At 37.2% G+C, this 57,671-nt stretch carries 54 protein-coding genes, 4 tRNA genes and 1 riboswitch (2 of these 59 cut by a window edge); of the genes, 39 read left to right on the top strand and 19 right to left on the bottom strand.

Annotated elements, in window-relative coordinates; genetic code table 11:
* Both ORI89_RS16555 and ORI89_RS16550 read left to right on the top strand, forming a co-directional pair.
* Positions 1-528, top strand: partial view of an HD family phosphohydrolase gene (locus ORI89_RS16555; RefSeq protein WP_268231625.1) — the end only. The gene continues 1,602 nt to the left of window position 1, outside the view; only the last 528 of its 2,130 coding nucleotides appear in the window; its start codon lies off the left edge, out of view; its stop codon occupies positions 526-528.
* 119 nt (positions 529-647) lie between these two features.
* A tRNA-Ser gene (locus ORI89_RS16550) sits at positions 648-734 on the top strand.
* A 656-nt stretch (positions 735-1,390) separates the two neighbouring features.
* On the opposite strand, the gene ORI89_RS16545 is transcribed toward ORI89_RS16550, so the two are convergent.
* A complete protein-coding gene (locus tag ORI89_RS16545; RefSeq protein WP_268231624.1) occupies positions 1,391-1,723 on the bottom strand; it encodes a DMT family transporter in 333 nt (110 codons plus the stop codon).
* A 705-nt stretch (positions 1,724-2,428) separates the two neighbouring features.
* On the opposite strand from ORI89_RS16545, the gene ORI89_RS16540 reads away from it, so the two are divergent.
* Positions 2,429-4,894, top strand: a complete 2,466-nt coding sequence (locus ORI89_RS16540; RefSeq protein WP_268231623.1) for a phosphocholine-specific phospholipase C — start codon at positions 2,429-2,431, stop codon at positions 4,892-4,894.
* Positions 4,895-4,990: 96 nt separating this feature from the next.
* Here the strand turns inward: ORI89_RS16540 and ORI89_RS16535 are convergent, their stop codons facing one another.
* The 4 genes from ORI89_RS16535 to ORI89_RS16520 all read right to left on the bottom strand — a co-directional run bounded on the left by ORI89_RS16535 (position 4,991) and on the right by ORI89_RS16520 (position 8,071).
* Positions 4,991-5,707, bottom strand: coding sequence for an FAD-binding oxidoreductase (locus ORI89_RS16535; RefSeq protein WP_268231622.1), 717 nt, complete (start codon positions 5,705-5,707; stop codon positions 4,991-4,993).
* 76 nt (positions 5,708-5,783) lie between these two features.
* Positions 5,784-6,638, bottom strand: a complete 855-nt coding sequence (locus ORI89_RS16530; RefSeq protein ID WP_268231621.1) for an AraC family transcriptional regulator — start codon at positions 6,636-6,638, stop codon at positions 5,784-5,786.
* An 89-nt stretch (positions 6,639-6,727) separates the two neighbouring features.
* Complete coding sequence (locus ORI89_RS16525) at positions 6,728-7,186, bottom strand: GNAT family N-acetyltransferase (RefSeq protein WP_268231620.1); 459 nt, start codon at positions 7,184-7,186, stop codon at positions 6,728-6,730.
* A gap of 18 nt (positions 7,187-7,204) precedes the next feature.
* The gene (locus ORI89_RS16520) at positions 7,205-8,071 is read right to left on the bottom strand and encodes a DMT family transporter (RefSeq protein ID WP_268231619.1); all 867 of its coding nucleotides are present in this window, start codon (positions 8,069-8,071) and stop codon (positions 7,205-7,207) included.
* Positions 8,072-8,184: 113 nt separating this feature from the next.
* On the opposite strand from ORI89_RS16520, the gene ORI89_RS16515 reads away from it, so the two are divergent.
* Complete coding sequence (locus ORI89_RS16515; protein ID WP_268231618.1) at positions 8,185-9,615, top strand: aminotransferase-like domain-containing protein; 1,431 nt, start codon at positions 8,185-8,187, stop codon at positions 9,613-9,615.
* A gap of 50 nt (positions 9,616-9,665) precedes the next feature.
* On the opposite strand, the gene ORI89_RS16510 is transcribed toward ORI89_RS16515, so the two are convergent.
* From ORI89_RS16510 to guaB, 3 genes are all read right to left on the bottom strand, one after another.
* Complete coding sequence (locus ORI89_RS16510) at positions 9,666-10,124, bottom strand: GyrI-like domain-containing protein (protein WP_268231617.1); 459 nt, start codon at positions 10,122-10,124, stop codon at positions 9,666-9,668.
* A 185-nt stretch (positions 10,125-10,309) separates the two neighbouring features.
* Positions 10,310-10,435 (bottom strand): 30S ribosomal protein THX, encoded by a 126-nt coding sequence (locus ORI89_RS16505; RefSeq protein WP_268231616.1) that lies wholly within the window; start codon positions 10,433-10,435, stop codon positions 10,310-10,312.
* 101 nt (positions 10,436-10,536) lie between these two features.
* Positions 10,537-12,012 carry an IMP dehydrogenase gene (guaB, locus tag ORI89_RS16500; protein WP_268231615.1) on the bottom strand — a complete coding sequence of 492 codons (1,476 nt, stop codon included), beginning with the start codon at positions 12,010-12,012 and terminating at the stop codon, positions 10,537-10,539.
* Positions 12,013-12,287: 275 nt separating this feature from the next.
* Between guaB and ORI89_RS16495 the strand changes: the two genes are divergently transcribed.
* The 4 genes from ORI89_RS16495 (at position 12,288) to gap (ending at position 17,996) form a co-directional block, all read left to right on the top strand.
* Positions 12,288-12,767: a hypothetical protein gene (locus ORI89_RS16495; protein WP_268231614.1), complete on the top strand. Its 480-nt coding sequence runs from the start codon at positions 12,288-12,290 to the stop codon at positions 12,765-12,767.
* Between the two features lie 359 nt (positions 12,768-13,126).
* Positions 13,127-16,123 (top strand): protein translocase subunit SecDF, encoded by a 2,997-nt coding sequence (gene secDF / locus ORI89_RS16490; protein WP_268231613.1) that lies wholly within the window; start codon positions 13,127-13,129, stop codon positions 16,121-16,123.
* A 257-nt stretch (positions 16,124-16,380) separates the two neighbouring features.
* Positions 16,381-16,983, top strand: a complete 603-nt coding sequence (locus ORI89_RS16485) for a peroxiredoxin family protein (RefSeq protein WP_268231612.1) — start codon at positions 16,381-16,383, stop codon at positions 16,981-16,983.
* A complete protein-coding gene (gene gap, locus ORI89_RS16480; protein WP_268231611.1) occupies positions 16,983-17,996 on the top strand; it encodes a type I glyceraldehyde-3-phosphate dehydrogenase in 1,014 nt (337 codons plus the stop codon). Before ORI89_RS16485 ends, gap begins: the two co-directional genes overlap by 1 nt.
* A gap of 25 nt (positions 17,997-18,021) precedes the next feature.
* Here the strand turns inward: gap and ORI89_RS16475 are convergent, their stop codons facing one another.
* Complete coding sequence (locus tag ORI89_RS16475; RefSeq protein WP_268231610.1) at positions 18,022-18,798, bottom strand: TIGR02757 family protein; 777 nt, start codon at positions 18,796-18,798, stop codon at positions 18,022-18,024.
* Positions 18,799-18,909: 111 nt separating this feature from the next.
* Between ORI89_RS16475 and ORI89_RS16470 the strand changes: the two genes are divergently transcribed.
* Positions 18,910-19,920 carry an LLM class flavin-dependent oxidoreductase gene (locus ORI89_RS16470; protein WP_268231609.1) on the top strand — a complete coding sequence of 337 codons (1,011 nt, stop codon included), beginning with the start codon at positions 18,910-18,912 and terminating at the stop codon, positions 19,918-19,920.
* Here ORI89_RS16470 and ORI89_RS16465 read toward each other — a convergent pair.
* The 3 genes from ORI89_RS16465 to ORI89_RS16455 all read right to left on the bottom strand — a co-directional run bounded on the left by ORI89_RS16465 (position 19,910) and on the right by ORI89_RS16455 (position 23,271).
* Positions 19,910-20,971, bottom strand: coding sequence for an acyl-CoA dehydrogenase family protein (locus tag ORI89_RS16465; protein WP_268231608.1), 1,062 nt, complete (start codon positions 20,969-20,971; stop codon positions 19,910-19,912). The genes ORI89_RS16470 and ORI89_RS16465 overlap by 11 nt on opposite strands.
* Positions 20,961-21,584 (bottom strand): nicotinamide riboside transporter PnuC, encoded by a 624-nt coding sequence (gene pnuC / locus ORI89_RS16460; RefSeq protein ID WP_268231607.1) that lies wholly within the window; start codon positions 21,582-21,584, stop codon positions 20,961-20,963. The genes ORI89_RS16465 and pnuC overlap by 11 nt, the downstream gene beginning before the upstream one ends.
* A 193-nt stretch (positions 21,585-21,777) precedes the next feature.
* On the bottom strand, positions 21,778-23,271 hold the full coding sequence (locus ORI89_RS16455; protein ID WP_268231606.1) for a malate:quinone oxidoreductase: 1,494 nt from the start codon (positions 23,269-23,271) through the stop codon (positions 21,778-21,780).
* 326 nt (positions 23,272-23,597) lie between these two features.
* Here ORI89_RS16455 and fabG point away from each other — a divergent pair, with 326 nt between their 5' ends.
* Both fabG and ORI89_RS16445 read left to right on the top strand, forming a co-directional pair.
* Positions 23,598-24,341: a 3-oxoacyl-[acyl-carrier-protein] reductase gene (gene fabG / locus ORI89_RS16450; protein ID WP_268231605.1), complete on the top strand. Its 744-nt coding sequence runs from the start codon at positions 23,598-23,600 to the stop codon at positions 24,339-24,341.
* A 99-nt stretch (positions 24,342-24,440) separates the two neighbouring features.
* The gene (locus ORI89_RS16445) at positions 24,441-24,932 is read left to right on the top strand and encodes a GNAT family N-acetyltransferase (RefSeq protein ID WP_268231604.1); all 492 of its coding nucleotides are present in this window, start codon (positions 24,441-24,443) and stop codon (positions 24,930-24,932) included.
* 1 nt (position 24,933) lies between these two features.
* Here the strand turns inward: ORI89_RS16445 and ORI89_RS16440 are convergent, their stop codons facing one another.
* Both ORI89_RS16440 and ORI89_RS16435 read right to left on the bottom strand, forming a co-directional pair.
* A complete protein-coding gene (locus ORI89_RS16440; RefSeq protein ID WP_268231603.1) occupies positions 24,934-26,115 on the bottom strand; it encodes a M20 metallopeptidase family protein in 1,182 nt (393 codons plus the stop codon).
* A gap of 77 nt (positions 26,116-26,192) precedes the next feature.
* Positions 26,193-26,819, bottom strand: coding sequence for a helix-turn-helix transcriptional regulator (locus ORI89_RS16435; protein ID WP_268231602.1), 627 nt, complete (start codon positions 26,817-26,819; stop codon positions 26,193-26,195).
* Between the two features lie 180 nt (positions 26,820-26,999).
* On the opposite strand from ORI89_RS16435, the gene ORI89_RS16430 reads away from it, so the two are divergent.
* The 8 genes from ORI89_RS16430 (at position 27,000) to tenA (ending at position 32,757) form a co-directional block, all read left to right on the top strand.
* Positions 27,000-27,626, top strand: coding sequence for a superoxide dismutase (locus ORI89_RS16430; protein WP_268231601.1), 627 nt, complete (start codon positions 27,000-27,002; stop codon positions 27,624-27,626).
* A gap of 49 nt (positions 27,627-27,675) precedes the next feature.
* Positions 27,676-28,179, top strand: coding sequence for a DUF2480 family protein (locus ORI89_RS16425; RefSeq protein WP_268231600.1), 504 nt, complete (start codon positions 27,676-27,678; stop codon positions 28,177-28,179).
* A gap of 2 nt (positions 28,180-28,181) precedes the next feature.
* Positions 28,182-28,760, top strand: a complete 579-nt coding sequence (locus ORI89_RS16420) for an NADPH-dependent FMN reductase (protein WP_268231599.1) — start codon at positions 28,182-28,184, stop codon at positions 28,758-28,760.
* A gap of 319 nt (positions 28,761-29,079) precedes the next feature.
* Positions 29,080-29,469, top strand: coding sequence for a hypothetical protein (locus ORI89_RS16415; RefSeq protein WP_268231598.1), 390 nt, complete (start codon positions 29,080-29,082; stop codon positions 29,467-29,469).
* A gap of 193 nt (positions 29,470-29,662) precedes the next feature.
* A riboswitch (TPP riboswitch) is annotated at positions 29,663-29,755 on the top strand.
* Positions 29,756-29,829: 74 nt separating this feature from the next.
* Positions 29,830-30,645: a hydroxyethylthiazole kinase gene (thiM, locus tag ORI89_RS16410; protein ID WP_268231597.1), complete on the top strand. Its 816-nt coding sequence runs from the start codon at positions 29,830-29,832 to the stop codon at positions 30,643-30,645.
* Positions 30,629-31,285: a thiamine phosphate synthase gene (gene thiE / locus ORI89_RS16405; RefSeq protein ID WP_268231596.1), complete on the top strand. Its 657-nt coding sequence runs from the start codon at positions 30,629-30,631 to the stop codon at positions 31,283-31,285. The genes thiM and thiE overlap by 17 nt, the downstream gene beginning before the upstream one ends.
* Positions 31,275-32,117, top strand: coding sequence for a bifunctional hydroxymethylpyrimidine kinase/phosphomethylpyrimidine kinase (thiD, locus tag ORI89_RS16400; protein WP_268231595.1), 843 nt, complete (start codon positions 31,275-31,277; stop codon positions 32,115-32,117). The genes thiE and thiD overlap by 11 nt, the downstream gene beginning before the upstream one ends.
* Positions 32,101-32,757, top strand: coding sequence for a thiaminase II (gene tenA, locus ORI89_RS16395; protein ID WP_268231594.1), 657 nt, complete (start codon positions 32,101-32,103; stop codon positions 32,755-32,757). Before thiD ends, tenA begins: the two co-directional genes overlap by 17 nt.
* A gap of 60 nt (positions 32,758-32,817) precedes the next feature.
* Here the strand turns inward: tenA and ORI89_RS16390 are convergent, their stop codons facing one another.
* Complete coding sequence (locus tag ORI89_RS16390; RefSeq protein WP_268231593.1) at positions 32,818-35,085, bottom strand: alpha/beta hydrolase family protein; 2,268 nt, start codon at positions 35,083-35,085, stop codon at positions 32,818-32,820.
* 361 nt (positions 35,086-35,446) lie between these two features.
* Here ORI89_RS16390 and ORI89_RS16385 point away from each other — a divergent pair, with 361 nt between their 5' ends.
* The 5 genes from ORI89_RS16385 (at position 35,447) to ORI89_RS16365 (ending at position 39,667) form a co-directional block, all read left to right on the top strand.
* Positions 35,447-35,863 carry a putative signal transducing protein gene (locus tag ORI89_RS16385; protein ID WP_268231592.1) on the top strand — a complete coding sequence of 139 codons (417 nt, stop codon included), beginning with the start codon at positions 35,447-35,449 and terminating at the stop codon, positions 35,861-35,863.
* 151 nt (positions 35,864-36,014) lie between these two features.
* Positions 36,015-36,533 carry a helix-turn-helix domain-containing protein gene (locus ORI89_RS16380; protein WP_268231591.1) on the top strand — a complete coding sequence of 173 codons (519 nt, stop codon included), beginning with the start codon at positions 36,015-36,017 and terminating at the stop codon, positions 36,531-36,533.
* Positions 36,534-36,790: 257 nt separating this feature from the next.
* Positions 36,791-37,990, top strand: a complete 1,200-nt coding sequence (locus ORI89_RS16375; RefSeq protein ID WP_268231590.1) for a di-heme oxidoredictase family protein — start codon at positions 36,791-36,793, stop codon at positions 37,988-37,990.
* A gap of 2 nt (positions 37,991-37,992) precedes the next feature.
* On the top strand, positions 37,993-38,436 hold the full coding sequence (locus ORI89_RS16370) for a Rieske (2Fe-2S) protein (RefSeq protein WP_268231589.1): 444 nt from the start codon (positions 37,993-37,995) through the stop codon (positions 38,434-38,436).
* A complete protein-coding gene (locus ORI89_RS16365; RefSeq protein ID WP_268231588.1) occupies positions 38,429-39,667 on the top strand; it encodes a hypothetical protein in 1,239 nt (412 codons plus the stop codon). Before ORI89_RS16370 ends, ORI89_RS16365 begins: the two co-directional genes overlap by 8 nt.
* Positions 39,668-40,068: 401 nt before the next feature.
* Here ORI89_RS16365 and ORI89_RS16360 read toward each other — a convergent pair whose 3' ends face one another.
* The 3 genes from ORI89_RS16360 to ORI89_RS16350 are packed head-to-tail and all read right to left on the bottom strand — an operon-like array spanning position 40,069 to position 43,737.
* The gene (locus tag ORI89_RS16360) at positions 40,069-40,680 is read right to left on the bottom strand and encodes a hypothetical protein (RefSeq protein ID WP_268231587.1); all 612 of its coding nucleotides are present in this window, start codon (positions 40,678-40,680) and stop codon (positions 40,069-40,071) included.
* Between the two features lie 8 nt (positions 40,681-40,688).
* Positions 40,689-41,285, bottom strand: coding sequence for a DUF502 domain-containing protein (locus ORI89_RS16355; RefSeq protein WP_268231586.1), 597 nt, complete (start codon positions 41,283-41,285; stop codon positions 40,689-40,691).
* 19 nt (positions 41,286-41,304) lie between these two features.
* Complete coding sequence (locus ORI89_RS16350; RefSeq protein ID WP_268231585.1) at positions 41,305-43,737, bottom strand: bifunctional UDP-N-acetylmuramoyl-tripeptide:D-alanyl-D-alanine ligase/alanine racemase; 2,433 nt, start codon at positions 43,735-43,737, stop codon at positions 41,305-41,307.
* 68 nt (positions 43,738-43,805) lie between these two features.
* Between ORI89_RS16350 and ORI89_RS16345 the strand changes: the two genes are divergently transcribed.
* The 3 genes from ORI89_RS16345 (at position 43,806) to ORI89_RS16335 (ending at position 44,628) form a co-directional block, all read left to right on the top strand.
* Entirely contained in the window at positions 43,806-44,288 is a 483-nt protein-coding gene (locus ORI89_RS16345) for a regulatory protein RecX (protein WP_268231584.1), read from the top strand.
* A gap of 177 nt (positions 44,289-44,465) precedes the next feature.
* Positions 44,466-44,538 (top strand) — tRNA-Gly (locus ORI89_RS16340).
* Positions 44,539-44,543: 5 nt separating this feature from the next.
* A tRNA-Leu gene (locus ORI89_RS16335) sits at positions 44,544-44,628 on the top strand.
* 55 nt (positions 44,629-44,683) lie between these two features.
* Here the strand turns inward: ORI89_RS16335 and ORI89_RS16330 are convergent.
* Entirely contained in the window at positions 44,684-46,228 is a 1,545-nt protein-coding gene (locus ORI89_RS16330; protein ID WP_268231583.1) for a sulfatase, read from the bottom strand.
* Between the two features lie 286 nt (positions 46,229-46,514).
* Between ORI89_RS16330 and ORI89_RS16325 the strand changes: the two genes are divergently transcribed.
* The 12 genes from ORI89_RS16325 to ORI89_RS16270 all read left to right on the top strand — a co-directional run.
* Positions 46,515-46,588 (top strand) — tRNA-Pro (locus tag ORI89_RS16325).
* Between the two features lie 571 nt (positions 46,589-47,159).
* Positions 47,160-47,756: a superoxide dismutase gene (locus ORI89_RS16320; RefSeq protein ID WP_326494320.1), complete on the top strand. Its 597-nt coding sequence runs from the start codon at positions 47,160-47,162 to the stop codon at positions 47,754-47,756.
* Positions 47,757-47,758: 2 nt separating this feature from the next.
* A complete protein-coding gene (locus tag ORI89_RS16315) occupies positions 47,759-48,220 on the top strand; it encodes a tetratricopeptide repeat protein (RefSeq protein ID WP_268231582.1) in 462 nt (153 codons plus the stop codon).
* An 8-nt stretch (positions 48,221-48,228) separates the two neighbouring features.
* Positions 48,229-48,855, top strand: a complete 627-nt coding sequence (locus ORI89_RS16310) for a peroxiredoxin (RefSeq protein WP_268231581.1) — start codon at positions 48,229-48,231, stop codon at positions 48,853-48,855.
* Complete coding sequence (locus ORI89_RS16305; RefSeq protein WP_268231580.1) at positions 48,845-50,293, top strand: leucyl aminopeptidase family protein; 1,449 nt, start codon at positions 48,845-48,847, stop codon at positions 50,291-50,293. Before ORI89_RS16310 ends, ORI89_RS16305 begins: the two co-directional genes overlap by 11 nt.
* Positions 50,294-50,405: 112 nt before the next feature.
* Entirely contained in the window at positions 50,406-51,377 is a 972-nt protein-coding gene (locus ORI89_RS16300; RefSeq protein ID WP_442800894.1) for a ribonucleoside-diphosphate reductase small subunit, read from the top strand.
* A 55-nt stretch (positions 51,378-51,432) separates the two neighbouring features.
* Positions 51,433-53,772 (top strand): ribonucleoside-diphosphate reductase subunit alpha, encoded by a 2,340-nt coding sequence (locus tag ORI89_RS16295; protein WP_268231579.1) that lies wholly within the window; start codon positions 51,433-51,435, stop codon positions 53,770-53,772.
* A 43-nt stretch (positions 53,773-53,815) separates the two neighbouring features.
* Positions 53,816-54,409 carry a 2,3-bisphosphoglycerate-dependent phosphoglycerate mutase gene (locus ORI89_RS16290; protein WP_268231578.1) on the top strand — a complete coding sequence of 198 codons (594 nt, stop codon included), beginning with the start codon at positions 53,816-53,818 and terminating at the stop codon, positions 54,407-54,409.
* A gap of 14 nt (positions 54,410-54,423) precedes the next feature.
* A complete protein-coding gene (locus ORI89_RS16285) occupies positions 54,424-54,753 on the top strand; it encodes a hypothetical protein (protein ID WP_268231577.1) in 330 nt (109 codons plus the stop codon).
* Positions 54,754-54,759: 6 nt separating this feature from the next.
* Positions 54,760-55,068 (top strand): hypothetical protein, encoded by a 309-nt coding sequence (locus tag ORI89_RS16280; protein WP_268231576.1) that lies wholly within the window; start codon positions 54,760-54,762, stop codon positions 55,066-55,068.
* Positions 55,069-55,079: 11 nt separating this feature from the next.
* Complete coding sequence (locus tag ORI89_RS16275; protein ID WP_268231575.1) at positions 55,080-55,523, top strand: BT0820 family HAD-type phosphatase; 444 nt, start codon at positions 55,080-55,082, stop codon at positions 55,521-55,523.
* Positions 55,524-55,806: 283 nt separating this feature from the next.
* Positions 55,807-57,671, top strand: the 5' portion of a protein-coding gene (locus ORI89_RS16270) for a DUF5916 domain-containing protein (protein ID WP_268231574.1). 793 nt of this gene lie beyond the right edge of the window; only the first 1,865 of its 2,658 coding nucleotides appear in the window; its start codon is at positions 55,807-55,809; the stop codon falls past the right edge of the window.

The raw sequence follows: 57,671 nt of genomic DNA, 5'->3' as shown, positions 1-57,671 counted from the left end.
ATGCTCAACCCTTTATTTTTCATTGAAAACCAAAAAACAGGCACAAACCCACATAAAGAACTTACCCCTGAACAATCCGCTCAGGTAATTATATCCCATGTGCATAAAGGTGTTGAAATGGCTAAAAAATATCAACTTCCAGATGTAATCATAGACTTTATCCGCTCGCATCATGGTACAACCCGTGTTGATTATTTTTACAATACATTTATAAAAGAAAACCCTGACAAACTTGTCGATGAAAATATCTTCAGATATCCTGGTCCTATCCCATTTTCTAAGGAAACAGCAGTTTTAATGATAGCAGACTCTGTTGAAGCTGCTTCTAGGGCGCTAAAAGAACCGACAGAAGACTCTATAAATACTTTAGTAGATAAAATAATAGACTACAAAATAACACAACGCCAATTTATGGATGCAAATATCACCATGCGAGACATAACAGATGTTTCTGATATTTTAAAGTCGATGTTAAAAAGTATTTATCACGTACGAATTGATTACGATATCAGCAAAAAAAAACTGTAAACATTATTATCTAAAAAAGATCAATTTGACTCTCAGCCCCTTAGTAAATATTTAAAAAAAACAGCTTTTAAAGCTTTGTAGATTGAAATATTTGCTTTATGTTTGCAGTGTTCAAAAAGGGAGAGGTGCCTGAGTGGCCGAAAGGAACAGTTTGCTAAACTGTCGTACTGGAAACGGTACCGTGGGTTCGAATCCCACCCTCTCCGCAAAACAAAGTCTTCATCGATAGATGAGGGCTTTTTTTTTGGCAGGATGAGAAACCACAGGGTTCGATTCGTAGAAGGTTTAGGATCGTGTAGGGTATTATGGGGCTAAACCAATCCCACCCTCTCCGCAAAACAAAGTCTTCATCAAAGAGATGGAGGTTTTGTTTGTCGCAATAACAACATACGAGACGACCCGTGGATAACTTAAATTAACCATCTTCTTTTCAAGAAAAACACAATCCAATCTTTACCTCCTATCCTTAAAAGGGCTTTACACTACATAGAACAAAGAAAAGGAAACACCTCGGTAGCAGAAATTCTTAAAAATTTAAATAAAAACGTAAATGACAAGTGGTTATTTAGAAGTTTTGTAAAGAATATAGGCATTTCTCCGAAGAAGTATATAACGCTACAGCGGTTTATTTATACCTATGCGGAATGTAATAGAGACAAACAGCATAGGGATATACTTGGAATAATTTTAGAATCGGGATATTATGATTATAACCATTTCTTAAAAGATTTTAAAAGATATATGGGCATATCTTCTTCCCGATATACTTGGACTTAAGCTATACTGTAGCATACTGGAATTAGTCTAAGGATTATATGATAAAGAGATGGCCATAATATCAATCCGCTTAGTATAATAGCAGTTAATGAGCACTTGATTTAGAAAATAAATTGATGATAACAACACCAATTACTATCAGCGCAATTCCCAATATAGCAGGTAGATCTAGCGTTTCTTTGTATACAAAATAACCTACTGCCGAAATAATCACAATGCCAAAGGCTGACCAAATAGCATAGGCTATCCCCATGGGAACACCTTTTAATGCATATGTAAGGAGATAAAAAGAAAGTGCTAATGAACAGATAAAGATAATTGAAGGAACAGGTTTACTAAACTGTTCTGTTTTCTTTAAAAATGACGTACCAACAACTTCAAATAGAATAGCAGCTGCTAAAAACAAATAGTGCTTCATAGAATTTATGACCTAGTGAACAGTCATTACAAAAGTAAGTATTTCTGAATAGACTATAGCACATGTTAAACTTTTAAAGGGGGGGAAACAATTCTTGGGCTTTTTGTAATTGTACAGGAGATATCGGCTGGTGCAGAAGAAGAGATTATGGTAGCTTTATACTCTGTGACTCAAACTGCAAAGCTCGCACAATGAAAGCGACCTTAAGGGATGCGGATTTCGATGGTAAAGAATACAGTATGGAGGCAACAAATCACCATATATCAATATTGTAAAAAAGATCCACCACTTTATCATCAATTACATTTTCCTTTCTTATGCAGCATTCGGCATAAGAAAGGAAAATAACACCCCTTACTACAACTCCACGCATATATATTGGTAAAACTTACGCTAACCTCATCAGTATATAATTACTTAATAAGGTTATATACAGTGCGAGCACACTCCTATCCTACCCCCAAAAACTAGAGGCATAGCTTATTAACCCGAGATTAATAAATTGTAAAATTATCGCTAGAAGCTTTATTCGCAATAACTAATAAAACAAAAATCTATATCTTTCTACTTTAATTCAGCATAAAAGTTATTTTTAGTAGGAAGAAACTTTAAGATATCGGACCTAAATCTCCCTCGAAAATACCCATTCATTGGAAAAGATAATGCTGCTATTATGATTCTTGTTTAATACAATAAAATCAACATATGGATTCGAGAAGAAATTTCTTAAAAAAGGCAGCTTTGCTCGCAGGAGGGGCATCATTAACCCAGTCGTTACCACCTGCTATTGCTAAAGCATTAGCAATAAATCCGGCATTGGGAAGCACTTTTTATGATGCTGAACATGTAGTTATTCTGATGCAGGAAAATAGATCTTTTGACCACGCTTTTGGAACTCTCCAAGGTGTGCGCGGGTTTAATGATCCCAGAACAATACGCCAACCGAATAAAAACAAAGTATGGTTACAAACGAGAGCATCAGGTGAAACTTTCGCTCCGTTCCACTTAGATATTAAAGATTCGAAAATCACGTGGATGGGCTGTCTTCCGCATAACTGGACAGATCAAACAGATGCTCGAAATAATGGCAAAATGGATAAATGGCTGGATGTAAAAAGACCGTGGTCCGAAGACTTTGCAGACCTTCCATTGACCATGGGGCATTACACGCGAGAAGATATTCCTTTTTATTATTCCCTTGCAGATTCTTTTACCATATGCGATCAAAACTTCTGTTCGAGTATTACGGGAACAAATCCCAATAGATTATATTTCTGGACAGGAAATATCAGAGAAAATCTGACAGGAAAAGCCCTAGTATGGAATGGCGATTCAGAATTTAGCGGTAAAGCCAATTGGAAGACCTTTCCTGAACGCCTTTCGGAGATAGGAGTAGACTGGAAAATTTACCAAAACGAAATATCATCCAGTAGTGCAGGCTATACAGGAAAAGCCAATAGCTGGTTAGCCAATTTTGGATGTAACCCTATGGAGTATTTCCCACAGTATAAGGTGAAATATAGCGCACGCTATCGGGAACTTCTAGGGCAAAGAAAAAGTCAGATTGAGCAAGAAATAAAAGACACAACGGACAGCGATAAGCTACATGAACTGCACGACAAACATCAACAGGTTCTAAAAGAATTAAATGAATACACAGAAGCTAATTTTGAAAAACTGGATGAAAGGACAAAAGAAATCCATAACCGAGCTTTTGTCAACAACAGAGCTCACCCTGACTATATGAAGTTGGAGACAATGAATTATGAAGAAGGCGGAGAAAAAAGAGAGCTTGAAATTCCAAAAGGTGACATTCTGTATCAATTTCGCGAAGATGTCAAAAATGGAAGCCTTCCAACAGTTTCATGGCTTACGCCTCCCCAATTATTCTCGGACCACCCCGACTCTCCTTGGTTTGGGGCATGGTATGTGAGTGAGATAATGGATATTCTAACGGAAAATCCTGATGTATGGAAAAAGACTATATTTATACTGACTTATGATGAGAATGATGGATACTTTGACCATGTCGCTCCTTTTGTCGGTCCGAACCCATATCAAGCCGATACAGGTAAGGTATCATCCGATATTGATGCAAAACTAGAATTTGTGCGCCGAGATGAACAATATTATCCGGACAGTGGGCGTGAAAGTAACATTGGCTTAGGTTATCGCGTGCCTATGATTATAGCTTCGCCATGGACAAGAGGAGGTTGGGTAAACTCCCAAGTTTTTGATCATACTTCAAGCTTACAGTTTTTAGAAAAATTTATCAGCCATAAAGCTAATCGAGAAATTAAAGAAACAAATATAAGTAATTGGAGACGTGCTGTGTGTGGGGATCTTACCTCAACTTTTAGACCATACAAAGGAGAGGCTATAGAAAAGCCTATGGTGCTCAAACGTAAGCCTTTTATACAAGGAATTCATCAGGCTCAATTTAAAGATCTCCCGACCGGATATAAAGCGTTAACAAAAGAGGAAATTAAGCAAATAGAAGAAAACCCGTTGGCTTCACCTTATTTTCCTAAACAAGAAAAAGGCGTCCGTAATTCCTGTACACTCCCTTACGAGCTTTATGCACACGGCACCTGTAAAACAGACGGTCAATATGAAATTACTTTTGAAGTTGCCAAAGACGTTTTTGGAGATGCTGCCAGCGGTTCTCCTTTTACAGTTTATAACAGTACACCGTATAAAGGGGAAATAGGTTCTTCAAGAAATTATGCATTAAGCCCTGGCAAGAGCCTATCAGATAATTGGTCTATAGCTGCGTTTGAAAACAAAACATACCACCTGGAAGTGTATGGACCGAACGGGTTTTACAGATCATTCAAAGGACAAGAGGCAAACCCCAAAATAAAAACACGTTGTACATATGAAAAAAAGAAGGGCAAAAATGCCTTTACAGGACGCATATCCATACAGTGTATAAATGAAGATAGTCGTGCTCACAGACTTTTAATAGAAGATATCAGCTACAGCAAGGAAAAAAAATCAATTGTATTAAAGAGCGGCGAATCTACGGTGGTAAGTTTCGATATTTCTAAACAAGATTATTGGTATGACTTTCTAGTCAGCACACCAGATTTTAACCGTTTTGAAGAACAATATGCCGGAAGAATCGAATTTGGAAAACAAGGAAAAACAGATCCTTTATTAGGGCGCTAAAATATTTAATTGGGGTTAAAATATCCTTTTAGTCCCAATTAATTTTAATGGCCAGCAATAATAAGTAAAGTATGCAGCAACGTACACAACCAAACGCTACAGTCCTTTTTTTCCTTCCAGCCAAAACCCATGGCCTTTGGTCTTCACATTAAAAAGAGCCTTAATTGTTTTTCTAAATGTTTGAACGGATTTAACATTTCCTGTAAGCACAAAATAAGCATCATCCCATTCGATATTCTTAAAAAGATCAGACTCTTTCAACCATTCCTGATTTTGGAATAATCCTTTTTTGGGATATACACTATAATCTTCAAAACCTAGTAAACGAGGGATATCATGATTTATTTCCTCCAGTTCAAAAATAAAATGAAAATACTGTCCCGTATTTTTAATAACAGGCAGAAAAGAACACGCTAAAGCCAGTGAAGTCTCGTCACCAAAAAAAATTGTTTTTTCAGCTGTTTGCTCATAATACTTCTGATCAGTACGTGGTTTGTTCAAAATCATTTCATCACCTTCTTTCAAAGCATCTATATAATCACTACCACAGCCCGAGCCATGTATATGGGCAATCAAATCCAATGTATTCTGTTCCGCATCTACACCCGATATAGTATATCGTCTGGCATCAGTATCGGTAACACGGATGTCAAAGAAAGCCCCGACAGGTAATGCTAAGTCATTGAAATCACCTTTTATACGAATCAATTTTAATGTTTTTGATAAATATTCGGCTTTCACAACTTCAACATGAGGAAGTTTAGACATAAAAAAATCAAGGGTATCAAAAACCCATTTTGGCGCTCTTGGCATATTCTTATATTTTTAATATTTCAAAGAAACCGACTATTTTTAACTTAGAAAAGGACATAAAGAGGTAGTAATTGGACTATACGTGGTTTTTGTATCTAAAATCAATAGCTGTCATACCTGTTAATTTTTTAAACATCCTTGAAAAGTACGAATAATCATCATAACCTAACTCAATAGATATTTCCTTAACAGATCTGTCTGAATGATATAACATACGCTTAGCTTCTAATATGACACGTTGCTGTATATGATGGGAAACAGGAAAACCAGTTACATTTTTAACACATTCATTCAAATAAGATGTAGCTATATTTAATTGCATTGCATATTCGGCCGGACTTTTACAACACTTATAGTTATCTTCTAAACAAAGTGAAAAAGCTTTGGCTACCCGCTGAAAACGAGAAATAACAGGAAGCTTCTTCTCATCTTTAATATATTCGGAAATTAGTAGGCCAATAACAGTATTGCAGCAATCCCGCAATAAAGTAGAATAAAGTTTATCACGTGTTTTTTCAAATACCTGCAGGCTAATTTCAAAAGCTTTCTTGATTAATAAAAGATCGTCGAGCTTTATCGCTAAAGGTCGCAAAGGGGACACACGTTGCAATAATTTTAAATAATCGGAATTTATATTTTCGGACTTTATAATTAGCATGTACACCTCCATGTCTTCAGCCTTAAAACCACGATGCACTTGACTAGGAGATAAATACATGATGCTAGTTTCTCTGATTATATACTCTTCAAAATCAATCTCTGTGTGAGTAAGACCCATTTCTTGAAGTAAAAACATATGGTAATCATGGCGATGCGAGGTGCCAAGTCCTTCATCCAGATAAAAAACATCCGGAGAGATTTTCTCTATAACAATACCATTGATAAACTCATCAGGCAGTAATCTTACTGGTATACTACGTCTATGTGCCATAATTTCCTAAACTTCACCATCACTGTCAAATATACTAGTTTGTTATAGCCCTCTATGTTCACTTTGTCATATTAGCGCAAAATCATATATCAATCTGCTTTATACATATCAATATGTGTAATACCATCTTCATCATAACGCTCTCCATGGGCTACAAAACCAAAGGTTTCGTATAAGTTTCTCAAATGACACTGCGCTCCTATCTTAATGGGTACATGTCCATAAATTCGATAAACAGCCTGTATAGATGCTTCAATAATTATTTTCCCCCAACCTTCCCCCCTATAATCCGCTTGGACTAAAACCCTGCCGAAGGATACTTCTTTATAAGACAGGCCGGCAGGCAACACACGGCTATAAGCGACCAAATGACTGTTCTTATAAAGGAGTACATGATGACTTTGTTGATCTTTATTATCAAGATCGAGGTATATACAACTTTGCTCAACAACAAAAACCTCACTTCGTAAACGTAAAATAGTATAAAGCTCTTTAGTAGTCAATTCATCAAAAGCTTTTACAAGCATTTCTTTTTCTATATTATACATTGGTTTAAACCCCTTATATTACTTTACAAACTTCTTTGTTCCTACAACACACAAAATTACAAAGAAAGTAACTATAAGCATTCCATAACTTACATCCTCCTTCAAAAGTAAGGCTGCTAAACCTAAAGCTAATAAAGGCTGTAATAACTGAAGCTGTCCAACGGTTGCTGTACCACCTTGCGCCAAGCCCTTGTACCAAAAAATAAAACCTATAAACATACTGAATAGCGAAACATAACCTAAACTAAACCAGGCTTTAAAACTAATCAACCCGAAGGAACTAGGTTGGTATAAAAACATGAGCGGCAACATAAGCGGTAATGAAATAATTAATGCCCATGAAATTACTTGCCACCCACCTAAAGATTTAGATAATTTTGCTCCCTCAGCATAACCTAACCCACATAGCAGGACAGCCAGAAGCATAAACAAATCGCCCTGAAGTGAGCCGTCGAAACCCTGCGTAAATGCGTAGCCCATGACTAAAACACTGCCCAAGAGAGAGAAAAACCAAAATATAGGCGAAGGACGTTCTCCACTACGCCATACGGCAAAGACAGCCGTGGAAACAGGTAGCATAGCCAGAATCACAATAGAACGTGCTGAAGTAATATATTCGAGAGCAAAGGCACTTAACAAAGGAAAACCAACGACCACGCCCAAAGCAATAATAACTAAAGAAGGTATTTGTTTACGACTAGGAAACTCTTTCTTAAACCATAGCAAAACAAGAAATGCACATATACCTGCAACACTAGCCCGAGCTACTGTTAAAAAAAGAGGGCTTAATTCCATAACAGCGACCCTTGTTGCGGGCAAAGAACCACTAAATAGCAGCACTCCGATACCACCATTAACCCAACCCTGGGATGAATTTTCTTTCATGTCATTTAAAATTTTCTTAACTGTATAGAGCAAAAATCAGTAAACAACATCAATGAATACAGTCACAGTTTTGGCAATTTAGATGGACACAGATATATTTGTATGAACTGATCATGAAGAAAGACTTTCTATACAACGAATTCGCAGATAATATAGCTGATAAAATAAAATCGGGCGTACTGAAAACTGGTGAAAAACTTATATCTATACGAAACCTTAGCAAAGAACATGGTATAAGTATCAATACTGCAAAAAGAGTTTTTCTCGAATTGGAATCGCAATCTCTCGTACACTCCAAACCTAAATCAGGCTACTTTGTGAGTTCACTGACCTCATTTAAATTACCGTTGCCTACAGCAAGCCAACCCGTACCTATTGCAAATAATAAAGAGCCCGACGAATTAATGAATGCTGTATATTCAACCATGGGGCGTGAAGATTTAACCTTATTCTCTCTCGGTGTGCCTTCAGGAAATCTATTGCCTTTATCTAAACTAAAGAAAGAAATTATACGGGCTACAAAAAGTTTACATGACGGAGGTACCGAATACGAGCCAATACAAGGCAATCTTAAGCTGCGAAGAATGATCGCAGCACGATCTTTAACATGGGAAGGAAATCTTACAGATAATGAAATAATTACAACAAGTGGCTGCATGCATGCTTTAACACTATGTTTAATGGCGGTAACGAAACCCGGAGATACTATTGGTATCGAAAGCCCGTCCTACCCCGGTATTCTCCAGCTGGCGACTAGTTTAGGCTTACGGGTTTTAGAACTGGCAACTCATCCAATAACAGGCCTAGATATTGTGGCTTTTAAAAAAGTTATTCATCAAATAGATACCTGCATATTAGTTCCTAACTTTAACACCCCTTTGGGGTATTGTATGCCTGATGAGAAGAAGCAGCAATTCGTTGGACTATTAGCAAAGAATAACATTCCGTTAATAGAAGACGATACCTATGGCGAACTGTATTTTGATACTAAACGGCCAAAATGCTGCAAATCATTCGACACCGAAGGAAATGTCTTATGGTGCGGCTCTATATCAAAAACATTGGCCCCCGGATATCGTGTAGGTTGGATAGCCCCAGGAAAATACAAAAAAGAAATACTTAAACTAAAACTTATACACTCCCTATCATCGACTTCAATTATTAACGAAGCTGTAGGTAATTTTTTAATGACCGGTAAGTACGAAAAACACCTGCGATATCTGCGTAAAACTTTGCAAAATAACTATCAAAAATATAGTGAAGCTATAGCACTATACTTTCCAGCAGGTACTAAAATAAGTCGTCCACAGGGAGGCTTATCGCTTTGGGTAGAGTTTGTTGGAGAAATAGATACGAGGGTACTTTACGATTATGCACTTAAAAGAAAAATCAGTATATCGCCAGGTAGAATATTTACGCTGCAAAATCAATTTGACAATTGTATGCGCCTTTGTATAGGCTTACCATGGAATGACAAGCTAGAGTTAAAATTAAAAGAGCTTGGTAGCCTTGCTAAGGCATTGATCAATAAACCAATTGTATAAATATGTTAAGATTGATTTTTTAACCTAATGACTGTTGCAACTAACAAAGTTTAGGAAAAGGGTAATGTAGCAATATAAATATCTACTTCTGAACTGTCCCCTTGCTGGGACCGCTCTCCATACAGTTCAAAATCATAGCTATATTTTCTATTTAATTCTTTATCCTGCTCCCAAATATGAATCCAACTTTCCACCACTGCATTGGGCATTACTCCTTTTGCTGTAAATTTCAAGAAATTATCTTGTGGAAACTCCCGCCCAATCAATCCTTCCGGGACTAGCGCAAGACTAGAAACACGCACGCCCAAAATAGCTGCATAAGCGCCCTTGTAATCGCTCTCATAATCTGTATAAATAGCCAGAATTTCATCAGAAAGTTTATTAGGAATACATTCTAATAAATTTTCACTTAAAAACTTGGCCCAAAGGTTGCCTAAGTCGTTCGCTGCCTGATTATTTAGATTTGTTGTCCGCACTTCTATACCGATAAGCTTAAAACCTTTTATCATACCTTTACTTTTTAATTTATTTAAATAATACGGCCTTTGCCAATTTTTAATAAAGGTAGTTTTTGATTCAATAAAAAACAAACCAAAAGCTAAATATATTAGCTTTAATAATAGTAAAGCCTGTTTCTCCTTTTTTCTTAAAATTTATTCAACGACAGGTTTTACATAAGCCAAAAAAAGGGAGCTTATGCTCCCTCTTTTACTTCTTCTTTTTTTAGATTTGTTTTTCTCGGTCCATTTTTTGGCCTCTTTTTGCCATGCGAACCTAAAAAAATCTTGCCTTTACGTGTCTTTTTATCCCCTTTTCCCATATTGAAATATTTTTTTTGTTTATTATTGAACTTTGAATCAGCAATATAACAAAAAAAGAATAATTATTCAAACCCTCTCCTTTAAACGCAAGGCCTATTAATTAACCTCTACTATTGTAATTGGGTGCTTCTTTCGTAATGGAAATATTATGTGGATGTGACTCCCGTAAACCAGCTCCAGTAATCCGTACAAATTGCGCTTCTTTTAAACGCTCTATTGTTGCCGCACCACAATAGCCCATGGATGCCTTCAGGCCACCCACATACTGATATACAACCTCAGCCAATGTCCCTTTATAAGGTACGCGTCCAACAATACCTTCGGGTACTAATTTTTTAATATCATCTTCAACATCCTGAAAGTAACGATCTTTAGAACCTTTTTGCATGGCTTCTAAAGAGCCCATCCCACGGTATGATTTAAACTTACGTCCTTCATAGATGATCGTTTCGCCGGGCGCTTCCTCAACACCTGCAAATAAAGATCCGGCCATAACCGTATCTGCACCTGCAGCTATCGCTTTTGCGATGTCCCCCGTCTGTTTAATACCACCATCTGCAATTAGAGGCACGCCAGTTCCTTTAAGTGCTTTTGCAACTTCATAAACCGCATAAAGCTGTGGCACGCCAACCCCTGCTATAATACGAGTAGTACAAATAGATCCAGGCCCTATACCTACCTTAACAGCATCAGCTCCGGCATCTGCTAAATGTTTGGCTGCAGCACCTGTTGCAATATTACCAACAACTACCTGAAGTTCGGGAAAAGCTGTTTTTACTTGTTTCAACTTATCAACCACTCCTTTTGAATGTCCATGTGCTGTATCTATCGTTACCACATCCACACCAGCTGCAACTAAAGCTTCTACACGCTCCAAAGTGTCGGCCGTAACACCAACAGCAGCGCCTACTAGAAGACGCCCATGCTCGTCTTTTGCAGCGTTAGGATAGTGTCTATATTTTTGAATATCTTTAAAAGTAATTAGCCCTTTCAAGTATCCGGCACTATCAACTACAGGCAACTTCTCTATTTTTTGATTCTGTAGTATCTCTTCTGCCTGTATTAAATTAGTACCTTCAGGAGCAACAACTAGATTAGTTTTCGTCATCAGCTCATTAATAGGCTTGCTCATATCCTTCTGAAAACGAAGATCACGATTGGTGACAATACCTACTAAACGCCCGTCAACAGCTGTAATCGGAATTCCGCCGATTTTATGTTCTTTCATTATCTTGAAAGCATCGCCAACTGTAGCGTTCTCTAATAAAGTAACAGGATCTTGGATCATTCCGCTTTCAGAACGTTTAACTTTACGTACTTCTGCCGCCTGAGCTTCGATAGACATATTTTTATGCAACATTCCTATACCACCCGCCTGTGCAATAGCAATAGCTAAATCGGCTCCGGTTACTGTATCCATTGCCGCAGAAACTAAGGGTATATTTAATCTGATTTTCTTTGTTAATCGAGTGCTCGTATCAACATCACGAGGTAAGATTTCCGAGTAAGCTGGTATTAACAATACATCATCGTATGTTAAACCTTCAGCTACAAATTTTTGTGGATCTAATTGCATATGGCGAAATATCTTTGAAGTTTCTTTATGCGAGACAAAAGTACAAAATTCTCTACAATTTTCAAAAAGGTTATTCTTTTTTATCCCGGAAAATGAATAATAAATCAACAGTATGCTTATATTTGGCAAACTATTTGCTCGAGATGTCGATTCTATACAATAGATGAAATTAAAATTCGAAGTATTGAACTAAACTTTTGCTTTCATATACTAGATTTAAGACATCCGATATTGCTATAGTACAGTAATATAATGAACATAATAAAAAAACAAACATGAAAAAATTATTTTTACCTATCCTAGCTGCGGCCCTTTTCACTATAGGTGTTGAAAAAACACAAGCACAAGCACCTTACAAAACAGCAATAGGTTTAGCCTTTGATATGGGTACAGGTCCAACCTTATGGGGTCCACAAATAAAACATGCTTTTAATGGTAATAATGCTGGTAATGCACAAGTACTTTTTGGAGACAACCACACAGTTATTGGAGTAGATTATTCGTATAACAGACCTGTTCCTAATGCTCAAGGCTTAAATTGGTTTGTAGGTATTGGTCCTCAACTTGCTTTTGTGGATCAAGGACCAAAAGATAAAACATATTTTGCAATCAGACCTGCAGCAGGATTAGAATATAAAATAAGTACATTACCATTAGGTGTACATTTCGACTGGAAACCTTGGTGGAACTTGACAAATGACAGTAACTTTAAAGGTGGTCGTTTCAGTTTAGGGCTAAAGTATGTATTAAACTAATAACATATAAAAGCATTACTGCTTAACACATTAAAACGGTAGATTATCAAGTATAATCTACCGTTTTAGCATTACGGAACATTAGAATCTGTACCATCCTAATACATCATACCTGAACAGGTTTTCCTGTCGTAATAGGAAAACTAGAAACCTTCTCAATACACGATTACAGCATATACCGCTTTATCACGGCATTTAATCGCATTTTCCCTATAAATATTTATTTGGATATATGCCAAATAATCTTTTCTTTCTACAAAAAATTCATACCTTTGCGGTTCTTGGCTAAGTATTAATTGCGTTAAATCGAGAAATAAATTATATAAACTATATCATATTAAATACACGAATTACAGACAATGCAGAGTAAAGGGCTGATTAAATTTTTGGTAGTAGTGGTGTCAATAGCATGCCTCTATTCCCTATCGTTCACATTTGTTACACGTAAAGTAGAACGAGATGCCGCCAAGTACGCACAGGGCGATATAACTAAGGAGAAAGCGTATTTAGACTCCATGGCAGGTGAAGAAGTGTATAATTTAGGAATTGCTAAATTTACATATCGTGAAGCTAAGGCTTACGAACTTGCTTTAGGACTGGATCTTAAAGGCGGAATGAACGTCACTATGGAAATTTCACTAGACGAATTGATCCAGAATTTAGCTGGCAATACGAAAGATGAAAAATTCAATGGAGCGCTTGAAAGTGCATTGGAAAAAAATAAATCTGTTAATAAAGGTTTAGTTGAACTGTTTATTGACGAATATAAAGCTTCGGGAGCAACAACTCCACTAGCAAGTTTTTTCGCAAACAAAGACAACTCTTCCTTGATACAGGCAACTAGTTCGGAAGGAGAACTTCGTAGTTTTCTTAACCGCGAAGCTGACAATGCGATACAAAACTCATACAAAGTATTACGTACACGTATTGATAAATTTGGCGTAGCCTCTCCTAATATTCAGATCCAGCAAGGTACTAACCGTATCTTAATTGAACTTCCGGGTATTACAGACGAAGACCGTGTTCGTAAACTTCTACAGGGTTCAGCCAAGTTAGAGTTCTACGAAACACATGATAACTTCCAGGTTTATCCTTTATTAGAAAACATCAACGCGATTTTAGCAAACAGCATTAAGACCGAAGCTCTCGCAAAAACAACAGATTCTACTTCAGTTGTTGCCGCAGACAGCAGTAAAAATGATGAAAACTTATTAGCTAATTTAAGTGCGTCAAAATCAGATTCTACAACTGATGCTTCTACAAACTTAAATGATTTAGCAGCTAGCAATCCACTTTTCAGTGTGTTGAATCCATCAACGTATATGTCGGAAAATGGACAACCTAGCCTATCTCCAGGTGCAATGGTTGGTATTGCTAATCTAAAAGACACTGCCCGTGTGAATCAATACCTGAGCCGTCCGGAAGTAAAAAGCAATATACCAGGCAATCTTAAGTTTTTATGGGCTGTAAAACCAGAGCATAGATCGCCAAACTTCTTATCGTTATATGCGATCAAAACATCTGGCACTGAAAACGGTGCTGTAATGACCGGTGAATTTATCACTGACGCACGTGATAACTTTGATGAACAAAATCGTCCCGTTGTCTCGATGGAGATGAACTCCGAAGGTGCACGTCAATGGCGTAAAATAACAGCGCAAGCTGCTCAAAACAGAGATGCAATTGCTATTGTATTGGATGGTGTCGTATATTCAGCACCTTCAGTAAACGAAGAGATTCCTAACGGTAACTCTTCTATATCAGGAAGCTTTACTATTGAAGATACAAAAGATTTAGCCAACGTTTTAAAAGCGGGTCGCTTACCTACTACAGCTAAAATTGTAGAAGAAGCAATTGTAGGCCCTTCATTAGGGCAAGCAGCTATTGATGCAGGTGTAAACTCAGCTGTAATAGGCATTGTCGTGGTTATGTTATTCATGATCGCTTACTATAACCGTGCGGGTTTTGCAGCTAATATTGCGGTTATATTCAACGTATTCTTCTTAATGGGTATTTTAGCTTCGCTAGGAGCTGTTCTTACCCTACCGGGTATTGCTGGTATCGTTTTGACGATGGGTACTGCAGTAGATGCAAACGTACTGATTTACGAACGTATACGGGAAGAAATGGCTTTAGGTAAATCTACACGCCAATCCATAGCAGATGGTTATAAAAATGCGATGCCTTCGATCTTAGACTCACAGATTACTACTTTCTTAGTGGGTCTGGTATTATTCTTCTTCGGAAGCGGACCAATCTTAGGTTTTGCAACGACATTAATGGTAGGTATTGCTACCTCCCTATTTACATCGATATTTATCTCTCGTTTGATTTTTGAGTTTATGTTAGATAAGGACATGAAAATTTCAGTTTCATTCCCTTGGTCAGCAAAAACTTTACAAAATGCAAACTTCCAGTTTATTAAAAAACGTAAAATGTTTTACGTTATTTCTATCATTGCTTGTGTAATTTCTATAGGCTCTATCATGACTAAAGGCTTTACTTTAGGTGTTGATTTCCGTGGTGGCCGTACGTTCACTGTTGCCTATGAAAACGCAGTAAACTTAGAAGAAGTTAGAGAGAACTTAGATGCTGCTTTTGGTTCGAGCACAGAAGTGAAAACATTTGGAGGGAGCAACCAAGTTCGTGTAACAACAACATTCTTAGTGGACGAAACAAGCGATGACGCCGACAAACAAGTGTTAGATAAACTAAATGAAGGACTATCTAAAGTTTCAGGCAATAAGCACGAAATTCTGTCGTCGCAAAAAGTAGGGCCATCAATAGCAACAGATATTAAAGAAAGAGCTATTTGGGCAGGTATTTTCTCAGTTTTAATTATGGCGGGATATATCTTAGTGCGTTTCCATAAATGGCAATATTCTGTTGGTGCAGCAATATCAACAATTCACGATACAATTATCTTATTGGGTTTATTCTCTTTATTAGATGGTATTGTCCCTTTCTCATTAGATATTGACCAGCATTTTGTTGCAGCGATATTGACAGTAATCGCCTATTCGGTGAACGATACAGTTGTTGTATTTGACCGCTTAAGAGAATACTTAAACAAGCCTAATGCGCACAAAGAAGATTTCGGTGGTATTGTTAACCAAGCAATCAACTCGACACTGAGCCGTACGATTATTACATCGCTAACGATTATTTTCGTACTAGCTGTATTATTCATTTTTGGTGGTGAAGTAATCCGTGGATTCTCTTTTGCAATATTAATCGGTATTATAGTAGGTACATACTCCTCTATCTTTATGGCAGCACCGTCTGTATATGACTTAGGTCGTGGAAAGACTTTTGCACAGCCAAAAGCTGAAAAAGCAAAAGTGGTTACTCCATAATTTGAAATAGGTTATAATTTATTAAAAAAGGCTTTCAGTTTTCTGAAAGCCTTTTTTAATGCTCCTCTCCTTTCACATATACTACAGTTTTTTTAGAAATTTCATTTTAGCATCATTTAAATATTTTCTCACTAGCTTTCCATCATTTTTAATTAGATTTGACTAATAAACATATCGAATTCTCCTGTTTTCTTAAACACATACACAAACGAGCATTCCATATGACAAATAAATGTAGAGTCACAATTTATATACACATGAAATATTTATTTACGGGAATTACATTATCAGCTTGTTTAGCTCTAAGCTCTTGTCAATCAGAGTCGACAAACAATAAAGTTGAAACGCAAACCAATGTGCAACAAGCCGAACCGAATACACCTACTGCAACAGCTCCGGCACAAACAGAAGCAAGACCTCTTCCAAATATTAAAGACGCTGCAGCTTCTATTCCCCAATTTAAATTTTATAAAGTAAAATCAGGTATAGGTTTTACCAATAACGATATTGCACCAAATAGAAATACCGCATTCATCTTATTTGATCCTAATTGCGGACATTGTCAAGAAGAAACAAAACATCTAGCAGCTAACTATGCTAAAATCGAAGATGTAAATCTTTATTTTGTTTCTATGAATGATCCTGCTTTAATGTCTTCTTTCTTGGAGACCTTCGGTAAGGAATTAAGCGGTAAAAAGAATGTGGAAGTTTTATACGATAGAAACCAAGAGTTTATTCAAAATTTTCATATACCAAAACAGTTCCCTGCAAATTATGTCTATGGTGCTGATGGAGTATTAAAATCAAATTGGGAGGGTGCTAAACCTATCGATCAGGTTATCGCTGAATTTACCAAGTAATGCAAATAGCAATTAATGGTTTCGGAAGGATAGGAAGAAATACCTTGCGAAATATTTATAGACGTAGTTTAGAAAAAGAGATACGAGTTGTCGCTATAAATGATTTAACAGATACAGCGACACTAGCGCATCTATTAAAATACGACTCTGTGCATGGTCCATTTCCTTTAAAGGTGGATCATGATACGGAACATATCTACATTCAAGGACATAAAATCAAGGTCCTAAAAGAAGGTAGCCCACGCTTATTACCTTGGCATCAAATGTCGATTGACATAGTCGTAGAATCTACCGGCCTATTTACTTCAGAAAACTCTGCCTCCCAACATTTGGAAGCAGGAGCTAAACAAGTGATCATCTCAGCCCCTTCACCAGATAAAGATATTCCAACCGTAGTATTAGGAATCAATGATGCAGAATTCGACTGGTCGAGTCCGGTTTTTTCAAATGCTTCCTGTACTACCAATAATGTTGCTCCTCTTGTCAAAATACTTGACGAAAATTGGGGTATCAACGACGGATATATTACAACGGTGCATTCGATGACAGGTGATCAGAATCTTCACGACGCCCCACACCGAGATCTCAGAAGAGCAAGGGCAGCTTCTTCATCCATTATCCCTACAACTACAGGTGCTGCAAAAGCAATCACCAATGTCTTTCCACACTTGGAAGGAAAATTAGGAGGAGCAGGGATTCGTGTCCCTGTATTGAACGGTTCATTAACAGATTTCACTTGTACATTACACAAAGCAACAACAGTAAAAGATATTAATGCAGCTTTTAAAGAAGCAGCAGGCAATCAACTAAAGGACATACTCTTCTATACGGAAGATCCTATTGTATCTGTTGATATAATAAACAATAGTTATTCTTGCGTTTTTGATTCGCAATTGACTTCTATTGTCGGAGGTTTGGTAAAAGTAGTTGGCTGGTATGATAACGAATATGGTTATTCAAACCGTATGGTAGACCTATTATTAAAACTCTATAAAAGAAGTCTCATCCGCTAAAAACTTTCGAATATATGGGTGTGGATCATACTTCCTGCTCCACACCTATTCCAAATAAAGCAAAATCATACTTGACAGGATCATTAGCATCCAATATTTTTAAATTATTGGTAAGCTCCTGTGCAGATTTCCAATTTACTTTTTTTGCTGTAAAAAGACCAAAACGACGTGCCACCCGCTCTACATGCACATCACACGGACAAATTAAGTCTCTTGGATGAATACGGTCCCAAATGCCAAAGTCAACCCCTTTCCCATCTCGGCGCACCATCCACCTGAGGAACATATTTAGACGTTTACAACTTGACTTCTGTAGCGGAGAACTGATATGTTTCCGAGTTCGATGAGGATAATCAGGGAGTGAAAAAAAATAAGACTTAAACTCATTTAAACTCTTTTCTATCGAAACTTGAGCTGCGTTTTCCTGACCTATTAGAAAAGCATCCTCCAAAGAATCAAATTGTTCATAATGAAAACGTAAGAAAGAGACAAAATATAAAAGATCTGTGTCATTAAAAGTACGATGCTTAAAACCCAACAATTGCTTTAAATCATCATCAGTATGATTGATAATAAATTGATAAGGCTCGCCATTAAAACGGGTTATTAATTCATTACACTTATTAATAATTGTTTTTCGTAAACCCCAGGCTAAGATAGCAGCAAAAAAGCCCATTATCTCTATATCTTGTTTTTTCGTAAATAAATGCGGGATACAAATAGGATCGTTAGGAATAAAACCAGGCACATTAAATTGTTCTACTTTCTTATTTAAAAAATCCTGTATATTAAAGTCTACCATTTTTAATCAAGCTGCAATAGCGTGCAAGATAAGTAATTTTAAGAGAAGCTTACATCACCATAATTACACTATTATTACCGGAACCTCAAGAGATCCTCGTATTTTTATAAAATGAGTAAACTAAAATTGTCGGCATTGGAGCTCGCCGCTGTTACAAAAGGAAGTGGCCCTCGAGAAGCAATTGAACGTACTATACAAGTAGCACAACATATCGAAACATTAGGCTATGAGCGTCTATGGCTCGCCGAACACCATAATATGCCATATATCGCCAGTTCAGCAACTTCGGTGCTGATTGGTCATATTGCTGGGCATACAAAGTCTATGCGGGTTGGCTCTGGTGGTATTATGCTGCCTAATCATTCGCCCCTTGTCATTGCTGAACAATTTGGAACTTTAGAAACAATATATCCCGGACGCATTGATTTGGGATTGGGAAGAGCACCGGGAACTGATCAAGTAACCGCAATGGCTTTACGACGCAACAATTTAAATACTTCGTTCTATTTTAAGGATGATGTGACTGCTCTGCTACGCTATTTTGAAAATGAAAATCCTATGGAAAAAGTAAGAGCTTTTCCTGGAGAAGGATTAAATATTCCCTTGTATATATTGGGTTCAAGTACAGATTCAGCCTATCTAGCTGCCGAACTTGGTTTGCCATATGCTTTTGCAGCACATTTTGCTCCCGCCATGTTCACACAAGCGGCTGAAATATACAGAAAGAGCTTTAAACCCTCTAAATATTTAGCAAAACCCTATTTTATAGCTTGTGTAAATGTTATAGCAGCCCAGACTACAGCAGAAGCCACACACCTATCTACCAGCCTTTATAATATGTTTGCAGGTATCTTAACAAACAGTAGAAGACCTCTATCCCCTCCTACCGAAAAAGTTATTTACGATGGTATACCTGAAATAGAAAGAGCAGTACAAGGAATGGTCGCATGTACCTTTATTGGTAATGAAGAAAAGGTGAAAAGCGAAATCTCAACATTTGTACAAGAACATAAGGTCAATGAAATAATGATCACTAATTATATTTACGATCAAAATAAAAGGCTTAACTCATTTACTATTACAGCAGCAGCATTAGCCGATATTGAGTTGTTTATTGACTAAGCGTAGCATGTTGCGAAGCGGTATAAAGATTACGGAAAGCACGATTAATTAGACTATCTCGTTGTGCGCCCGTAATACCTGCATATGGAAATAACCGTGCTGTTTCCGCAATAATAAACTGAACTATAGCTTTAGTTAAAGTAGTTATTTCCATTTGTTGTTCTTTTGTAATCGGAAGATCCGCGATTCTTTCTATACAGCGTTTTAATTTCACGCGCATTTTGTCTAAATGCTGTCCGACAAGGTCACAATCATGTAGCTGTTGTTTTCCTTTTCGACTATACCATGCTGCATCTTGAGATTTTACTAATAGATGGTCTTCCAAAACCTTCAGATACTTCCTGAACATCCCTATATAATTTACCACCAATGTGCATTCAGCGAAAGTATCAAAAGGATAATCATAAACAGCTGCATCTGACGTTTTATGCGAAGGAGAAATATCAAAAGATTGGTTTAAATTAACTTTAACACCATCCAGAGAAAAACTATGACTTGCAGTAACTTCTAAACCAAAGGTATCCCAATCATAGTGTATTAACACATCCGAACGATTAACATAAAAAGAGCAGAATTTAGGTGTGCCATCATCATTTAACACCTGTAGTCCGTCTTTATAAACCCAAGCATTGAGGGTAAAGTGCGTCAAATGAGGTGCGCCTGTCGCATACTTCCACACACCTTCTAGTAGATAATGATCGTCGTATATATGTGCCTTCCCAGATATTTGTCCACTCCCTCCCCAACATACATTAGGCTTGGTAAAGATATCTTGTGCATCATCTGCTGATATAAAGCCTGCAAACATATTAGCCCCTGAACATAAAGTAACTGTCCAGCCCAAACCGCCATCTTCATAAGATAAAGCCTCTAATAAATCACAGCCTTCTGTGAGTGACAGTTCCAATCCGCCATATTGTTTAGGAACCCATATATTAAACCACTTGTGTTGATAGACAAGGGCTAGCAGCTCTGGAGATAGTGTTTTTTCAACGATCGCTTGATCAACATTATCCTTTATAAAATTTTGTACAGTAATATCAAATAACATATCTAGACTCCTGTTTCTTTAATAATCTTTTCCATTGAAAATATGCTAATACAGCGATAATGAATAGAAAAATAGTGAGAAAGCCAAATAAGAAAAGACCTTTATAAAACATTAAAGGAATAGCAATAGCATTACTTATATTCAATAATATCCAATTCTCTATCTTTCTTTTAGCCATTAACCACATGCCTGCCCATGCTGTACTGCTTACAATAGCGTCGAGCATAGGTACGTCTGAATCGGTGAATTTTGTTAAGACAAAAAATAAAATTCCATATCCTAAAAGCACGATCAGAGAAACTACGCCCCACTCGGCTCTCGTGGCTTTTGTTATCTGCACAGGTGCCCGATCGGTTTTGTGCCGCCAATACCATAAGCCATAAAAGCTCATAATTAAATAATACATATTCAATAAGATCTCAGCATACAGCTTGACACCATACAACACGGAAATAGTCAGTGAAATAGAAAGTATTCCAAAAATATAATTGGAAGATTTGTTATTTTTAGACAACAAGACTTGGGTAACACTAAAAATAACAGCCACACGCTCGGACCAACTACTGTCCTCTAGGGCACTCAATACTTGTTGAAAAATATCTGATATAGACATATAAGTGTGTAAACATTAACTGTACGCACTTTATGGAAAAGCTAAAAGCAGAAAGAAAATTTATCCCTACGCCAGCATTACCTGGATCAGGTTCCTTCCATTTTTAATGGAATTGGGTATATTCTCAGCTTTATACTTCAAAATTGAAGACAGCACCCCACAAGTGTAGTAAAATAAGACGCTAAATTAACAATTAACTTAATTTAAGCGCTTCATTCGATTTTTTACGAATCTCTGCACAAAGTGCAACATCATCGTTTAATTTTTTACCCCAAGACGGAATCATTTCACGAAGTTTCTTTCGGTACCCATCAGATTTAGCCCGCTCAGGAAAACATCTTTTCAATAAGTTAATCATGATTGCTACCGATGTCGATGCCCCAGGAGAAGCGCCCAGTAAGGCTGCTATAGAACCATCGGCACTAGACACGACTTCCGTTCCAAATTCTAATACTCCGCCATGTTTATGGTCTTTCTTAATAACTTGAACACGCTGTCCGGCTACTTCTATCTTCCAATCCTTAATATTAGCTGTAGGCATAAATTGTTTCAAAGCATCAAGCTTATCAGACGGACTTTTCATCACTTCCGTAATTAGATACTTTGTCAAATCCATGTTATCCAATCCGGCAGAAATCATAGGTCTGATGTTAGATAGTTTAATCGAAGAAGGTAAATCAAAGTATGAGCCTTTTTTAAGAAATTTAGTAGAGAATCCTGCATAAGGTCCAAACAGTAAAGCTTGCTCACCATCAATATAACGTGTATCGAGATGCGGAACCGACATAGGAGGAGCTCCTACAGACGCTTTTCCATAAACTTTTGCATGGTGCTTACCAATAATTTCGGGATTAGTACACCGCAACCATTGCCCACCCACAGGGAAACCACCATAACCTTTTGCTTCAGGTATACCCGATTTCTCTAACAATAAAAGAGAATGGCCACCAGCACCAATAAAAACGAAACGAGCTTTAATCTCTCTCTTTTGTCCGGTTTTTAAATCTTTTATCTCCACTTCCCAACGACCATCATCTTCCCTTTCTATGTCCTTAACCTCGTGATTAAGCGAAACCCGAACATTGTCTTTGGTTTGCAGATGACTAATCAGGTCACGTGTTAATGCGCCGAAATTCACGTCTGTACCAATATCCATACGAGTAGCAGCCATCATTTCATCACCGCCACGATCTTCCATCATTAAAGGCACCCAATCTCTAAGTGTCTCTTTATCTTCCGTGTACACCATTCCCTTGAAAATGGTCTCTTTTACCATCGTTTCGTATCGTGTACGTAAAAACTTCACGTCCTTCTCACCAAATACAGCACTCATATGAGGCACTTGACGTATAAATTCAGAAGGGTTTTTTAATATATCTTTTTCGACTAAATAAGTCCAGAATTGTTTAGATATTTCAAACTGCTCAGCAATATTGATTGCTTTCGTTATATCAACTTTTCCATCCGGTTTTTCCGGAGTATAATTTAACTCACAAAGGGCAGAGTGTCCTGTACCTGCATTATTCCAAGCATCAGAACTTTCTAATGCAACAGCATCAAGTCTCTCTATAATTTCAATATTAATATCAGGACTTAACTCATTTATTAGAGCTCCCAAAGTTGCGCTCATAATACCTGCACCAATAAGTACGACGTCGGTTTCAGATTTTATAGTTTTTTTACCCATGATTTTTTAAATTCCGTACAAAATTAACATTCATAATGGTTAAAAGCGCATCATTTTGTCAAAATTCTTTCATTATTATAATGCAGTTTTAAATTGCTAAGCTCCTCATGTTAAAAAACAATAATATATGGCTACTTTTAATAAATAACAGATAGATTAATGCGAAATATTGTTGTGATATCTAACTAATATTTAACATTTTTGTTGAAATTTACTAAATGAATAATTTTCTTTTTTTTAGGTACATATAAAAAAGAATATCCATTGTAACGTGGCTTCTACAAAGATTAGAAGTTTAGCGAATTGAATAATAAATAATTGTACATATGAACTTATTAGAAGGCAAAACCGCTCTAATTACGGGAGCATCTAAAGGAATCGGCAGAAAAATTGCTGAAGTTTTTGCACAGAATGGTGCGAACGTCGCTTTTACCTATCTTTCATCTGTTGAAAAAGGGCAAGCATTAGAACAGGAACTTCAAACTTTCGGAACAAAAGTTAAAGGCTTTCGCTCTGACGCATCCCAGTTTGCTGAAGCTGAAAAATTAATTGAAAACATCGTTGCTGAGTTTGGCACCATAGACATCGTAGTAAACAATGCAGGTATCACAAAAGATGGTTTGCTTATGCGTATGACAGAAGAAAACTGGGATGATGTGATGAATATCAATTTAAAATCCATATTCAACGTTACCAAGGCAGCTTCTAAAATCATGATGAAAAACCGTAAAGGTTCATTCATCAATATGAGCTCTGTTGTAGGAATTCAAGGCAATGCAGGTCAGTCTAACTACTCTGCTTCCAAAGCGGGTATAATAGGTTTTTCAAAATCCATAGCACGTGAGTTAGGTTCTAGAAATATTCGCACAAACGTAATTGCTCCAGGTTTTATTAGAACAGAAATGACCGATGTACTAGATCCTAAAGTTGTGGCAGGATGGGAAGCTAATATCCCCTTGAAACGTGCAGGCCAACCTGAAGATGTTGCAAATGCATGTTTATTTTTAGCTTCTGACCTATCATCGTATATAAATGGGCAAGTAATACCCGTAGATGGCGGAATGCTATAATTTACACCTTAGTCATAAATAAAAAAACCTTGTTTTACAGTATCACAGTACTTAGAATACAAAGGTAAAACAAGGTTTTTTATTCGTTAAAAGGCACCAATGAATATAAGCCTACGAAAAATAACAAACGCCGACTTTAAAGAATATTTTCAGCTCATTAACAACAAGCATGTAATAACGATGTTGAACGAAGAATATAAGTCCTGGCACCAACTAAAAAAGGAATATATACAAAGGCTAATAAATAATAATATCGATAAAGACCTTGGGACATTTCGAATATCAGATACGGAAAATGATTCCTTACTTGGTTTTGCAAAATTAGAAGCAGAAAGTAGCAAAAGTGTAGAATTAGAAGTAGGGTATATCATCTTACCAATGTATTGGAATAAAGGTATTGCAAATATAGTCTGTAAAAAATTGATTGAAATTGCTAAAGAGAAAACGAAAATTCATAATCTTTACGCATTCGTCATCACTAAAAATGTTGCTTCTAAACGTGTATTGTTAAAAAATGGCTTTAAAAACAAACAGTCTATAAACGAAAATGGCAAAGACGAAGAGCGTTTCGAACTACAACTTCATCCTTAAACTAGTCGTTATTTAGCATATTAATTACCAAAGTAGCCAGGGCAGGTATCGATAAGGCAAAAGCCCGCTCATCCAAATTAAATTGCGGGTTATGTAAACCAAATTGTGTATCCGGACTGCCGCCATCCGTTCCTAGGAGCACAAATAAAGATGGGTATTTTTGTGAATAATAAGCAAAATCTTCTGCTGCCATCCAAACATCCACATTCTCAAGTTTATCTTCTCCAATACTATCCGCCCATATAGATCTGGCTTTCTCAGTCAATTTTGGATCATTATATAAAACAGGATAACCTCTTCGCACTTCCAATTCTACCGAAGCCCCTAAAGAAACAGGCAGACTATAAATAAGGTTTTCTATCATATCGACAGCTTCTTTTCTCCAAGCTTCATCCATCGTTCTAAATGTCCCAGCTAAGTGTACTTCTTCGGGAATAACATTAGCAGCCCCCATCCCTTCAAAACGTCCAAAAGTTAAAACACTTGGTGTATTTGGATTTGCTTTACGACTTACGACCTGCTGTAAAGTGCTCAATAGCTCCACAGCGATCATAATAGGATCAATAGCCCGATGAGGTTCAGCGGCATGCCCTCCTCGACCTTTTATAGTAATATAAAACTCATCACTCGAAGCCATAAAACGTCCACTACAAAGCCCCAGCTTCCCAATTGGTAACCTAGGACTAACATGGAGCCCTAGAATAGCAACTATTTTTTCTGAAAACCTTTCTAAAATACCCGACTTTATTACTTCAATAGCTCCCCCTGGTATCTTCTCTTCTGCTGGCTGAAACAATAACGCTATTTTTCCCGAAAATTCAGCTAAATGTTCTTTTAAAAACGCCCCTACTGCTAATAAATTAGCTGTATGAAAATCATGGCCACAAGCATGCATTACACCTTCATACGCAGATTTATAATCAATATTGTTCGCTTCAATAATTGGTAAAGCATCCATATCAGCGCGTAAGACTATTAAATCAGCGTTACCATCCTTGCTTCCCTGTAAAACCGCTAATACCCCCGTCTCCGCCACCTTTTCAAAAGGTATACCTAATTGCACTAAACGATCTTGAATATAGATACTGGTATTAAACTCTTTAAATGATAATTCAGGATATTGATGCAGATACCTTCTATCCTCAATAGCCTGAATGTGTAAGTCTTCGAGTCCTTTTTTCATCTTTAACGAATTCATCATAATTTAGTATAGATTACATAGTAAAGAAAAGAAAATATTAACAGAAAAAGCAATTGAAACTATTTTTTTATCCTATATACACATCGCTGCCCTCCGCTAACAATATGTTGCACGCGTTCAACAGTATAATCTAATCCAATTAGCTGCTTAAAGTTCTCTAATTCACTACGGCAAAACCCCTGACATTCTGTAGCAGCTGCACATATAGGACAATGATTTTCTGTCAAGTAATATGCATCACTTTTCTCTTCCCACTGCGCCATATATCCCTCCTCAGAACGCATACGAACTAATATATCCAAGCGCTTCTCAACATCATCCACACCAATCATCTTCTTTGCATATCGATCATAAGTTGATTTCTCTCGATCACTTATTAATAAATCAAGAGCATTATCACCCAATAGTTTTCTCACTGACCTCAGCAAATCAACGGTCACCTCAGCGTGCGTGTCAGGAAATCTTTTTAAACCTACTTCCGTTAGTCTATAATATGTAGTCGGCCGCCCCACCCCTTCACTCTTAACGAATGACTCTATCAAATTGTCAGCAGCTAATTTTATCAGATGTTTTCTCGCACCTTCTTTCGAAACATTTAGCTCTTCAGCAATTAAAGCTGAAGTAGCATCTCCCTTCATTTTAAGAAACATCAAAATTTGAGAACCTGATCCCTTATCTACCCTCATTTAACAATTCATTAGTTGTTATATATTAAGTCTTACAAAGATAAAACAATTAAAAACAAACATTATATCTTTTAGCTATTAAATAACTACAAAAAATAACACTAAAATAAAACAACCGTAAAGTTGTTTTATAAAAACATTCCTTTAACTTTGTTACATCATTAAAAAAATAAAAAAATCATGAGTAAATATCTATTACCAAGTCTTCCATATGCTTACGGAGCATTAGAACCAAATTTCGATACGGAAACTATGACTATACATCATAAACGCCATCACCAAGCTTACATTGACAATTTGAACAAAGCAATTAGCGGTACAGACGCCGAAACGAAAGACTTAGAAGATGTTTTACGCCATATTAGTCAGTACTCGCCTGCTGTACGAAATAATGGTGGCGGTCACTATAACCATTCTTTGTTTTGGAATATTTTATCACCAAACGCTGCTCAAACTAAACCTTCTGGTGCTTTAGAAGAAGCTATAATTAAAACATTTGGTAGTATCGAGGATCTGAAAGAACAAGTAAAACAAGCAGCTTTAGCACAGTTTGGTTCGGGCTGGGCATGGCTGACAGTTAAATACAATGGTACATTAGCCGTTTCATCTACCCCCAATCAAGACAATCCCCTTATGGATACAAATTTAACCACTCAGGGCTACCCTATTTTAGGAGTCGACGTATGGGAACACGCTTATTATTTAAAGTATCAAAACAAAAGAGCTAACTATCTGGACGCTTTTTGGGATATGGTTGATTGGGAGGCTGTAGAAAGAAATTACACGCAAGCATTAGCGAAATTATAAATAAAAATTTCAAGGCATTGGAATTAAACATCTGTAACTAACATAAACTATGGGTATAGGCAACATTATAAATAAAGTAGAGGCGTCAGGTATTGTGGCAATAGATCTTATTGACTACAAGCCAAAAATTGAAATCGTAGAATTCGACATAAAAGACTATCTTTATATGGGTTTAATTGTGAAAGAAAAAGAATTTAGAGCGTCTATTTCTCAAATAAATTTTAACGACTTTCAAGGGAAAGCGGTCGCACTAATTTGTTCTGCTGATGCTATTATTCCCCCGTGGGTCTATATGTTTCTAGCAGATAAGTTTAATTCCCATGCAATCTTAATTGATTTTAAAGATAAAAATAGGCTTGAATTGGACTTATGGAAAAACAACTTAAAACAAGCAGACCTATCAATTTATAAAGGAAAAAAGACAGTTGTAAGAGCCCGTCCGGACACAGCGCCCGATTTATATCTCATTGCTACAGAAAGACTAAAACCGATCGTAAAAGTCCTCATGTACGGTGAAATTGGTATGCCGAAAGTAATTTTAAAAAATGATTAAAAATGAAAGCAGTAATATTTAACGGTTCTTTAGAGAGAAGAAGTCAATCTACTTCAGGCCTGATTTCTTCTTACATATCACAAGGTTTAACAGACCGACATATTGATAATCAAATATTTAATTTGGCAGACTCTGGAATACCATTATTCGACACTACAAATACAAGAACGCCAAAAGGAGTTGAAGCAATGGCTCATATTTTTCTTGAGGCGGATATACACTTTTGGCTAGCGCCACTATACCACGGCGGAATTCCGGGTGTAATGAAAAATTGCTTAGATTGGCTTGAAATTACTGCAAAAAACCCTAAACCATATTTAACGGACAAGACTGTTGGTCTAGTCTGTTGGGCTGAAGGCATGCAGGCTATGCAAGGAATAAATGCGATGGACTCTATAGCAAAAGCTCTACGTGCATGGCCATTACCATTTAGTGTACCTATTGCTCGAAACGCATTATATGAAGCCAATAACCCAGGAAATTTAGCTCAGCTTTATAAAAGCAAAATTGATTTACTTATACATATAGCTACAAGTAGAACAATTGCTCCACTACCTATTCAGAAAATAACAGACATATAATAAAAAGTACATGGTTACCGTTTTACTAGAAAATGGCAACCATGTGCCTCGTAAAAGCATAACAGTTTTTTTTGTTAAAACACATTTTTCTGCCATAACAAAAACGAAAGACTATAACACCTTTATTTCGTTTAAATATGATCACTACCGACAATAATAGCGTAAGCACTTGTATTAAAGAACAGTAAGAGAAAACCACCCATAGTATAGTGCGCCGCTTAAAGCAATAATATTTATATACTACCCATTTACTACCCTATAAAACCACCATCAATCTACTTTAAATTCCGAGCTTTGTTTTGAAGTAAGTATTTATATTATGAAAAAAATAATAACGAGTATCGTTCTAGTTTTAGGATTGACTTCCCTATATGGACAAGAAATAGAGAAAGACATTTTAGGCCAGTGGTATGTAAAAGAGATTTCATATGTAGACAAAGACGGTCAACAAGAAGATGACCCTTTATACTATGAAAGAGGAGAACGTTCTTATAAGTTCAAAAAAAGTAAAACGGTAACATTTATATGGCATGAAAAATTCTTAGGGAAAATGCATGAAACAACCCCCTACAGTATTAAAGGTGATGAACTCACCATTCAAGGGGGACCAAGCATGCATATTAGCCTTGATTCTTCTAAAAAGACATTAATAATCAAGTCAATCGACTCTGAGACAGGTTCTGCTTCTATCAGTATATTAGAACGCTAGAACATATAATATGAAAATAAAGCATTATTTAACAAGAAAAATAAAATAACCTACTAAACAAACGATAACCCCAAGTGTTTTAAGTCTTCCTCCAATCAATTTAAAAATCGAAGATTTAAAACACTTACCCTTTTCTCTGCCTTTTACCTTCTCCCCCGGTTTGCTTCTTGCAAATAATATTGCTTATGTTTGTAATTGGCTTTAGGGGTATTCTATAAAGAATTGAGAAAGTCCCTTTGAACCTGATTCGGTTTATACCGACGTAGGGAAAAGCACTAATTTGGTCTGCTAATTTTTCTAATTCAGCATTACCCATTTAAAGCCTGTTTTATTAATAATCATAATTCTAGCTTTTACGACATGGATAATGCCATCCCTATCATTCAACAACTTCACGAACTACGTTCTGTACGTCCCTTAGTGCATAATATTACAAACATGGTCGTTATGAACAATACAGCTAATGCTCTACTTGCTATTGGCGCATCACCTGTTATGGCACATGACAAGCAAGAAATAAAAGAAGTTGTCTCTTTATCAAATGCTTTAGTTATTAACATAGGAACCATAAGTCAAGACGTCGCAGACTCTATGTTAATTGCAGCGGAGCACGCTAGTAATATTGGGTGTCCTTGGATATTAGATCCTGTTGGAGCAGGGATTTCAACCTTACGAAACGAGGTTTTAGAAAATCTGTTGAAACTTCAACCCACCGTAATACGCGGTAATGCATCTGAAATAAATGCACTATATAATTTTGAACAAGTAAGTTCCAAAGGAGTAGATAGCACAACCTCTAGTTTAAGTGCCTTGGCAAGAGGTAAAGCTTTACAAAAAAAGCAAAAAGCAATTGTGTGTATTTCTGGCGAAGTAGACTATATTATTTCCGAAACAGAGATTATAGAAATACACAATGGAAACCCCATGATGACACTGGTCACAGGCTTAGGCTGCACCTCCAGTGCTTTAATCGGTGCATTCCTAGGTTTACGGCAAGATCCTTTTGCAGCCGCAACTGCTGGGGTTGCATGCTTGAGTTTAGCTGGTGAATTGGCCTACCACAAAGCCATAGGTCCAGGGACATTGCAACTCCACCTTTATGATACGCTATACAACCTATCAGAAGAAGATATTAGGAATAATCTTAAAGCAAAACATTATGCTTATACATTCTGATTTTCCATACCCGCTTTATCTTGTTATTACGGAGGAAAACTGTACTTACCTACCTTGGCTGCAAGTAGCTGAACAGGCTATAAAGGGAGGAGTTGATATCATACAGCTACGGGAAAAAAAAATAAGCAAACAAATATTTTTAAAAAAAGCCATTGCGCTTAAAAATTTATGCGACCGCTATAGTATTCCACTCATCATCAACGACCATGTAGATATTGCTGCTAAAATTGACGCTTGGGGTGTACATGTAGGTCAAACAGATATGGCGCCCCTACATATCAAAGAACAATATGCAGACCGTTTCAAAATTGGCTGGTCATTAGAAGCAAATGATCAACTGCTTAGCGACAATATGCTAGCTGTAGATCATTTAGGTGTGAGTCCTATTTTCTCAACAGCAACAAAAACAGATACAATAACAGAATGGGGTATTCAGGGGATAAAAAAACTTCGTAAAGAAACCGAATTACCCCTAATCGCTATAGGGAATATGAATATAACAAATGTTCAAAGAGTTATCAATGCGGGTGCTTCAAGCATTGCAGTAGTGTCAGCCATATGTTCCAATCCCGATCCACAGTCAGTTAGTCAAAAAATAAAAGAACTCCTCATTAATAATGTTTACAAAGATGAACCTTAACAAAACATATACGGTACCAACTGTACTTAGTATTGCTGGGTTTGATGGCAGCGGAGGCGCCGGCATTCAAGCTGATACTAAAACAATATCAGCTTTAGGTTGCTATGCGATGAACGTTTTAACCGCCTTACCTGTACAAAACACCCAAGGTGTGCGAAACATTTTCGATATACCCACACAGGCTATAAAAGAACAACTTGCCTGCATATTCGACGACATATATCCTGATGCAATTAAAATAGGAATGGTGCATAGCGTCAGTTTAGTGGAAATTATTAGTGATTTTTTAAAAAACTATAAAGGCACTATAATATTTGATCCTGTTATGATATCTACGAGCGGCCATCAGCTTATACAGGACGAAACGATACAAGCTTGTATCGAACTATTATTTCCTTTAGCTACGCTTATAACACCAAATTTAGATGAAGCAAGCGTTTTGGTAAAAGAAAAAGTAGACAGTGTTGAAAAAATGGAAAAAGCTGGCTATAAAATATTGGAAAGCTCCTGCAACGCAATATTAGTAAAAGGCGGACATTTAGAAGCCCCTATCCTAACCTCTTTATTAATAGATAAACAACATTCTGTACAGAAATTCAATTCTATGCGCATAAACACGAACAATACGCATGGTTCTGGCTGCAGTTTATCTTCAGCTATTGCTAGCTATATGGCTCAGGGATTAAACTTAAGCAAAGCAGTAGAGTACGGCTTAGACTATGTACATGAAGCAATACGAAGCAGTAAAGATTTAAAAATTGGTCAAGGAAATGGGCCCTTAAATCATTTCCATAACCCACAAAAATTAATCATCAATGAAATGGACAGATAAAGCTTGGAAAAGCATTGAGTATATATATAGCGATATCACAGCTATGGATTTCATTAAAGAACTTAAGGAAGGTACCCTACCCTTAGAAAAGTTTCAATTTTATATGCAGCAAGATGCAAAATACTTGGAGCACTATGGCCGAGCCTTGTCTGCAATAGGCGCTAAAGCGCAAGACAATCAGCAGGCATTAGACTTTTTCGAATTTGGAAAAAACGCACTAATTGTCGAAAAAGCATTGCACGAAACCTACTTCATTGAATTCGGCATAGCCAATCAGGCTCAAAACAGTGTGATAGAACCAATATGTCATCACTATATTCATTACCTTAAAAGTGTTACTGCATTTGATCCGATAGAGGTTGCTGTAGCAGCTGTTTTACCTTGTTTTTGGATATACAAAGAAGTAGGAGATAAAATATATAAAGAACAAGAGGCAATTAATAATCCTTATTCTAACTGGATCAACACCTACAGTGGCGAAGAGTTTGGTGAAGGAGTTCGAAAAGCTAAAGAATATGCCGATAAAATGGCTAAAAACACCACTCCCGAAATACAACAGTTAATGTTAGATGCATTCGTTACGGCATCTCACATGGAATATAAGTTTTGGAATGCTGCTTATGAGATGACTAAATGGTAAAAGAAAATGGGCTGATTACCTTCTGTAACCAGCCCATTTATAATTTAACAAAACAATTTATTAATTCAAGTGCTTACTAAAGAAACCCATCATCGCTTTATAAAACTCAATCTGATTCTCTTCTTTTCCAAAACCATGCCCTTCATCATACTTTACTAAGTAAGGCACATCGACACCTTTTTTACGCAAGGCTTCCACAATCTGATCTGATTCTGCAATTTTTACTCTCGGATCATTTGCACCTTGAACAACAAACAAAGGAGCCTGTATTTTGTCAATATGGAAGATAGGCGATGCTTCTTTTGCAATTTCAGCTTCTTTATCATCATCTAGATCATACCATATTTCATATAACATCTCTTTATAAGGCTTCCAATACTCCGGAATAGAACTCATCAGCGTAAATATGTTTGACACCCCTACATAGTCCACCCCAGCCTTATATAATTGAGGAGTCTTAACTAACCCTCTTAAAACAGCATAACCACCATGACTAGCACCATAAATGGCAATATTATCTTTATCAACCCATCCCTGCTCTATAGCATATTGTATACCATCTTCCACATCATCCATTGCTTTACGCCCAATTTGCTTGAAACCAGCACGTAAAAACTCTTTACCGTAACCTCCTGATATTCTGAAGTTAACTTGTAATGTGGCGTATCCTCTACTTGCAAAAAGTTGAGTTTCCGGATTAAAGCCCCAGCTATCACGCACACCTTGTGGCCCACCATGCGGATTTACAATCAGTGGCACTTTTTTACCATCTAACGCAGCTTTAGGCAACGTAATATAGCCATGCAACGTTAAGCCATCACGTGATTTAAATTTAATAGGACGCATCTCTGCCATATCCTCTTCTTTCAACTGAGGCATCAGGTCAACAAGCAAAGTTACTTCGCCTGAATTTGTATCATAATGATAATAGCGTCCATAAAGTTTATCACTTTGCACTACAATCAACATCTGATCTTCCTCATCTGTACGTCCTGCTACAGTAAATTCATAATCACCAAAATGCTTTTCTAAATCTGTATAAATCTTTTTAAATGTTGCACTTACAGGTTCTATAACCACTTTTTCTCCCTCATACCCTACAAAATCGATTTCCCAGTTACGTTTTCTTGACAACGAAATCAGATTGGCATCATACTCCTCATTAGCATATACCTCTTTTAAAATCTTTTTACCTTTAAAATCATACAATACGATACGCGCTTTATCCGAGTCTAAATTTGTCAAGACATAAGCTTCATCTGGGTTATTCGACGCATAATTAAAAGCGACAACACTAAAGCTCTCATCCCATTTAGTTGTATGAAAAAGAGAAAAATCGTCTTCACCTGCTGCTTTATAGAAATACTGGCTTTGTATTCCATTAAACATTTTCGAATACCCCCTCAATTTACCATCCTTATCAAAATCATAACCAACTATAGCATTTGCCGGATCTTCGTTGGTGAACAGCTTCTCCATTTCGCCGCTTGTAATATTGACTTTATAAGGCTCGAAAACTTGTTTATTATCCTTATTCATTTGGATAATAATATAGTCTTTTTGTTCTTTTAACATATTCAAAATAGACGCTTGAATATCATCAAAAGGTGTTAAGTCGATATTATTACTTCCATCAATATTGATAGCATATAAGTGGTAATTTTCATTTCCGCCTTGATCCATTACATACACCAGGCGCTCATCATTAATCCACCCCATTCCCCTTATAAGCTCTTCTTTTTCTTCAATTGCACGCACGACTTTTCCGGTAGCTACATCTTTTACCATAACATGTCGCTTATTTTTATCATCCTTTTCACGGTATGAGATATATTTACCGTTAGGCGAAAGTTGAAAACCAGAAGTCACTGGGCGTGCAAAATAATCTTCAACTTTATAAGCAAAACTTCCCTGATCGAAAGCTATCAGCTTTTTAATATCGTCCACTGTCGACACTAACGTTGTATCTCCCGGCTTGGTCACCACAGTTTTCTCTAAAACAAGGGGTAAATCCATACCTCCTTGACTGTATGTACCTTCAATCTTCTCACCCTCTTTAGTGCCTGTAAACTTAATACCGGCTTGCTCTATCGAAAGTGTCAATTGATCGTCTGCAAATAACACTTCGGATACAGGAATCCCAGAAGCTCCTTGCATAGGTACATCCATTGTCGCTTCATAACCCCCATCTACATCATTAATGTGAAAAATAAGCTCTAAAGATACTCCTTGAACAGAAAGTGTTCCTTTCCAATCCCCTTTAAGCTGTGCATTTGTATTTGTCATTCCCAAAATTACAAATACAAAAGAAAAAATCAGTTGTTTCATATGTATATAATTATTCGACTATGTATTCATTTTATTGAGCTCATGGATACTCCATATTTATTTCATAAGCTCTCCAATCTTGATTAGTTTTTAGTTATCTTCTCGCTACATTTCTATATTTGTTAATTTATCATTAACCGATAATTTTCTTTTTTTACCAACAAAAAAACATTATCTATTCGGTTTTCCTTAACAATTAGTATATAAAATACAGATATGTTACACTAAAAGATAAAATAAAAATACAAAATCGACAAATAATTAAGAAATGTCGAGATGCAATCTTCCAGAGCATATCTAAAATATCAGCGCAAATAATTAACTTAGCTTAAAAAGCACTTCCCTATATTACGTACAACACATGGTTACATTAAAAGTTTTCGATAATCCCATAGATGCTCATATCTTAAAAACTAAACTTGAAAGTGAGGGCATTCACTCTTATTTATTTGATGAAAACATTGTGGGCATTAATCCACTACTAAATATTGCTGTAGGCGGTATAAAATTAAAGGTTTCATCTGACGATTTAGAGAAAGCTCTTCAACTACTTGCTCAATCTGATTTAGCACTTCTAGAAGACAATAAAAACAAAACTATTGTTTGCCCACATTGTAATTCAAACCAGATCGACAACACATACAATAAACCCAAAGGTATACGATCCATTTTATCTACCTTATTCTCCCTCTTTACCTTTACTTATCCCTTATATATAAATAAAAGTTACCGCTGTAAAAACTGCAACACAGCCTTTAGTTTAAAAGAAGATAATTAAACCTACTATGTTATTAACCTTCGCTTAATAACTAAAAATGAACTAGATAACACCTTCTACTTAAAATCAGAAATAAACTCTTAAAATTATTGTTTATCTTGCATTGACAATGAATCTGTACATAAAAAATATGGTATGCGAACGCTGCATAATGGTAGTCGAATCCGAGTTAACAAAACTTGGCTTAACACCTCTTGACGTACAGTTAGGCGAAGTAAAACTACACGAAGAAAACATTGATGATCTGAGACCTATTCTTCAAAAAAAACTAGAAAATTTAGGCTTTTCACTCATAGATGATGAAAAAGAAAAAATAATTGAGCAGATAAAAACAATGATCATTGAAGTAATCCATGATGGCGACAGCAAATTACAAATGAACTTATCTCATTTTTTATCCACACGTCTAAAAAAGGATTACCACAGTTTAAGCTCTTTATTCAGTGATAAAGAAGGTACTACGATAGAAAAGTATTACATCAAACAAAAAGTAGAACGCGTAAAAGAACTACTTACTTATGGCGAACTTAACCTCAATGAGATAGCCTATAAACTAAACTATAGCAGTGTTGCTCACCTAAGCAATCAATTTAAAAAAACGACGGGTATTTCACCTTCCGCTTACAAAAAATCAGCAGATGCAATGCGCATTGGCTTAGATAAAGTATAAAGATCAAAACCAATTTATTTCGTAATCATTTAACCTACAAGTCCACCTTTTATAGTCAAAAGAAGGCTAGCTAGTCTATTAATCCAATAATTTCAGCTAATTACATTCCCTTCTTCTATTAAAAAAAATCAGAGATAGCTTAGACTATCTCTTAAAAAATATTTTTGAAATATATTTTGTTAGCACATTCTAACATTGTATGTTTGCAAATTAAAATATAAGAGTTAAGATTATCAATTAATTATTAAATTACAGAAATGAAGAAAACTAACCTTGCACTGTTTGCGATCATGAGTTTGATTTTATTAGGACAGGCTTGCGATAAATTCGAACCCAGCGAACCTGCAGAAGAAGACCTTTTGGATGGACCTATGGAAGATCTCACCTACGAGGAAAATCAACGTTTTCTTGATGGTGACCGTACATTTAACGACGAAGTCTTTACCATCGAAAAAGGTTTAGGTCCACTATTCGTAACAAACAGTTGCGTAAGTTGTCATGCAGGCGACGGGAAAGGTCATATATTTGGTTCTTTAATCCGATTTGGCCAATCTGATGAAACAGGAAATAAATTTTTACACCTCGGCGGCCCTCAATTACAAACCAGAGCGATTCCCGGCTATCAGCCCGAAGTATTGCCTCCGGGAGCTCCTTATGCTGTTTTCACACCACCAGCAGTTACAGGTCTTGGTTTATTAGAATTTGTACCCGATAGTTATTTACTTACGACTGCTGATCCGGAAGATAAAGATGGTGATGGTATTTCCGGACGTGTAAACTGGATAGATGTCCCTGACTTTGTTCAACCTCGTTTAGGCTCAATCAGTCAAAACGGAAGATATATAGGACGTTTTGGAAAGAAAGCTAGTGTCTATGACCTCTTACAGCAAACCGTTGATGCACTCGCTCAAGATATAGGCATCGCAAGCGTTTACAACCCCATAGACGTCTACTCAGGTTTAGAAATCGACCCTGAGATCGCGACAGAAAAGGTAAATAACCTTGCTTTCTATTTACAAACACTTAAAGCTCCACTACCCCGCAACCAAGATGACGATGAGGTTATAGCCGGAAAAGCTCTATTTACACAAATAAACTGTAGCAGCTGCCATACACCCACTCTTAAAACAGGAGATGCGCCTATTGCAGCCTTAGCAAACAAAGAATTTCACCCGTATACTGATTTATTACTGCATGACATGGGTCCCGAACTAGATGATGGGTATACAGAAGGAACTGCAAAAAGCAATGAATGGCGCACTGCTCCCTTATGGGGCCTTGGTTTATCTCCAGACTCACAGGGAGGACGGTACTTCTTAATGCATGACGGCAGAGCTAAAAGCATAGAGCAAGCTATCGAAATGCACGGAGGAGAAGCGGCTAATTCTCGAGACAAATACCAAAAACTAGCTAAAGAAGACAAAAATAAATTGCTGAAATTTTTAAAATCATTATAATAATGAATAGAAAATATTTTTTAAAACAATGTGGTTTAGCATGTTTAAGTTCTTCAATAGCAACAGCCTTATTCAATAGCTGTGTAACACAGAAAGCCATTAGTGGACAATTAGTAAATACAGACCTAGTTATTCCCCTAGATAGTTTTTTAGTTAAAAATAAGACTACAGACTATAAGAAATACATTATCGTAGAACATAAACAATTGCAACACCCCATCTACGTTTTCCGTTTTTCTGAAAACGAATATAGTGCCTTACTCATGCGCTGCACACATCAAGGCGCAGAACTGCAAGCTTTCGGAGATGTTTTAGAATGTCCTGCACATGGCAGCGAATTTAACAATAGAGGTATCGTACAAAATGGCCCTGCCAACAAAAACTTACGCACCTTTCCAGTTATCAGCACAAATAACGAACTTAAGATTTCTTTAAAAAATGTTTAATACAAAAACTTTCTTATTACTTTTTATATGCTGCGGCATAAGTCTATCTAAATTGTACGCACAAATTGATTCGGGTTTATTAAAACGTACAACCACTGATTCGGTCAAAAACAAAATGAACATGGATGCAGTTTACGACCGTCCTCTGTTAGCAGCAGACAAAATACCTATCGCCATAGGTGGATATATGGAGGCTAATTGGCAGCACCTTGGCGAAGACGGCATCAGTGAAGGGCATCAGTTTCAATTTAGACGCTTTACTATGTTTATGTCATCTACTATTGGCAAACGCATTAAATTCATGAGTGAGTTAGAGTTTGAAGACGGAACACGCGAAATAAACATTGAATTTGCCGCTGTTGACTTCGAGTTCAATCCGCTACTTAATTTGCGTGGTGGTATTATCTTAAACCCCATCGGTGCATTTAACCAAAATCACGACGGCCCTAAATGGGAATTTACAGATCGGCCCATTTCAGCTACGCAAATGTTACCTGCTACATGGAGTACACCTGGATTTGGCTTATACGGCAAGCACTATAATAAAGACTGGATGTTTGGCTACGAAGCCTATATTTCAAGCGGATTTGATGGTTCTATAATCGATAACGAACAAAGTAGAACTTACCTTGGTGCAACTAAAGAAAACATAGATCGTTTTGAAGAAAGTCCTAACGGCGCACCTCTTTACACGACGAAACTTGCTATTAAAAACAATAAAATCGGAGAACTCGGTATTTCTTATATGGGGGGCATTTATAGCGAATACCAAGACGATGGACTAGATTTAGATGATAAACGTAGCGTTAATGTATTTGCTCTTGATTTCAATACCACCATCCGTCGTTTCAATACATTTATCACAGGAGAATGGGCCTGGGTTAATGTTGACGTACCACAAACATATACACAGCAATATGGACAAAAACAACAAGGAGGCTTTATTGATGTGGTACAACCCGTACTGCGTGGCAAGTTATTAGGTTGGGAAAACGCCTCCTTAAACTTAGCTTGTCGGCTGGAATACGTAGATTGGAATAAAGGTAAATTTAAAGAAACGGGAGATAATATTGGAGACGACACCAAAAGTATTATGGGAAGTATTAGTTTTAGGCCAAATACACAAACCGTATTAAGACTCAACTATCGTCACCAACGTACTCGCGATTATATTGCCAACCCACCGGTTTTACTCGGAGGCTTTAACTTTGGTCTATCAACCTATTTTTAATTTATTTTTTTAGTGATAGAAGCTATGCTCCCGCCATAGAGTAGAGTTTCAGAAACGGGTTCTGATTTCATTATCAGAGCTCGTTTCTTTATCCTTATCCCTTTTAAATTTTCTAAAAAACATCGATCAATCGTTAAATAATGTTAAAGCACTCATATCGCTGTACTATTCCCCCATTGACCACGTTAATATGGTACATTTCATATTTAGATTAATAATTGGTTAGTTTAAAAGCTCTAAGGCTCCCCGCCTTAGAGCTTTTTTTTAAAACCCACCTCTTTTAAGATTCATACAGTAATAAAATAAATAAACCATAATAAGTCGACAAACACCCCAATAAACTAGCTCTCACCATGATCGACCAAACACTAGAACATGGTTAACAAAAAAATAAAATCAGGCTATCTATTAAATTTCAGTTGCAAAAAAGTCTTGAATGTCCTGCTATTGCTATTAAAAAACAAGGTATAGTCATCCTCATCAAACATCAATTTTACACGCTGCTTAAAACGCTGCACACTAATAGTGTCTTCCTGCGATTGAATATAGTGATTCACCCTATTACTCAATTCCATTGTTAACACTTTGTCAAATGCTGTAATTTTCACTTTTAATGGAGATTCTTCGATAGAATTATATCCCATATGAATAGCATTGGCTATTAAAGGAAAAAGTAATAAAGCCGGTATCTTCTCATCCGTTTCCGAATGCAATGTCAACTTCACATGTACAGCCTCATCCAAAGTAGACTTATATAAGTCTATATATGACTCTAAAAGCTGTAATTCATTAGAAATTGGCCAAATAGTGTGAGCATCTAGGACACTCATCTGTTTCAAAAACTTTATATATGCTTTTTGAAGCAAATCATTTCTATCTTTCTCAAAAAGTCGCTGCGCTAAATACTCATCAAACTTACTCGTTAAGAACGAAAGTTCTGCTTCTAAAACTCGTTTCTCTACGTCTTTCCCCTCACGGCCTCCTTTAAATAGACGGTCTAAAAAGCTACTCATATTATGGTTTAATCAATTCCCGACACCCCACCTGAAACTACTAGCTTCATCGCATCGGTAGCCGACATATTTAGTTTTTGAACATGAACAGATTTAACCACAACCACCTGCCCTGCAACAGAGTAAGAATAAGGAAAGTAAACAATAACTTCATCCTGCAGCCCTATCTTACTTAAATCTCGTTGTGTAAGAAACCCTATCTTTTTCAATCCTGTCTCATTCACCAATACTAGAACAGGTTCATTAAATTTCTTCGCATCTCCCACAAAAGCCTCCGTAAAGTCTTTTATAGATGAATACAAAGTACTAAATAACGGTATACGGTCTACTGTCCTTTTTAACCATGCTCTAATGGGTTCAGTTACCAGCGTCGTAAAAATAACCCCCATTAAAATAAGTGCTAATAGTACCGTTAAAATACCGATCCCTGGTATATATAATGGCTTTCCTTGTTCATCCTCTAAAAAATGTGAGGTTAAATTTAATGCATTATCTAAGGAAGCAACTGTCCAGATAATCAAAAAAACAGCCCCAGCTAAAGGAACAACTACCAAAGCTCCTTTTATCAGGTAATACAATAATTTTTGAAAGACTTTCTTTATCATCGCACAAACTCTCTTAATATTAGCCGTAAAAATACATTCTTTTTACTCTTGTCGACACATTTACTAATAATTCATAAGGAATCGTACCTATTGCTTCTGCGGCCTTTGTTAAATCCGGGTAAACAATAACCTCATCCTCCTCTCTTACCCTAATATCAGTCACATCCAACATACACATATCCATACAAATGCTTCCTACAGTCTTAACGATATGACCATTAACAGACATCAGCCCCACACCATTTCCAAATCGTCTGTCATAGCCATCCGCATAACCGATTTTAATAGTTGCGATACGGCTATCGCGCTGCAAAGTAGCACTTCTTTCGTACCCTACTGTTTCGCCAGCTTTTAACTCTTTAATCTGTGTAATTGTGGTTTTTAACTGTCCTACAGGCTCCAAAGCTAGTTTACCACTTCCTGTATTAACACCATATAAACCTATGCCTAATCTCACCATATCTAGATGCGCAGATTTCCAATCAACTATAGCTGATGTATTTGCAATATGCTCTATAAAATCATAGTCCAACAAATCTCTTAATCTCTGCGTCACTCCCTTATACATAGTAATCTGCTGCTGTGTAAACACATCATGTTTTCTATTACCCGAGGCTACTAAATGTGATAACGCACTTTTTACATATACTTCTTTAGACTTTAACAACAATTCCCCTAGCTCTTCAACTTCTTCTGGTAAAAATCCTAACCGATGCATACCCGTATCGATCTTTAAATGTATTGGAAAACGATCTACACCTTTACTTCTTAAAAAACGCACAAAAGCATTTAATATCCGAAAGTTATATATCTCGGGTTCTAACTTATTTACCAGCAAATTCTCAAAATCCTGTTCATCTGGGCTCAATACCATAATTGGTAAGTTTATCCCATTCTGCCTCAACTCCGCCCCCTCATCGGCAAAAGCTACTGTTAAGTAATCTACCTTATTAAATTGTAATAGATTAGCTACTTCAAAACTCCCACTTCCATACGAAAAAGCTTTTACCATAGCCATAGTTTTAACTCCTGGAGCTAATAGTCTTCTATACTGTTGCAAGTTATGAACCAAAGCATTTAAATTAATCTCCAAAACTGTCTCATGAGACTTTGCCACCAGCAATCTACTAACGTCCTCCAAATGATACAGCCTCCCTCCCTTGATCAATATAGATTCATCAAAAAATTCAATATGACTTAATTGATCCACCAACTGTTCTGTTGAACTGTACAAAGTCACCTCTCCTGCTATATAATCCTTCAAATACGCCAATTTATCCCCCACCAATATTACGCGGTCAAGCTCTTGTTCTTGTAGCAAGTCTTTCAATTTCACCTTTAACTTTTCATTCAATCCTTCCATATCGGAAAGAATGAGTGTTTTTTTTGCATGTTGCTGTTGCTGGTGCAAAAAATCAAGCGCTACCTGTAAAGAAGCTATATCATTTGAATAGCTATCATCTATAATCGAACAATTATTTTTGCCTTTATTCAAGTTAAGCCTCATTTCCACAGGTTTCATTTTAAAAACCCGCTGCGCCAACTCCTTTAATGAATAGCCTAAAAACAAAAGAGTACTTAAACAAATCAAACTATTTTCAATCGATGCTCTATCATTGAAAGGCAATTCAAATAGCTGTACCTCACCTAAAAAGCAAACACGTAAATTAGTCTGCCCCAAACTATTCTGATCAACAGCTAAAACCTGCACATCATCTTCATTTTCTTCGCCAAAAGTAAAGCTTTTCACTCCTGCTGGTATATATGATTTGATGTCATATCTTGAAGAATAAATAATAACTTCCGCCTCTTTGAAAAGCTTCAGCTTCTCTTTTATTTTTTGCTCTTTTGAAGCAAACCCACTACTATGTGCCGTCCCTATATTCGTAAAAACACCTATAGTTGGCTTTATCATCTCTTCTAAGAGAGCCATCTCTCCGGGTTTACTGATCCCCGCTTCTATTATCGCATACTCATAATCTTCCGTCAAGTTCCATAAAGACAATGCTACGCCTAATTGTGAATTGTAGCTTTTGGGGCTCTGATATACTTTACTATCAGGTAATAAAAGCTCGGTCAGCCACTCTTTAACTACTGTCTTGCCATTACTTCCTGTTATCCCAATTAGCGGTTTCGTGTATAGCCCCCTATGTTTTCTAACTAATGATTGCAAAGCTGCTAAAACATCTTCAACCCATATAAAATTAGCTTCTAAAAAAGCCGAAGTATCGAAGTCTTCTCGGTCCACCACAAAACTACGCACCCCCTTACTGTATGCATCCGCTATAAACTCGTGTCCATCCCGAATATTTTTCAAAGCAAAAAATAAGCTTTCGCCTCCCGAACGTATCTTTCTACTATCGTATGCTAAAGAAATAATCGACATTTCAGCATCGAAAATATATTTTCTTTTAAAAGAAATACTGTTAAGAATTGATTCTATTGTGTACATGTTATATTGTCTCTAACAAATTTCATCATAATTTTCAATAAGTCTATCATTTTTTGAAGATTTGCATTATGGACGAATACAATAAAGGGCAAAAGAAATTCACACCAAATCAAGCACAGTCTAAAGCAGAGTACTATTGCGCTTACCAAGAGCGCTCACAACAAGAAGTTCGTGATAAATTATACAGTTGGGGCCTGTATGAATCAGAAGTCGAAAATATCATTGCCTACCTTATCGAAGAGAACTTCTTAAATGAAGAGCGTTTTGCACATGCCTTTACATTAGGGAAGTTCCGGATTAACGGTTGGGGTAAAATTAAAATCAAACAACATCTTCAATTTAAGCGAGTTTCCCCACCTATTTTACGTCAAGCCCTGAGCAGTATAGACCTCGACGAATATGAAGAAAAGCTAAAAGATATTATCAAAAAGAAAATTGGCAAATCTCCCAACAACCTTCCCCTCACTGAACGCACCAAACTATATCGTTTTTTGCTATCACGAGGCTTTGAGCCAGAACTTATACTTCAACAGTTAAACTCCTCTAAATAGTGCTTTACAACAGTATTTGACAAGGAATAACGAATTTAAAAAATATTTTGGTCTTGATTTAAAGAGGCAAACAACTGTGTACTAAGTATCCACCCCAGATCACATAGAAAAGCTCACTATTATTTGAAAAAACATTTTGCATAACTAATAAATTCCTCTATATTTGCACCACGTCAAGCGAAAGTAGCTCAGTTGGTAGAGCACAACCTTGCCAAGGTTGGGGTCGCGAGTTCGAATCTCGTCTTTCGCTCAGTTGCCTAGGTGGTGGAACTGGTAGACACGCAGGACTTAAAATCCTGTTCCCGTTAAGGGAGTGCGGGTTCGATTCCCGCCCTAGGTACGAATCGAAGAAAAGCCGAAGTATATACTTCGGCTTTTTACTTTTCCCCCTCTTCTCAAACCTCATCCGGAAAAGGACAGGTTCTACCCGAATCTTTAAAGACAGGCATTTGCGCATCTACCGATCGTAAATATTTCCCAAGTTTGCTAGATAGCTTTTTCACTATCCCCGATTCAATATTTGCCAGATCATTTTCTTCCCCTATATCTTTAGCTATATTATACAATTCTTTTTTACCACTTTCATGCCAATAAATCAGCTTCCAATTCTTATCTCGAATTGTACTTGTTGCTCCAATCCCAGGTCCCGACACTCCCCATTCATTCGGATAATGCCATACTAAAGGTGTTCTTCGCTCTTTACGTCGTCCTCCCATCAACAAGTCAACAAAAGAGCAGCCATCTACAGCCTGTATTGCCTTTTCTCTTTCCGCTTTGCCTACCTCTATCAATGTTGTAAAAACATCCTCAATTAACACGGGGGTTTGCGTTACAGTAGATTCTCTCACTTTACCTGGCCAACTCACTATCATCGGCACACGCACCCCACCTTCATAGGCTGACCCTTTACCGCTTTTCAATGGCGCATTCCATTCGTGTTCTGTTCCCTCATATCCTCTATTAGAGACAGCGAAGCCTCCATTATCAGACAAAAACATAACAATTGTATTGTCCTTTATGCCTTTACTTTCTAAAAAGCTCATAATATCACCTAAACTCTTATCCATTCCCTCTACCATCGAAGCATACTGAGCTTCCTCTACTGTACAGCCTCTATCTATATATTTTTGGTAGTAACGCTTATCAGCATTAAAAGGGATATGTACAGCATAATGTGCCATATATAGAAAAAAAGGTTTTTCAGTACCACTTGCTTCTTCTAGGGTTTGAATAGCTTTCTGGGTTAACGCTTCTGTTACGAAAATATCCGTACCATGATATTCGTCCAATCCTGGAATACCCCACGGTAACTTTCTGGTACCATCCGCATTATTTCCAAAATTTTCTGTTCCTAAGTAGCTTCCCAAGCCACCTGCAGCATGCCCGGCTATATTAATATCAAAACCTAAATTTAATGGTTCCTCTCCTGGCGTATCCATTGCCCCAAAGTGCGCTTTACCCACATGTATTGTTTGATAGCCTGCATCTTTCAACAGCATAGGTAAAGTTGTTGCTTCCACCGTATAAGGTATATGCGTTCCCTCAGGCTGCAAGCCGTTTACATTCCATTTCGGAAAATCCAATTTATCGTGCTGCGCATCCACGGCCTGATCTCTGCGCAGTGTCCAGTTTGTCACTCTATGTCGGGCGGCGTTCATTCCTGTCAACAGACTGACCCGCGTAGGTGAACATACACTACTAGCATAAGCTTCTGTAAACTTCATCCCTTCACGTGCCATTTTTTCCATATTTGGAGTATGGTATAAATTATTCAATACAGTCTTCTCCTCTCCAAACGGCACCGAAGTATCTTGCCAGCCCATATCATCCACTAGAAAAACAATAATATTAGGCTTCCTCTCTGTTTCCTGTGCACTCAACAAGTTTGTGAAAACAAGACAAGCCATAAAAGCTAACATGCTATTCTTTCTTTTCTTCATCCCTATTTTTTTATAATAAAAGTCAACTTTCCCTTAGATACACAACCTGTAGTTATTACCACCAACCCTATGTATGATTAGCAAATTTTATCCAACAGAAAGCATTAGATTAGGTTTCGTTAATGTAAACACTAAAATTAAGCTTATTCCCTTATAAACACAACAGGTAGCTACTTAAATAAAACCATATTAAACTTGATAGAACATTGCAAACACATGAATTTTTATTCTTGAAAAAATAGTATTATGTTTGCTTATGCAAAGTATACATCACTATGCATCTTTTCGGGATGTAGCGTAGCCCGGTATCGCGCTAGCATGGGGTGCTAGAGGTCGCAGGTTCGAATCCTGCCATTCCGACACATGAAAAGCCTTCACGAAAGTGAGGGCTTTTTCATTTTCCACACATGCTAAGCTTGCTAAAAAAATGCTTGGAAGATGAAAAAGGCATCCACCAATCGGGCTGAAAGCCATTTATCTATAGCCTCCTTCCCCCTAGGTTAGATACAAAACTAACAAAATACCTCATCATGTTAAAAAGCATATAGAACAGCATCACATAGTTTCTGAGTACTTTTTATTCCACTTCTTCCCCATTTTTTCTAAACATCAACCCCTAAAAAACCCCAAACTCTCCTCCCGTTATTTAAGGTTCTTCTTGCCCAAAAATGTTATCTCAATTTCAAAAGTTAGAATATTCTAACTTTATAGTTTTATTATAATAAACTTTTAATACCTTTGTTGTAAAACAATGATATTAAACAATGGACTATGTGATCGAATTATTAGAAGAAAACAAAAAACATTTAGAAAGACACATTAGAGATGATAAGTTACTGCATGTTAACATGCGGAAAGCCACACAAGAAATGGCCCACATCAATCAACTTAAACGAGCAATTAAAATCTTAAAACTAAAAACAAAAAAAGCATGAAAATAACACAACAACTTCCAGAACTTCCTTACAACAAAAACGCATTAACACCCCTAATTACAGAAGAAACATTTGATTATCATTATGGCAAACATCACGCAACTTATGTTAACAACCTCACCCAATTAGTAAAAGACACAGCTCTTACTGAGGCTTCTATAGAAGAAATAATCCAAAAATCTTTTAAGAATAATGATGTAGCATTATTCAACAATGCTGCCCAGCATTGGAATCACAGCTTTTTCTGGCATTGTCTTTCTCCCGATGGTGGAAAACAGCCCCATGGGAAAATCAAAGAATTGATCATTCGTGACTTTGGCAGCTTTGATACTTTCAAAACTAAATTTTCAGAAACAGCAACTAAACTCTTTGGAGCGGGCTGGGCTTGGCTTGCTCAAAACGACCAAGGCATGCTGGAAATCATCCCTATGAAAGATGCGCACACACCTATCACAGAAAACAAAAAACCTATTTTAACGCTAGACGTTTGGGAGCATGCCTATTACATCGACTACCGTAACGCTCGCCCAAAATTCGTTGAAAATTATTGGGAAATTGTTAACTGGGACTTTGCTAATGATAATTTAATTTAAAAATGAATGATATCTGTATGAATCATGAAGAAAGATACTGGCAAACGCTCACTACGTCTGCTAATACTTTTTTTACTAATGGAAATTTCGAAAAAGCTTTATCACTATACAAAAAAGCGCTGTACAGAGCAGAAATTCTAAACAATCATCTGTTAGATTGTAAACGATTAAATATTCCATTCATGCAAGTATATATCATTTCCTGCAATAATCTAGCTAATACTTACGAGGAGTTGGGTAATATAACTGAGGCCGAAAACCTTTCAAAACGCAACATTTATTACCTGCTCCATTTAGCAAGTAATAAAAGCCTCGACATTAACGAAATACAAACAGAATTAAGAAGGGCTTCATTGCACTATGTAGAACTTGCAGAACGAATAAACAGTGGAAATATCCAACAGGAACAGTTTTTCAAAACAATTAAAGAACAATTAATAGAAAACAACTTCTATTATAAATAGATAAAACCATGTGTAATTCAGTAAAAAAATTAATAAACGACCAACAGGTGCAGTTAATACAAAAAGGAATATTAACGATCGGAGATAAACTCCCTAATTTTACAAAAAAGGCTGTCATTAGTTCCGAAAACGGAATTGAAATTACCGATATCAACCAGAACTACGCTTCAGAACAAGGAAAATGGACTGTTCTCTTTTGGTGGCCAAAAGACTTTACATTCGTTTGTCCTACCGAAATTATCGATTTCAACAATAATAACACAGCATTTTTAGAACGCAATGCCCTCTTAATCGGCGCATCTACCGATACAGAGTTTGTCCACTTAAGTTGGAGACAAAATCATCCAGACTTGTCAAATATCTCTATTCCTATGCTTGCCGATACGTCAAAGTCTTTAGCTGAACAAATGGGCATCCTCGACGCAGATGAAAAAGTAGCCTATCGAGCAACTTTCATTATTGATCCTAACAGAACAATCCAATGGGTAAGTGTCAACCCAATGAATGTAGGTCGGAATGTCAAAGAAGTACTCCGTGTCCTAGATGCATTACAAACTGAAGAACTTACAGGTTGCGGCTGGACACCTGGACAACAAACAGTTACAGCACTATTAAAACAACAAAATGCAAAATAACTACTTAAACATACACTTTACATCTTACGCCAAAAAAAGCGACATACCAACTGTTACGGATAATATTTTAATCATTACAGCTACCGATCAGACCAAACAGTATGCGCTTAAAAAAGCACTTACTGAAACCATACACGAAAGCTTTTTAAAGAGCAAAACGGAAGTTATTAACTTTCTCGGAGATCATAAAAACTTTCTCGTCATCACCCCAAACAGAGACCTTGAAGCGCTACGTTCAGCAGGCGCTTCACTCTACTATTCAATTCAACGACTAAATATCCACGCAGCCAAATTGCGTGGATTACATCAGCTTACCGAAACAGAACGTTATGCTTTTCTAGAGGGTTTACTATTGAGTAGCTATGATTTTGATAAGTATCAAACCGACAAAACAAAATCACCAACCACCATCTACATTCCACAGCAATCCTTCTCTACAAATAAACTGCTCGAACTCAACATTCTTGCCGAGGCTATTTCATGGGCTAAATCTTTGGTCAACGAACCTGTTAATTACCTAGACTCCTTACGCTTTTCCCTGCTATGTAAAGAAGCTGGGAAACACTTCGGCTTTCAAACTGAAATCCTTCATAAATCCCAGATTGAAAAATTAAAAATGGGTGGTTTACTTGCTGTTAATAAAGGTTCCGAAACTCCTCCTACTTTCAACATTTTCCATTACAAACCTGATAATGCCATTAATAAAAAACCACTGGTATTGGTAGGCAAAGGTATCATGTATGATACCGGAGGTTATTCTTTAAAAATAAATGGCAATATGTTATCCATGAAATGTGATATGGCAGGTGGTGCAGCCGTTTTAGGAACAATAGCCGCCATTTCAGGAAACAAACTTCCTTATCACATCATTGGTCTTGTCCCTGCCACCGACAATAAAATATCATCAAATGCATTAGTAGCGGATGATATAATCAAAATGATGAACGGAACAACGGTAGAAGTTCAAAACACAGACGCCGAAGGTCGCCTCGTACTAGCTGATGCATTAACGTATGCCGCTCGATTTGCTCCCGAATTAGTTATTGACATAGCCACCTTAACAGGTGCATCCGCTGCCATTACCGGCCCATATGGGCTAGCCGTATCCGGCAATGATCAAAAAACAATAAACGAACTAAAAGATCATGGCGATCAAGTTTATGAAAGGCTTCTTCAATTTCCATTATGGCCTGAATACAAAACATTACTAAAGTCAAATATTGCCGACTTATCAAATATTGGTGGTCCTGTCGGAGGTGTAAGTACTTCTTCTCTATTTTTAGAACATTTCACGGATTACCCTTGGGTACATCTCGATATTGCAGGAGCTGCCTTCATTAAAAAGCGTACATCCTATAGACAAAAGGGTCCCACTGCTGTCCCCATCCGTTTACTCTATCAATATATTAAAACAAAAACAGATTTACAGGGGTTGTAAAAATCCCGACAAAGTTCATACGATACATAAAAGTAAGCAACTCATATAAAAAATGTAAGCGACAGCCCGAGGCCAACAGCACATTAGTTATTCATAATAAAAAAACATAAAAATGATTGAACCCATTTTACAAGATAATAAAGACCGTTTTGTCATTTTTCCTATTCAGCACAATGACATCTGGGAGTTTTACAAAAAAGCAGAAGCCAGCTTCTGGACTGCCGAAGAAGTAGATCTATCGCAGGACATGCACGACTGGCAAAACAAATTAAACAAAGACGAACGTTATTTTATAACCCACGTACTAGCTTTTTTTGCAGCGAGTGATGGTATTGTCAACGAAAACCTAGCTATCAATTTTATACAAGAAGTACAATATCCCGAAGCCCGCTGTTTCTATGGTTTCCAGATCATGATAGAAAACATACACTCCGAAATGTACTCCCTGCTTATCGATACTTATGTGAAAGACCCAATAGAAAAGGATTACTTGTTGCGCGCTATTGAAACCATTCCCTGCGTAGCTAAAAAAGCTGACTGGGCTCTTCGCTGGATAGAGAGCGACAATTTTGCCGAAAGATTAATTGCATTTGCTGCTATAGAGGGGATTTTCTTTTCCGGGAGTTTCTGTTCTATTTTTTGGTTAAAAAAGCGCGGACTAATGCCTGGATTAACTTTTTCTAATGAGCTTATCAGCCGTGACGAAGGTCTACATTGTGATTTTGCCTGTTTATTATATACAAATCACATGAAAAACAAACTATCAGAGAATACTGTCAAACAAATCATTACGGATGCTGTAACTATTGAAAAGGAATTTGTAACAGATGCTCTGCCTGTCCGTCTTATCGGAATGAATGCCGACCTCATGTGCCAATATATCGAGTTTGTTGCCGATCGTCTTTTAGTAGCACTAGGCTATACAAAAATTTGGAATACCACCAATCCTTTTGATTTTATGGAGCTTATTTCATTACAAGGAAAAACCAACTTCTTCGAACGTCGTGTAGGAGAATATCAAAAGACCGGTGTCAGTCAAAAAACAAAAAGCAACACGAACTTTTCGTTGGATGAAGACTTTTAATACAGCATATAATGAAATAAAAAAATCTAATTTTTCAACTTTTTAAAGAAATTCAATGTTTGTAATAAAAAGAAACGGCAAACAAGAAGCCGTACATTTTGATAAAATCACAGCCCGGATTCATAAATTAGTATACGGACTTTCTGTTACCGAAAATGACGTCATAGAAATTGCAAAAAAAGTAGTGCAAGGCATATATAATAATGTCACGACCACAGAGCTAGACAACCTTGCTGCTGAAACCGCAGCTGCCTACACTACTGTTCATCCAGATTTTGCAGTTCTTGCAGCCCGTATTGCGGTAAGCAACCTCCATAAAAACACATTGAAATCATTTTCCGAAACAGCTAAATTACTTTACCAATACACAGACCCCGTCAGTCATACCGATGCACCATTAATCTCTAAAGAGATTTACGACATTATTCTAGAAAATGCCGATCAGATCAACAGTAGTATCATTTACGATCGCGATTATAGTTTTGATTATTTTGGTTTTAAAACATTAGAACGCTCTTATTTACTCCGCACAGATGGTAAAATAACCGAGCGTCCTCAACACCTTTTTATGCGTGTTGCATTAGGCATTCATAAAGAAGACATTCAAGCAGCCATTGAAACCTATAACCTCATGAGTGAGAAGTGGTTTATACACGCAACGCCCACCTTATTTAATGCGGGCACCCCGAAGCCTCAAATGTCCTCCTGCTTTCTTTTAAGCATGGTTGAAGACAGCATCCCCGGTATTTTTGACACTTTAAAACGTTGTGCTTTAATTTCACAGTCAGCGGGCGGCATAGGTTTAAGCATTCATAATGTTAGAGCGACGGGCAGTTATATAAAAGGAACCGGCGGTATTTCCAACGGTATTATTCCTATGCTCCGCGTCTTTAACGACACTGCACGTTATGTTGATCAAGGAGGTGGTAAACGTAAAGGAGCTATCGCTGTATATTTAGAACCTTGGCATGCTGATATATTTGACTTTCTTGATCTCCGAAAAAACCACGGTAAAGAAGAAATGCGAGCACGCGATCTCTTCCCTGCTCTCTGGATTCCTGACCTCTTCATGAAGCGCGTCGAAGAAAATGCACTATGGTCGCTATTTGATCCCAATGAAGCCATTGGGCTATACGACACATATGGGGATAATTTCAACAAGCTTTATGAAAAATATGAGGCAGATGGTAGCTACCGCAAACAAATAAAAGCAAGAGAATTATGGAATGCTATACTGGAAGCTCAAATTGAAACCGGCACTCCCTATATGTGCTACAAAGACGCTGTCAATGAAAAGTCTAATCAAAAAAACATAGGGGTAATCCGCAGTTCTAATCTCTGCACCGAGATTATGGAATATACCAGCTCTAATGAAGTGGCCGTATGCAACCTTGCATCGCTAGCACTACCACACTATGTTTCGGATCAACAATTTGATTTTCAAAAGCTTTATGAAGTCACAAAAATTGTAACAAAGAATCTTAATAAAGTCATAGACGCTAACTATTACCCTATTCCTGAAACACACAACTCCAATTCAAAACACCGTCCTATTGGCTTAGGTGTTCAGGGTTTGGCTGATGTTTTCCTACTCTTACGTTTACCTTTTGAAAGTCAAGAGGCGAGAATATTGAACAGTCAAATTTTTGAAACCATGTATTTTGCGGCTATGGAAACCTCTATGGAGCTTGCAAAAGAAAACGGTCCATACGAAAGCTTCCAAGGCTCTCCTTTGTCAGAAGGTAAATTTCAATTCGATCTTTGGAACGTCTCCCCCTCTAACCGCTGGGACTGGGAGACTTTACGAAAGGCAGTCATAAAACACGGTGTTCGAAACTCCCTACTACTAGCTCCTATGCCTACAGCCTCTACCTCACAAATATTAGGCAATAACGAATGCTTCGAACCCTATACCAGCAACATATATAACAGGCGTGTACTTTCGGGCGAATTTGCTGTAGTCAATAAACATTTACTAAAAGATTTAACAGATCTAGGACTTTGGGATCCGGCTATGAAAAACAGATTAATTGCCGAAAATGGTTCGGTTCAAAACATACCCGAAATACCCGATACCTTAAAAGACTTATACAAAACAGTCTGGGAAATCAAACAAAAAACAATCGTAGACATGGCCGCTGATAGAGGAGCTTTCATTTGTCAATCACAGTCATTAAACTTATTTATGGCAGAACCAAGTATAGCAAAACTAACATCGATGCACTTTTATGCTTGGAAAAAAGGACTCAAAACCGGCATGTACTACTTGCGCACACAAGCTGCAGCCGACGCAATTAAATTCACGGTAGAGCAGGCTCAGACAACAACAAGCATACAGCCCGAGGTCTCTTGCTCATTAGATAATATGGATGAATGCATCTCATGTGGAAGTTGACAAAAGCAAAACAACTTAAATATTCACTCTAAAACAAAAGCATATGGCAAAATTATTTTTAGTACGTCACGGACAATCACAGTGGAACCTCGAAAACCGTTTCACAGGCTGGCAAGATGTAGATATTACCGAAATTGGTAAAGAGGAGGCAAAAAGAGCCGGAAGATTTCTAGAAAAGGAACAGATAGACATTGCGTTCACTTCTAAACTAATCAGAGCTCAACATACCTTAAAAATCATACTACAAACGATAAAAAAGCCAGACATACCTGTTATCATAGATGAAGCCCTCAACGAACGTGCTTATGGCACACTTGAAGGTCTAAACAAAGCTGAAACAGCCAAAAAATACGGTGATGATCAAGTACAGCTATGGCGACGCTCGTTTGAAACAGCGCCTCCAGGAGGGGAAAGCTTAAAGGACACTTACAATCGTGTAATACCTTATTATCAAAAATTTATCCTGCCCCAATTACAGAAAAATAAAAATGTCCTCATCGCAGCCCATGGAAATAGCCTCAGGGCTTTAATCATGTATCTGGACCACCTAACTCCTCAAGAGATACTTAAAACAGAAATAGCAACGGGACAACCCATAACCTATGAAATTGACACAAGTCCGAATGAAAAAAATTAGAGAGTTCATACAATATGCATACACTACCAAGAATTACAACAGAACAACTGGAAGAACTACTAGGCTTTCTTAAATACACGGACAAATTACCCCATGTAGATTCTAGAGCGTTCCAACAACTAAAAAACATTTTAACAAACTACCTCGATGATCTTCTACAATTTAACAGAAGGCAGTTTTTATCTATTTTAAAACGGGTTAACATTTCTGATAAAGAAATTCAAAGTATATTTCATAGAAACAAAGCGCAACATATATCCTACGGACAAATAGCTGCTGTCATGATATTAGAAAAACAAAACCAGTCTTACCAAAGCTCTCCATCTTTAAAAGAAATGATTTAACATATTATGGAAGATATACATGCAATAACATATTTAGTGGACCAACTTCAAGTCGGTAGCCAAGATTTCCATAAAAAATCAAAGCAAGAACAATTCGACATGTTAAGTAAATACCTCAATAATCTCATAGCTACTGATTTCAATAAGCTACTAAGCATACTTTATCGTATTGATGTAGCAGAAGAAACTGTTCGCCATGCTTTAGAAAACAACACAAGAGATATTTTATCGGGTCAAATTATTGCAGAGCTCCTATTGAAAAGAGAGAAGGAGAAAATAAAACTTAGAGCAAAATACAGTAAAAAGTCACTATAGAAACAAACGCAATGAACTTTATCGCTACTACAGGAAAAATAATTGCTATCGATTTTGATGGCACAATAGTAGAACATAAGTATCCTGCTATAGGCAAAGAAATGGAATACTGTTTCACCACCTTAAAAGCGTTACAACTAAAAGGACACCGGTTAATTTTGTGGACCTATAGAAAAGGTAAAAGATTAGAAGAGGCTGTAGATTTTTGTACAGCAAATAATATTACCTTTTACGCAATCAATGAAAATTACCCAGGCGAGACTATCGAGGGCGGATTTAGCCGAAAGATTGACGCCGATATCTTCATAGACGACCGTAATATAGGTGGCTTTTTAGGTTGGCTCGACATTTGGAACATGCTACACCCTGAAGGAAAAGAGTTTTCACATCAACTAAAAAATGAAAACGCACACCGAAATGGAAGAAAAAAGAGTCGAAAAAAATGGTTTTTCTAAAAACAACAAGGGACTGTCGGCTTCCATAACGACAGTCTCCTTTCATTCTACCACTCAACATTTCTGCTACCAACACCTAAATATCGGTAGAGATAAATCACAAATGCTTATAACGTAACATTTTCGAGATAACTATCTTTCTCTTGAGTTGAATTTAGTATTTTCGGTCTGTCATTTTTTTACTAACCTTAAATACCTGAACACAGCTATACTATTTAGTTTTTGTTTATTGTAAGAAAAACTAAAAAATATACAACGTTTAAAAAAGCTCAACTACATATCCATGAAATACCAGCTCCCTCTACTTTTTCTATTCTTACATAGCCTTTGCTATGCGCAAAACCCAAGGGAAGAAGTCGTCACTTTTGCAGATGCCTACAAAAGAACCTATCAGGCTACCCGTTTGGATCAGGAGCGGCCAAAAATAGACGGAAAGCTGGACGATGAACTCTGGCAAACTAAAGGGCAATGGTCGGAAAAGTTTTCCCAAGTCATTCCCTTCGAACGTGTACATACCGATTCATGGACACGTATGAAAATATTCTACGACCAAGAGAACATCTATATCGGGGTCTACTGCAAAGATGCACATCCCGAAACTATGAATGCTTTCATTGGCAACCGAGATGACAACAGCAACGGCGACCTCATTAGCATAGCCTTTGACACTTACCATGACTACCGTGTTGCCTCCGAATTCAATATCAATCTGGGTGGCAATAAAACCGATCTCACCGTCACCGACAAACTATCAGTCAACCTGAGCTGGAATGCGGTATGGGAAGGCAAAACACACATTAACATGGCCGACTCCTCTTGGACAGCCGAATTACGTATCCCCTTCAGCCAATTACGTTATACCCAAAAAAACGAAGATGGTATATGGGGGCTTCATGTGCGTCGTATCATCCGTAAAAACAATGAAGTTCAAAACTGGAGCCTCATTCCCATCAAAAATAATGGTCACGTATTTTCTTTTGGCGAAATGCACGGCATGACAGACCTTCCTAAGCCCCGAGGCATAGAAATACTTCCACACGTGCTTACAAAATATACACGTGATCCTAAAATCGAGAACAGTCCATTCCAAAAAGGAAGTAAAGGGACTATAAGTGGCGGTCTTGATCTTAAAGCGGCCATCAACGACTTTACTATGGATGTAACCATCAACCCCGACTACGGACAGGTCGAATTAGATCCATCCGTTATGAACCTCTCGGCCTATGAAACTTTTTACGATGAAAAACGTCCTTTTTTCTTAGAAGGCCGACACATTCTTGAGTTTGACAATAACGAAGGCGGTATGATGTTTTATTCCCGGCGTATTGGTGCTATGCCCACCTATCGCCCCAAAAACATTGATAACAACACTAGTTTTTCCGGCACACCTTCCTACATTCCTATCTTAGGCGCTTTAAAACTTACCGGTACAAACAAAAACGGTGTTACAGTAGGACTACTCGAAAGCATTACAGCACAAACCAGTAGTAAAGTCATGCGTGATGGCGTGGGAAGCCGGGAAATTACCGAGCCACTCACCAACTACACCGTAGCACGTGTGCAGAAAAACTGGGAAGGCAACACCCTACTTGGCGCTATGGTTACCTCTGTCAATCGTAAATTGGGCAACCAAGATCATTTAAAAGAACTGATGATTGAGAATGCTTTTACTACAGGCATAGACTTTACCCAATACTTTGCCAATCGTCTGTACTATATTGATGCCAAAGGTATGTTCAGCACGATCAACGGATCGCCTGAAGCTATCTTGAACACCAAAATGAACGCTACCCATTATTACCATCGCGAATCTGGCGTTGGCTACCTCAACCTCGATCCCGATAAAAACAGCTTACTAGGCACAGGCGGTTATGTCAAGGTGGGGAAGAAAGGCAATGCCCAATGGAATTATTCACAAACTTTTAGTTGGTCATCTCCCGGTTTTGACCTAAACGACGTCGGTTACCTTCGCGAATCTGATTATAAAGCTAATGAAAGCGAAATCGCTTTCCGAAAAACCGACCCTTGGGGGCCTTTTCGTTTTGCAGGAATCAACTTAACGCAAAAAAACATATGGAACTATGGCGGTCGCCCAACCAACAACAACGTAGCGATCCGTTTCCGTAGCTTAACCACCAAACACCGCTT

The organism is Sphingobacterium sp. UT-1RO-CII-1, assembly GCF_026711005.1.
Taxonomy (GTDB): Bacteria; Bacteroidota; Bacteroidia; order Sphingobacteriales; family Sphingobacteriaceae; genus Sphingobacterium.
Note: the sequence above shows the minus strand (reverse complement) of the source record. Positions and strands in the feature narration are given on the sequence as shown.

Excerpts from the sequence above, each read along its gene's own strand:
- gap (WP_268231611.1), top strand. The coding sequence starts at position 16,983 with ATGCAAATAGCAATTAATGGTTTCGGAAGGATAGGAAGAAATACCTTG.
- ORI89_RS16295 (WP_268231579.1), top strand. The coding sequence starts at position 51,433 with ATGTTTGTAATAAAAAGAAACGGCAAACAAGAAGCCGTACATTTTGAT.
- ORI89_RS16475 (WP_268231610.1), bottom strand. The coding sequence starts at position 18,798 with ATGGTAGACTTTAATATACAGGATTTTTTAAATAAGAAAGTAGAACAA.
- ORI89_RS16445 (WP_268231604.1), top strand. The coding sequence starts at position 24,441 with ATGAATATAAGCCTACGAAAAATAACAAACGCCGACTTTAAAGAATAT.
- tenA (WP_268231594.1), top strand. The coding sequence starts at position 32,101 with ATGAAATGGACAGATAAAGCTTGGAAAAGCATTGAGTATATATATAGC.
- thiE (WP_268231596.1), top strand. The coding sequence starts at position 30,629 with ATGCTTATACATTCTGATTTTCCATACCCGCTTTATCTTGTTATTACG.
- ORI89_RS16370 (WP_268231589.1), top strand. The coding sequence starts at position 37,993 with ATGAATAGAAAATATTTTTTAAAACAATGTGGTTTAGCATGTTTAAGT.
- ORI89_RS16495 (WP_268231614.1), top strand. The coding sequence starts at position 12,288 with ATGAAAAAATTATTTTTACCTATCCTAGCTGCGGCCCTTTTCACTATA.
- ORI89_RS16380 (WP_268231591.1), top strand. The coding sequence starts at position 36,015 with ATGGTAGTCGAATCCGAGTTAACAAAACTTGGCTTAACACCTCTTGAC.
- ORI89_RS16505 (WP_268231616.1), bottom strand. The coding sequence starts at position 10,435 with ATGGGAAAAGGGGATAAAAAGACACGTAAAGGCAAGATTTTTTTAGGT.
- ORI89_RS16455 (WP_268231606.1), bottom strand. The coding sequence starts at position 23,271 with ATGGGTAAAAAAACTATAAAATCTGAAACCGACGTCGTACTTATTGGT.
- ORI89_RS16390 (WP_268231593.1), bottom strand. The coding sequence starts at position 35,085 with ATGAAACAACTGATTTTTTCTTTTGTATTTGTAATTTTGGGAATGACA.
- ORI89_RS16430 (WP_268231601.1), top strand. The coding sequence starts at position 27,000 with ATGAGTAAATATCTATTACCAAGTCTTCCATATGCTTACGGAGCATTA.
- ORI89_RS16290 (WP_268231578.1), top strand. The coding sequence starts at position 53,816 with ATGGCAAAATTATTTTTAGTACGTCACGGACAATCACAGTGGAACCTC.
- ORI89_RS16345 (WP_268231584.1), top strand. The coding sequence starts at position 43,806 with ATGGACGAATACAATAAAGGGCAAAAGAAATTCACACCAAATCAAGCA.
- secDF (WP_268231613.1), top strand. The coding sequence starts at position 13,127 with ATGCAGAGTAAAGGGCTGATTAAATTTTTGGTAGTAGTGGTGTCAATA.
- ORI89_RS16275 (WP_268231575.1), top strand. The coding sequence starts at position 55,080 with ATGAACTTTATCGCTACTACAGGAAAAATAATTGCTATCGATTTTGAT.
- fabG (WP_268231605.1), top strand. The coding sequence starts at position 23,598 with ATGAACTTATTAGAAGGCAAAACCGCTCTAATTACGGGAGCATCTAAA.
- ORI89_RS16525 (WP_268231620.1), bottom strand. The coding sequence starts at position 7,186 with ATGTATAATATAGAAAAAGAAATGCTTGTAAAAGCTTTTGATGAATTG.
- ORI89_RS16530 (WP_268231621.1), bottom strand. The coding sequence starts at position 6,638 with ATGGCACATAGACGTAGTATACCAGTAAGATTACTGCCTGATGAGTTT.
- ORI89_RS16540 (WP_268231623.1), top strand. The coding sequence starts at position 2,429 with ATGGATTCGAGAAGAAATTTCTTAAAAAAGGCAGCTTTGCTCGCAGGA.
- ORI89_RS16485 (WP_268231612.1), top strand. The coding sequence starts at position 16,381 with ATGAAATATTTATTTACGGGAATTACATTATCAGCTTGTTTAGCTCTA.
- ORI89_RS16465 (WP_268231608.1), bottom strand. The coding sequence starts at position 20,971 with ATGTTATTTGATATTACTGTACAAAATTTTATAAAGGATAATGTTGAT.
- ORI89_RS16360 (WP_268231587.1), bottom strand. The coding sequence starts at position 40,680 with ATGAGTAGCTTTTTAGACCGTCTATTTAAAGGAGGCCGTGAGGGGAAA.
- ORI89_RS16520 (WP_268231619.1), bottom strand. The coding sequence starts at position 8,071 with ATGAAAGAAAATTCATCCCAGGGTTGGGTTAATGGTGGTATCGGAGTG.
- ORI89_RS16420 (WP_268231599.1), top strand. The coding sequence starts at position 28,182 with ATGAAAGCAGTAATATTTAACGGTTCTTTAGAGAGAAGAAGTCAATCT.
- ORI89_RS16320 (WP_326494320.1), top strand. The coding sequence starts at position 47,160 with ATGAAAATAACACAACAACTTCCAGAACTTCCTTACAACAAAAACGCA.
- ORI89_RS16535 (WP_268231622.1), bottom strand. The coding sequence starts at position 5,707 with ATGCCAAGAGCGCCAAAATGGGTTTTTGATACCCTTGATTTTTTTATG.
- ORI89_RS16470 (WP_268231609.1), top strand. The coding sequence starts at position 18,910 with ATGAGTAAACTAAAATTGTCGGCATTGGAGCTCGCCGCTGTTACAAAA.
- ORI89_RS16415 (WP_268231598.1), top strand. The coding sequence starts at position 29,080 with ATGAAAAAAATAATAACGAGTATCGTTCTAGTTTTAGGATTGACTTCC.
- thiD (WP_268231595.1), top strand. The coding sequence starts at position 31,275 with ATGAACCTTAACAAAACATATACGGTACCAACTGTACTTAGTATTGCT.
- ORI89_RS16305 (WP_268231580.1), top strand. The coding sequence starts at position 48,845 with ATGCAAAATAACTACTTAAACATACACTTTACATCTTACGCCAAAAAA.
- thiM (WP_268231597.1), top strand. The coding sequence starts at position 29,830 with ATGGATAATGCCATCCCTATCATTCAACAACTTCACGAACTACGTTCT.
- ORI89_RS16355 (WP_268231586.1), bottom strand. The coding sequence starts at position 41,285 with ATGATAAAGAAAGTCTTTCAAAAATTATTGTATTACCTGATAAAAGGA.
- ORI89_RS16285 (WP_268231577.1), top strand. The coding sequence starts at position 54,424 with ATGCATACACTACCAAGAATTACAACAGAACAACTGGAAGAACTACTA.
- ORI89_RS16510 (WP_268231617.1), bottom strand. The coding sequence starts at position 10,124 with ATGATAAAAGGTTTTAAGCTTATCGGTATAGAAGTGCGGACAACAAAT.
- ORI89_RS16440 (WP_268231603.1), bottom strand. The coding sequence starts at position 26,115 with ATGAAAAAAGGACTCGAAGACTTACACATTCAGGCTATTGAGGATAGA.
- ORI89_RS16435 (WP_268231602.1), bottom strand. The coding sequence starts at position 26,819 with ATGAGGGTAGATAAGGGATCAGGTTCTCAAATTTTGATGTTTCTTAAA.
- ORI89_RS16315 (WP_268231582.1), top strand. The coding sequence starts at position 47,759 with ATGAATGATATCTGTATGAATCATGAAGAAAGATACTGGCAAACGCTC.
- ORI89_RS16365 (WP_268231588.1), top strand. The coding sequence starts at position 38,429 with ATGTTTAATACAAAAACTTTCTTATTACTTTTTATATGCTGCGGCATA.
- ORI89_RS16545 (WP_268231624.1), bottom strand. The coding sequence starts at position 1,723 with ATGAAGCACTATTTGTTTTTAGCAGCTGCTATTCTATTTGAAGTTGTT.
- guaB (WP_268231615.1), bottom strand. The coding sequence starts at position 12,012 with ATGCAATTAGATCCACAAAAATTTGTAGCTGAAGGTTTAACATACGAT.
- ORI89_RS16375 (WP_268231590.1), top strand. The coding sequence starts at position 36,791 with ATGAAGAAAACTAACCTTGCACTGTTTGCGATCATGAGTTTGATTTTA.
- ORI89_RS16300 (WP_442800894.1), top strand. The coding sequence starts at position 50,406 with ATGATTGAACCCATTTTACAAGATAATAAAGACCGTTTTGTCATTTTT.
- ORI89_RS16515 (WP_268231618.1), top strand. The coding sequence starts at position 8,185 with ATGAAGAAAGACTTTCTATACAACGAATTCGCAGATAATATAGCTGAT.
- ORI89_RS16350 (WP_268231585.1), bottom strand. The coding sequence starts at position 43,737 with ATGTACACAATAGAATCAATTCTTAACAGTATTTCTTTTAAAAGAAAA.
- ORI89_RS16280 (WP_268231576.1), top strand. The coding sequence starts at position 54,760 with ATGGAAGATATACATGCAATAACATATTTAGTGGACCAACTTCAAGTC.
- ORI89_RS16330 (WP_268231583.1), bottom strand. The coding sequence starts at position 46,228 with ATGAAGAAAAGAAAGAATAGCATGTTAGCTTTTATGGCTTGTCTTGTT.
- ORI89_RS16425 (WP_268231600.1), top strand. The coding sequence starts at position 27,676 with ATGGGTATAGGCAACATTATAAATAAAGTAGAGGCGTCAGGTATTGTG.
- pnuC (WP_268231607.1), bottom strand. The coding sequence starts at position 21,584 with ATGTCTATATCAGATATTTTTCAACAAGTATTGAGTGCCCTAGAGGAC.
- ORI89_RS16310 (WP_268231581.1), top strand. The coding sequence starts at position 48,229 with ATGTGTAATTCAGTAAAAAAATTAATAAACGACCAACAGGTGCAGTTA.
- ORI89_RS16385 (WP_268231592.1), top strand. The coding sequence starts at position 35,447 with ATGGTTACATTAAAAGTTTTCGATAATCCCATAGATGCTCATATCTTA.